Here is a 57,434-nt window from a genome sequence, read left to right on the forward strand (position 1 = left end):
CTGTGCCCATACATTCCTTTCGGCAATCCATATTGCTGCCATTGTCATTTTTTACCTTTAATGAGTCCTGATCCTAGCGAAAGGGGTTCCCCTTCCCCCACACTGACAATAGTCCCTAAAACGCTTCCCGCTGCATCCGGCCGCGCACGAACCAGACGCTTTCGGTGATGCCGAAGGCGCGGGCGTAGTTGGCGAGCTGCGGGAAGGCGTAGGCCACTTCCTCGACGCCGTGGGCGTCGGAGGCAAAGCTCACCGGCACATTCAGTTCGGCGGCAAGCCGCATGAAGGTGGGACAGGGATAGATCTCGCGGCAGGGTTTGCGCAGTCCGGCCGAGGATATCTCCATGCTCATGCCCGCGTCCCGCAGTTCGGCAAGGGCGCTGCGCACCAGCGCCCGACTGTCGGCCCTGGCCAGCCAGACATGGAATTTCTGCACGCTGAACAGCTTGATGATGTCCGGGTGGGCGGCGATGTCGAACAGGCCGGAGGCGATCATGTTCCGCCATGCGGCGAAATAGGCGCGGTAATGCTGCTCGCAGGCATCCTGCGAGATGTCCCAGTCTTCCATCCTGTCGTCGAAGCCCCAGGTGCCGAGATAGTGCACGCTGCCCAGGCGGTAGTCGAAGTCGTACGCGGCAGCGGCGGCGCGCACAAAGGCCTCCTCCGCGTCCAGCCAGTCGAATTCCATGCCGAACAGCACCTGGCAGCGGGACGGATCCGCCTCAGCCTGCGCCTTGAGGGCCGCTACCTCGCGCACATAATCCTCCATGTGCGCCTCGAGCTGCTCGCGGTATTCGTGGCTGTAGGCATAGCCCCGCGGACGGGGAGAGTGCTCGCTGAAGCCGTAGAGGCGCAGGCCGGCGGCCTCGGCGGCGGCGTACATCTGCGCCGGGGTGTTGCGACCGTGGGAATAGAGGGTGTGGGTATGCAGATCCCGCGGGATCATGGCCAGTCCTTGTGGTTCCGGTCGATGCCGGGAGGGGGTGAGGGGGCTTGCCGCCGGCGGTGCGCCGCGGCCTGTTGCGCGCAGGAAAAAAGAGGAGCGGGAGGGCCCCGGCCGCGCCGAAGGCCTCCCGCTCCTGAGCGTATCGCGCTTATATGCCGCCGAGACGGCGCACGATCTCCTGACCGGCCTTGCGGCCGGCGCCCATGGCCAGGATGACCGTGGCCGCGCCGGTGACGATGTCGCCGCCGGCAAAGACGTTGGGCAAGGAGGTCTCGCCCGTCTCCTCATTGACCTTGATATATCCGCGTTCGGTCTTGTCCAGCCCTTCGGTGGCTTCCAGCAGGATGGGGTTGGAGCGCGTGCCCAGAGCCACGATGGCCAGATCGGTGGGCAGGTCATATTCCGAGCCAGGAACCGGCACGGGACGCCGGCGGCCGGAGGCGTCCGGCTCGCCCAGTTCCATCTTTTGCAGGGTGACGGAGGTCAGCCGCATCTCCTCGTCGCCGTTGAAGCGGATGGGGGCCGACAGCATGGCGAATTTCACGCCTTCTTCCTCGGCGTGTTCCACTTCCTCGTGGCGGGCGGGCATTTCCGCGCGGGTGCGGCGGTAGACGATGTGGACGCTGTCCGCGCCCATACGGAGGGCCGTGCGGGCGGCGTCCATCGCCACGTTGCCCGCGCCGAAGACGGTGACGTTCTTGCCGTGGAAAGCCGGGGTGTCGTGGTTGGGGAAGTCGTAGGCGCGACCGAGGTTCACGCGGGTAAGGTATTCATTGGCCGAAAAGACGCCCACCAGATTTTCGCCGGGCACGCCGAGGAAGACCGGCAGGCCGGCGCCCACGCCGATGAACACGGCGTCGTATTCCTTCGCCAGTTCGGTAACGCTCACCGTGCGGCCGCCCACATGGTTGAGATGGAAGTCCACGCCGGTCTGGCGCAGGCCGTCCACTTCGGTGGCCACCACGTTCTTGGGCAGACGGAAGGCCGGGATGCCGTAGATGAGCACGCCGCCCGGCTCGTGCAGGGCTTCGAACACGTCCACCTTGATGCCCGCCGCGGCGCAGACGCCCGCACAGGTCAGCGAGGCCGGGCCGGAGCCGATGCAGGCCATCTTCTTGTTGCCCAGCGGCACGGCGCAGGAATTGGTCCCTGTGACCTGCTCACAGGCCGAAGAGGCGATGTGGTTGTCGGCCACGAAGCGTTCCAGGCGGCCGATGGCCACAGGCTGGCCCTTGGCCTTGAGCACGCAGTTGCCTTCGCACTGGTTCTCCTGTGGGCAGACGCGGCCGCAGACGGCGGGCAGGCTGTTGGTGGTCTTGATGATGCGGTAGGCCACATCGAAGTTGCCGCGCGCCACCTCGCCGATGAAATCGCGGATGGGCACTTCCACCGGGCAGCCCTTGACGCAGCGGGGATTCTTGCATTGCAGGCAGCGGGCGGCCTCCTGCATGGCCATTTCCCTGGTATAGCCGAGAGCCACTTCGTCGAAATTGCGCGCGCGCACGTCGGCAGGCTGACAGGGCATGTCCGTACGCGGGGCGACGGTCTTTTTTTCCTTAGTTTCCATGCTGGCTCCTGTACTGATCAAGGGAGATCTTCTCCTGTTCGCGGAAAGCGCCGAGGCGGCGGCGCAATTCGGCAAAATCCACCTGATGGCCGTCGAATTCGGGGCCGTCCACACAGGCGAACTTGGTCTTGCCGCCCACGGTCACGCGACAGGCGCCGCACATGCCGATGCCGTCCACCATGATGGGGTTGAGGCTGACGGTGGTGCGCACGCCGAAGGAGCGGGTGGTCTCGGCCACGGCGGCCATCATGGGCACAGGGCCCACGGCCACCACTTCAAAGACGTCCTTGTCCGTTTCCAGACGTTCGCGCAAAAGGTCGGTCACAAGGCCCTTGCGGCCGTAGCTGCCGTCATCGGTGGAGATGAGCAGTTCATGGGCGAAGCTGGAAAGCTCCTTTTCAAAGAGCAGCAGATCCCTGGTGCGCGCGCCGATGACGCCCACCACGCGGTTGCCCGCCCGCCAGTGTCCCTTGGCGATGTGGTGCATGGCGGCGATGCCCGTGCCGCCGCCCACACAGACGACGGTCCCGTTTTTCTCGATATGGGTGGGCTTGCCGAGCGGCCCGCAGACATCAAGGATGCTGTCGCCGGCCTTGAGATCCTCCAGCAGGGCCGTGCTCTTGCCCATGACCAGGTAGACGATGACGATGGTCCCTTTTTCGGGATCGGTATCGGCGATGGTGAGCGGGATACGCTCGCCGTTGGCATTCATGCGCAGCATGACGAAATGCCCGGGCCGGGCGTTGCGTGCAATCTGCGGCGCATGGAGGACCAGTTTGCTGGTCCTGCCAGGGATGAGGCTTTCCTTCTCCAGTATGGGTGTCGGCATGGGGCCACTCCTGCAAAAAAATTGAATGTGGGGCAAATGATAGCCAAGGTTGCTGCCGGGCGCAACAAGCATTGTGCCTTCAGGCACAAATGCCGTGCCCGGATGTCCGCGTCCGCATGCCGGCAATGAAAAAGGCCCTGCCGGAGCAGGGCCATACGGACGGGGAAAGGGGGGCGGCTAGCGGCCCACGATCTCCAGCGTGGCCTGGGCGATCTGGAGTTCCTCGTTGGTGGGGATGACCAGCACCTTCACCCGGCTGTCCGGGGTGGAGATGGTGCGGGCGCCAGGGCGGCGGGTGGCGTTTTCGGCCGTATTGAGGCAGATGCCGAATTCTTCCAGCCCCTTGCAGACGGCGGCGCGCACGATGTCGTCATTTTCGCCGATGCCGGCGGTGAAGACGATGGAGTCCACCTTGCCGTCCAGCAGGAAGAAGTAGCTGCCGAGGGTCTTTTTGATGCTGCGCACGAGCATGTTGAGGGCCAGTTTGGCGCGCTTGTTGCCGTTGTCCACTTCCTTGTGCACGTCGCGCATGTCGGTGAAGCCGCACAGGCCGAGCAGGCCGGACTTCTTGTTCATCAGCGTATCCATCTCGGCGGGGCTGAGCTTCTTCTTTTCCATGACGAAGGGCACGATGGCCGGGTCGATGGAGCCGCAGCGCGTGCCCATGATGAGGCCTTCGAGAGGGGTGAGGCCCATGCTGGTATCCAGGCACTTGCCGTCGCGCACGCAGCTCATGGAGGAGCCGTTGCCGAGATGCATGGTGATGGAGCGCAGTTCCTTCAGCGGCTTGCCCAGATATTCGGCGGTCTTCCTGGCGATGTACTTGTGGGAGGTCCCGTGGAAGCCGTAGCGGCGGATGTGCAGCTCTTCATAAAGTTCGTAGGGCAGGCCGTACATGTAGGCTTCCTGTTCCATGCCCATGCCGAATTCGGTGTCGAACACGGCCACATTGGGCACGCCGGGGAAGAGCTTCTCACAGACTTCGATGCCCATGAGGTTGGCCGGGTTGTGCAGGGGGCCGAGCAGGAAGCAGTCGCGGATGATCTTCTTGACGTGATCATCCACCTTCACCGGGTCGGTGATGGATTCGCCGCCGTGCAGCACGCGATGACCGATGGCGTGAATCTCGCTCTTGTCCTTGATGACGCCCTTTTCGGCATCGGTCAGCAGGGCGATGACCAGTTCCATGGCTTCCACGTGGGTGGGGAAGGGGGCTTCCTTGACGATCTTTTCTTCCTGATCCGTATCAGGGGCCAGCTTGTGGGAGAGACGGCCCATGTCCTGGCCGATGCGTTCGGCCACGCCGGAGCAGAGGACGGTCTCGGTCTCCATCTCCAGCAGCTGGTATTTGCAGGAAGAGGAACCGGCATTGATCACAAGAACTTTCATGGCAAGACTTCCTTATGGTTGATGCCGCCCGGACGCGGCGGAAATGGCGTCCGGGCGGCGTTGGTGTGCGGGGATCAGACCTACTTGTGCTTTTCGGCGGCGGCCTGCACGGCGGTGATGGCCACGGTGTTCACGATGTCCGGCACGGTGCAGCCGCGCGAGAGGTCGTTGACCGGCTTGTTGAGGCCCTGGAGCACCGGGCCGATGGCCACGGCCTCGGCGGCGCGCTGTACGGCCTTGTAGGTGTTGTTGCCCGTGTTGAGGTCAGGGAAGATGAAGACCGTGGCGCGGCCGGCCACCTTGCTGTCGGGCAGCTTGGTCTTGGCCACGGTGGGGTCGATGGCCGCATCGTACTGGATGGGGCCTTCGAGCAGGAGGTCGGGGGCCATCTCCTTGGCGATGGCCGTGGCTTCCTTGACCTTGTCCACATCCACGCCCTTGCCGGACGTGCCGGTGGAGTAGGACAGCATGGCCACGCGCGGCTCGATGCCGAACACCCGCGCCGTGTGGGCGGAGGCGATGGCGATCTCGGCCAGCTGCTGGGCCGTGGGATTGGGGTTGACCGCGCAGTCGCCGAAGGCCAGCACGCGATCCTTGAGGCACATGAGGAAGACCGAGGAGACCACCGAGAAGCCGGGCTTGGTCTTGATGAACTCGAAGGCTGGGCGGATGGTGTGGGCGGTGGTGTTCACCGCGCCGGAGACCATGCCGTCGGCGTCGTCCTTCTTGACCATCATGGTGGCGAAGTAGGTGGCGTCGCTCATGGTGTCGCGGGCGGTCTCGGGGGTGATGCCCTTGGCCTTGCGCAGTTCGTAATAGGTATTGGCGTAATCGTCGAACTTGGGCGAGGTGGTGGGATCCACGATGGTCGCGCCGGAGATGTCCAGATTATGGTCGCGCGCCTTCTGGTGGATGACGTCCGGGTTGCCCAGCAGGATGATGTCCGCCACGTCGCGGCGCAGCAGCACGTCCGTGGCCTGGAGGATGCGCTCTTCCTCGCCTTCGGCCAGCACGATACGCATCTTTTTGGTCTTGGCGCGCTCGATGAGGTTGAATTCGAACATCATGGGCGTCATGCGCGAGCTGTTGGAGCTGAACTGCAGGCGCTTGCTGATCTCCTTGGTGTTCACATGGTGGGTGAACAGGCCAAGCACGGTATTGATCTTGCGGGTGTCCGTGGGTTCGATGTAGCCGGACACTTCATGCAGGGCCATGACGCTCTGGTAGGTGAGCATACTGGTCATAAGGATGGGCAGCGGCGAATTGGTCCAGCCCTCGATGAGCTCGCAGACTTCGACGGGCGGCTTCATGCCGCCGGTCAAGAGCACGCCGGCGATGTCCGGCTTGGAGGAGGACATGCGGGTGCCGATGGCGGCCAGCAGGATGTCGGTGCGGTCGCCGGGCGTGATGATGAGCTGATCCTTCTCCACATACTTGAGGAAATTGTCGATGTGCATGGCCGCGATGAGGTAGGAGCCGACCATGGTGTCGAGGCGGTTCTCGCCGTAGAGGACTTCCGCGGCGAGGCTCTTGCGCACATCGTACATGGTGGCCTTGGCGATGGTGGCGTCATCGGGGATGGCGTAGACCAGGGCGCGGCGGTTCTCGGTGCTGAGCGCGTCGCGGATCTCGTCCAGTTCCATCTGGGAGAGATGGCCGCGGTTGATGATGGTGGCGATGACCTCCAGGGAGTTCTCGTTCATGGTGTCCATGACGTTCTGGAGGCTCTGGCGCAGGTCGTCGGCCGGATGGTCGCCGTTGACGACCAGCATGACCGGGCAACCGAGGTTGGAGGCGATCTCCGCGTTGAGTTCGAATTCGTAGACCGCGTCCTTGCCCAGGAAGTCCGTGCCTTCCACGAAGACGAATTCGTGTTCGGCCTGGAGCATCTTGAACTGCTTCATGATGGTCTCGATGACCAGATCATGGTCGCCGCGGTTGATGACCTTGCGGGCTTCCTCATGGGTATAGACGAAGGTCTCCGCATAGTCCTGACGCAGTTTGAACTGTTCCATCATAAGATGGATGTCCGGGTCGCGGTCGGTCATCTGGGGGGTATTGATGATGGGCCGGAAAATGGCCACGTCGCGCATACTGAGGTTGAGCATGTGCATGATGCCCAGAGCCGCGGCGGTCTTGCCGGACAGGGGGCCTGTGGCGGTGAGATACAGGGCGTTCATGTTTCCTCCGTAAGGGCGGCAGCGGGGCTGCCATACTCAAAGCCCGGGCTGCGCGAAAGGGGGGGACGGCGCGGGTCGCCGTCCCCCCGTGGGGTGCGTTATGGGTTAGCTGTTGCTGCCGGGCAGCGGCAGTTCAGCCATCTGCTTGTACATGGCAAAGCGTTCCATGTAGGACTTGTCGAGCTGTTCCTTCAGCTGCTGGGCCACATCGGGAGCCTTCTTTTCCAGGGCCGCGAAGCGGGTCTCCCCGGCCAGGAATTCCTGCAGGCCGCCGTTGGGTTCCTTGGCGTGGTCGAGCTGGAAGGGGTTCTTGCCTTCGGCCGCCAGGGCGGGATTGTAGCGGTAGAGGGGCCAGTAGCCGGTCTGCACGGCCAGCTTGGCTTCTTCCATGCTCTTGCCCATGCCCTTGCGCAGGCCCTGGTTGATGCAGGGCGCGTAGGCGATGATGAGCGAGGGGCCCTTGTAGGCTTCGGCCTCGCGGAAGGCCTTGACCACCTGCGCCTTGTCCGCGCCCATGGAGATGGACGCCACATAGACGTAGCCGTAGGTCATGGCCATGCGGCCCAGGTCCTTCTTGCCCATGCGCTTGCCGGCGGCGGCGAACTGGGCGATGGCGCCCAGCGGCGTGGACTTGGAGGCCTGACCGCCGGTGTTGGAGTACACTTCGGTGTCGAAGACCAGCACGTTGATGTCGTCGCCGGAGGCCAGCACATGGTCAAGGCCGCCGTAGCCGATGTCATAGGCCCAGCCGTCGCCGCCGAAGACCCAGACGCTCTTCTTGGTGAAGAGGTCGCCCATATGCCAGATCTCGTGAGCCAGCGGGCTGCCGAAGTCTTCCAGGTTGGCCAGCACGCGTTCGCCGTATTCGCGGGAACCTTCGGCCTCGTCCTTGTGGGCCAGCCAGCCCTGCATGGCGTCCTTGAGTTCGGCGGAGATGTTGTCGTCCTTGAGGGCTTCCTGGAGCAGCAGGGCCAGACGATTACGGCGCTGCACATAGGCAAGACCGATGCCGCAGCCGTATTCGGCGGCGTCTTCAAAGAGGCTGTTGCCCCAGGCCGGGCCGAAGCCGTCCTTGTTGGTGGTGTACGGCGTGGTGGGCGAGGAGGCGCCCCAGATGGAGGAACAGCCCGTGGCGTTGGCGATGAGCATGCGTTCGCCGAAGAGCTGGGTGAGCACCTTGGCGTAGGGCGTTTCGCCGCAGCCGGCGCAGGCGCCGGAGAATTCGTGCAGGGGCTGCTGGAGCTGCGAACCCTTGACGCTGTCGCGCGGCATGAGGTCGTCCTTGATGGCGATGTGCTCTTCGGCAAAGGCCAGGTTGGCCTTCTGGGCGTCGAGCTGCGTTTCCAGCGGCTTCATAACGAGGGCCTTTTCCTTGGCCGGGCAGACATCGGCGCAGGAGCCGCAGCCGAGGCAGTCCTCGGCGTAGACCTGCATGCGCATCTTGAAGCCCTTGAGTTCCTTGCCCTGGGCGTCCTTCACCTCGAAGGTCGCGGGCGCGCCTTCCAGCTCGTCGTCGCTGGCGATGACCGGTCGGATGGCGGCATGCGGGCAGACGAAGGAGCACTGGAAGCACTGGATGCAGTTGTTCACCTGCCATTCGGGCACGAGGATGGCCGCGCCGCGCTTTTCGCAGGCGGCGGTCCCCAGCGGCATGAGGCCGGCCGGCTCCATGGCGGAGACGGGCAGCTTGTCGCCGCGCTGACCGAGGATGGGCCGCACCACGTTACGCAGGTAGTCGTCGTCGCCGCAGTGGCAGACTTCCGCGCCTTCGGCGGCATTGGCCCATTCGGCGGGGTATTTGATCTCTTCAAGGGCGTCCATGCCCTTTTCCACGGCGGCGATGTTCATGTTGACGACCTTGTCGCCCTTCATGCCGTAGGCTTTCTTGATGGATTCCTTGAGCAGTTCCACGGCGCGTTCGAAGGGGATCACGTTGGCCAGCTTGAAGAAGGCCGTCTGCATGATCATGTTGATGCGGCCGCCGAGGCCCACTTCTGCGGCCACCTTCACGGCGTCCACGTTGTAGAACTTGAGCTTCTTGCGGGCGATGGTGCGCTTCATGGCGGCGGGCAGGTGCTTTTCCATGTCGGCCAGGGACCAGTTGGAGTTCAGCACGAAGGTGCCGCCTTCCTTGGCGCCTTCCAGCACGTCGTACTGGGTGACGTAGGAGGACTTGTGGCAGGCGATGTAGTCCGCCTGGGTGATGAGGTAGGAGGACTGGATGGGCGCCTTGCCGAAGCGCAGGTGGGACACGGTGAGGCCGCCGGACTTCTTGGAGTCGTAGGCGAAATAGGCCTGGGCGTACATGTCCGTATTGTCGCCGATGATCTTCACGGCCTGCTTGTTGGCGCCCACGGTGCCGTCGGAGCCGAGGCCGAAGAACTTGCACTGCACGGTGCCGGCGGGCACGGTGTCGATCTCCTCGTCCACGTCAAGGGAGAGGTTGGTCACGTCGTCGCGGATGCCCACGGTGAAGTGGTTCTTGGGGCCCACGGCCAGCATGTTGTCGAACACGGCCTTGGCCATGCCGGGCGTGAAGTCCTTGGAGCCGAGGCCGTAGCGGCCGGCGATGATGGTCGGGGCTTCGCCCTTTTCCATGAAGGCCGTGCATACGTCCTGATAGAGCGGGTCGCCGAGAGAACCGGGCTCCTTGGTGCGGTCGAGCACGGTGATGGTGCTCGCCGTGGCCGGGACGGCCTGCATGAGGTGGGCGGCGGAGAAGGGACGGAACAGCCGCACTTTCACGAGGCCCACGCGCTGGCCGCGCTGGTTCAGGTAATTGACCGTCTCCTCGATGACTTCACAGGAGGAGCCCATGCTGATGATCACGCGGTCGGCTTCCGGGTCGCCCACATAGTCGAACAGCTTGTACTTGCGGCCGGTGATGGAGGCCACCTTCTGCATGTTTTCCAGCACGATGGACGGCACCATGTCATAGTACAGGTTGCTGGCTTCGCGGTTCTGGAAATAGATGTCGGGGTTCTGGGCCGTGCCGCGGATGTGCGGGTGCTCGGGATTCATGGCGTTGTTGCGGAACTCTTCCACCTTGTCCCAGTTCACCAGACCGCGGATGTCCTCGTAATCGATGAGTTCGATCTTCTGCACTTCATGCGAAGTGCGGAAACCGTCGAAGAAGTGGCAGAAGGGCAGGCTCGCGTCGATGGCGGACAGGTGAGCCACGAGGGCAAGGTCCATGCATTCCTGCACGGACGAGGAGCAGAGGAAGACGAAGCCCGTCTGCCGGGCGCTCATCACGTCCTGATGGTCGCCGAAGATGGACAGGGCATGCGAGGCCAGGGCGCGGGCCGACACATGGAAGACGCCGGGCAGCAGTTCGCCGGCGATCTTGTACATGTTGGGAATCATGAGCAGGAGGCCCTGAGAGGCCGTGAAGGTGCTGGTCAGCGCACCGCCGGAAAGCATGCCGTGCACGGCGCCGGCCGCGCCGGCCTCGGACTGCATTTCCCGCACGAGCACTTTCTGACCCATGAGATTGAGAGCGCCGCGGGCGGCCATCTCGTCCACCACTTCGCCCATGACGGACGAGGGCGTGATGGGGTAGATGGCGGCCGTGTCGGACAGGGCGTAGGCAATATGCGCGGTGGCGTTATTGCCGTCCATGGTTTTCATCTTCGCCATTATGATCCTCCTTGCGCCCGAAGGCGCTCTGTTTGGCACAAAACAAGCCGGAGGCACGGCATCCAGTCTTTCGCCATCCCGGGAAAAACGGGGAAAATGCGCTGCCGGCATGAGGGAACTGCCGCCTCCCGACGCGGGACGGCGGAGAGGCAGTACGGCGAGGGTCCCTCGTCATGTCCAGAGCCTAGCAAGAAATTGTTTGATTGAACAGTCTATTTTGACGCATTTTCTGAAAACTTTCTGTTTTTCTTAAAATATAAATAAAATAAAGTTGTTGAGAATTTGACGGGCAGACGCCTGAACCGGCAGGCCGCAGGTTCTTTGCCTGTCCTGCCTCACATTAGCCTGTCTTGGACAGGGGTGCAAGCACTGTGCGGCGTTGCACGCGGAAGTCGGGAAAAAGAGCGCGCGCTCGCAAGGGGGCATGGTGGGCCGGCAGGCCGGCGCACGGGCGAAAACGGCGTACCCGGCATGCGGCGGACAAAAAAAGAGGGAGAACGCTCACCGCTCCCCCTCCTTGACGCGCGAAAGGATATGTTAGTCGAGGCCGATCTTCTTGCCGATCTTCCGGCCGACCTTCCTGGCTTTTTCGAGGAGGCTCTCCTCGCCGAGGGATTCGAACTCCCGCAGCAGCTCGATCTGACGCTCGGAAAGGCGGGTGGGCGTCAGCACCTTCACCACCACCAGCAGGTCTCCCCGCTGGCTGCGGCCGGGGTAGGGCATGCCCTCGCCCTTGAGGCGCAGCGGCGTACCGCTCTGGATGCCCTTGGGGATCTCCAGCGGCAGGGGGCCGTTGAGCCCGGGCACTTCGACGCGGTGGCCCAGTGCGGCCTGAACGAAGCTGATGGAGCACTCATGGATGAGGTCCTGTCCCTGCCGTTCATATTGCTTGCTGGGGGCCACATGCAGCACCACATAGAGATCGCCGGGCGGGCCGCCGTGCACGCCGGCTTCCCCCTCGCCGCGCACGCGCAGGCGCGTACCGGTATCCACGCCGGCCGGGATGCGCACCACGATCTCGCGGATGTTCTCCACCACGCCGTCGCCCTTGCAGCGGGGACAGGGCGTGGCGATGACCTGCCCCGTGCCATGACAGGACGGGCAGGGCATGGCCAGCTGGAAGAAGCCCTGCGTGCGGCGCACCTGCCCCGTGCCGTTGCACTGGCGGCAGGTCTCCGGCTTGGTGCCGGGGGCGGCGCCGCTGCCCTGACAGTCGGGGCACTGTTCATGGCGAGGCAGCTTGAGCGGAATCTCCGCGCCGGTGGCCGCCTGCTCGAAGCTGATCTCCAGATTGTAGCGCAGATCGGCTCCGGCCATGGGCCGGGGCCCGCTGCGGCCCGTGCCGCCGCCAAAGCCGAAGAGATCGCCGAAGATGTCGCTGAAATGGGCAAAGATATCGTCCGTGCTGCCGAAGCCGCCCGCGCCCCCCTGCACGCCGGCATGACCGAAGCGGTCATAGCGGGCGCGCTTGTCGGGGTCACGCAGCACATCATAGGCCTCCGCGGCTTCCTTGAACTTGCGCTCGGCCTCGGCGTCCCCGGGGTTGCGGTCCGGGTGATACTGCATGGCGAGCTTGCGGTAGGCCTTTTTTATCTCGTCTTCCGAAGCGTCGCGGGCCACGCCCAGCACTTCGTAATAATCGCGTTGCGCCATGATTAGCCTTCGCTGTTGGGGGCCTCTTGACCTTCAGGCAGCGGCGTGTACAGGCTCATGTCCTCGGGCATGACCTTGCCGGCGGCGATCTCGCGCAGGGCGGTCACCACTTCCTTGTTGCGGCTGTCCACCAGCGCCTCGTAGCCTTCACGATACTGGCGCACGCGCTTTATGGCCATCTGCACCAGCAGAAAGCGATTGTCCACGCGTTCCTGACAATCTTCCACAGTAATACGGGCCATGCGTCCTCCTTCTGGGTTGGCGCGGGGCTGTCGCGGGACGGCTCCGACAGGGGCCTTGTCCGCCCTGCCGGCCTTTGCCCGTCCGCCGGGCCAAGGGACGAAAAGAGCCGTGCCCGGGAACGGACGCGGCGGCAGGGCTCACATTTGTTGTAACGCATAATCTTATGTGTCTGCCGCCCGTCTGTCAAGGGAAGATGCGGACTTTCTCCGTGCGCTCCGGGCGTGCGGCCTCTCCCCCTTTCCCGTACGCGGCAGCCGTGCGCGGCCATGATGCGGCCATGACGCGGCCTTGCATGCGGCCTTGCATGCGGCCTTGACGCGGGCCCTGCCTTCATGTGAAATGCCGCCGTGCGGGAACCGCCCGCGGACAAGGGGGACCATGCGCGAAAAACGATCCTATGCCCAGGAAGTCTGCGTCAAGGGCGCGGGCAAGGCCATGCAACAGGCGGGCATGCTCTGGCCGGGATGCCGGGTGGGCGTGGCCGTCTCCGGCGGCGTGGACAGCTTCGTGCTGCTGAAGAGCCTGCATATCCGGCAGGGCATCGTCCCCTTCCGTTTCGAGCTCATGGCCATTCACCTCAATCCGGGATTCGACCCGCACAGCCACGCCGCGCTCCTGCCGTGGCTCGCGCGGCACGGCATCGCCTCCCATCTGGAAGTGACGGATTACGGCCCGCACGCCCATTCGGAGGAGAACCGGCGCCGCTCTCCCTGTTTCCGCTGCGCCTGGCTGCGCCGCAAGCGGCTTTTCGAGCTCTGCGCCCGCTACCGCCTGACCCATCTGGCGCTCGGGCACAATGCCGACGACCTCGTGGAGACCTTCTTCCTCAATCTCTGCCGCAACGGCCGCGTGGACGGCATGAGCATGAACGAACCCTTTTTCGGCGGCAGGCTGCGGCTTATCCGCCCGCTGCTGCTGGTGGAGAAGAAATACATCCGCAAGGCCGCCCAGCAATGGGAGTTGCCCATCTGGGCCAACGTCTGCCCCTCGGCCGGGCATTCGGCCCGCAGCGACATGAGCGCCACGCTGGAACATCTCTACGCCGTGGCCAGGGATTCGCGCCGCTGCATCGGCAACGCGCTTACCCGCTGGCAACTGGACAAGCACAGGGAAAGCGCCGTGGCGCAGGAGGAGGCCGCGCTCCTTTCCCGGGCGGGCCGCCGGCCCGGCGGCGAGTCGCGTTGACAGCGGCCCGCATGGCGGCTTAGAAGCAGAAGGTATGCTCCTCGGCAAGTACCATATCGTCATTTTCCGCGAAGGACGCAGCGGCAGCCGCAATGTGCGGTTGCGGGGCTGGCTCGGTTTCGTCTCCTGCATCGTCGTGCTGGCGCTGGCGGGCTGCAATGTCTGGTTGTGGCAGGAATGGCTGAGGAGCCGCCACCTTGAGGAGTCCCTTGCCAATACCGAGCGTCGTCTGGAAGACCAGCGCCGACAGCTTTCCCTGCTGGGCGGCAAGCTCGGCGAGGTGACGCAGGATCTGCAGCGGGTGCGCAATTTCGACAGCAAGCTGCGCATTATGATGAATATGGAGCAGGACCCCGCCGAAGTGGGCGACGATCAGGTGGGCAGCTTCGCCCATTCCTACCTGCCCATGCACCGGCAGGAGCTGGCCGCCCGCAGGATGCAGGATTTTCTGGACTCCCTTTCCGATGCCGTGCGCCTTGAGGAGGTGCGTCAACAGGATCTGCTCCATGCCCTGCGCGACAACCGCGACGCCCTGTCCACCCTGCCGACCATCTGGCCGGTGGTGGGCTTCGTCACGTCGGGCTTCGGCGCGCGTTCCGCGCCCTTCGGCGGGGGGCGGAGGCAGTTCCACAAGGGCCTCGACATCTCCAACCGCACGGGCACGCCCATCATGGCCACCGCCCAGGGGACCGTGCTCAAGGCCGGGCATGACGGCGCCTACGGCCTCTGCGTGGAGATCAACCACGGCGGCGGCATCGTCACCAAGTACGCGCATATGCAGCGCTTCGTCGTGCAGCCCGGCCAGTACGTCAAGCGCGGCGAGGTCATCGGCTATATCGGCATGACCGGCCGCACCACCGGCCCGCACCTGCATTACGAGGTCATGCTCAACGGCGTGCCCGTCAATCCCATGCGCTATATCCTCGAATAGAGCGTGCTCGCTGTGAAAAAGCGAAAACGCGAGGCGGCCGGCACAGCACCACCCGACAAAAACCACGCGGAAACACAGCGTTTTTTCCGTGAAACACCAGGCCGTGTGGCGTGAAGCGCGAAACGTTTCACACGGAAAATGCTCGAGGGGCGACGTCGCGTTGCGCGCGTCGCCGCACTGCGCTATACAGGTCCCGGCCCGTACTCCCGCGGGCCCGAACATTCCATTTTCGGAGGTGCGGTATGGCTGCCAAGGCAGGAGATTTCTCCCTGATCCTCAAATTGCTGGCCGGCATCGTCATCGGCGCGCTGGTCGGCACATACATCGGCAACAATGCCGACAGCTCGCTCAACCACATTATGGACGTGGTGGTGTCGCTGCGGCATATTTTCGGCCAGATCATCTTCTTCCTTGTGCCGCTGGTCATCGTCGGCTTCATCACGCCGGCCATCGTGCGTCTGGGCCAGAACGCGAGCAGGATCCTCTTCACCGCCGTGGCGCTGGCCTATGTCTCTTCGCTGGGGGCGGCGCTCTTTTCCACCCTCTCCGGGTACGCCATCATCCCCCATCTTTCCGTGGTCAGCGAGACGGAACCCCTGCGGAAACTGCCGGAAATGGTCTTCCGCCTGGACATCCCGCCGCTGTTCAGCGTTATGAGCGCGCTGGTACTGGCCCTGCTGTTCGGCGTGGCCATCGCCTGGACCCGGTCCGAGACCCTGAGCCGTCTCTTCAGCGAGCTGGAACGCGTTATGAGCGCGCTGGTGGTGCGCATCATGATTCCCATCCTGCCCTTCTTCGTGGGGCTTTCCTTTCTCGGTCTCGCCTATGAAGGCTCCCTGAGCCTGCATCTGCCGGTCTTCGTCTCCATGGTGCTCATCGTCATCGTGGGCCATTTCATCTGGCTGGCCCTGCTCTACGGCATCGGCGGCCTGCTCTCCGGGCGCAATCCCTTTGAGGTCTTCCGGCACTATACGCCCGCCTACCTCACCGCCGTGGGGACCATGTCCAGCGCGGCCACCCTGCCCGTGGCCCTGGAATGCGCCCGCAAGTCCCGCGTGCTGAGCCGCAACATGGTGGAATTCATGGTGCCGCTGGGCGCGACCGTCCACCTCTGCGGTTCCGTGCTCACGGAGACCTTCTTCTGCATGACCCTGCATCTCATGCTCTACGGCAGCCTGCCCAGCGTGGGCGTGATGCTGCTGTTCTGTGTGCTGCTGGGCATCTTCGCCGTGGGCGCGCCCGGCGTGCCCGGCGGTACGGTGGTGGCCTCGCTGGGCATCGTGACCGGCGTGCTGGGCTTTGATCAGAACGGCGTGGCCCTGCTTATCGCCATCTTCGCCCTGCAGGACAGCTTCGGCACCGCCTGCAACGTCACCGGCGACGGCGCGCTGACCCTCATGCTGGAAGGCCTGTTCAATCGTAACGGCGAGCTGGGCCCGTTGCAGAACGGCACCTCGGAGCAGGCATGAGTCTGACCCCTGAAGACCGTGCGGCCATCATCGGCCTGCTGCACAAGGAAGTCGTGCCCGCGCTGGGCTGCACGGAGCCCATTGCCGTGGCGCTCTGCGCGGCCCGCGCCGCCGAGGCCCTCGGCCGCCGGCCCCAGTCGCTGGATGTGGCCGTGAGCGCCAATCTGCTCAAGAACGGCATGGGCGTCATGGTGCCCGGCACCGGGGAGATGGGCCTTGCCGTGGCCGCCGCCGCCGGGGCGCTGGGCGGCAAAAGCGCCCTTGGCCTGGAATGCCTGCGCGATCTGGATGCCGCTGCCGCGGCAGCCGCCCGCGACATGGCCGCCGGCGAGGCCGTCGTCCTCCATCTGCCGGACAATGAGGACCTGCTCTACTGCCTCGTGACCGCCTCGGCCGATGGCCAAACCGCCGCCGCCGAACTGCGCGACAGCCACGACAACATCACCCGCGTCTGGCAGGACGGCGCGCTGATCAGCGACACGGCGACCGCTCCCGCCCGGCAGGACGACGCGACGGCCGTCTGGCCCCTGAGCATGGCCCGTATCGACGAATTCGCCCGTACCGCGCCGCTTGAGAACATCAGCTTCATCCTGGATGCCGCCCGCATGAACCGGCGCGTGGCCGAAGAAGGCCTGCATACGCAATACGGCCTCGGCGTGGGCAAGATGGTGGACGCCCAGATCCGCCGGCATGTGATCGCCGACGATCTGCCCACCTTCGCCGTCAAGCTCACCGCCGCCGCGGCCGACGCCCGCATGGCCGGCGTCATGATGCCGGTGATGAGCAATTCCGGCAGCGGCAACCAGGGCATCACCTGCACCATGCCCGTGGTGGCCTGCGCCATACGGCAGGGCTGCGACGACGAACAGCTGACGCGCGCCCTCATCGTCAGCCATCTGACCTCCATCCATATCAAACACCACCTGGGCCGTCTCTCCGCCCACTGCGGGGCTATGGTGGCCGCAACCGCCGCCGCCTGCGGCATGGCCCTGCTCATGGGCGGCGGCCTGCCGGACATGGAACGCACCATCCGTAACATGGTCGGCAACGTGGCCGGCATGATCTGCGACGGCGCCAAAAGCAGTTGCGCCCTCAAGGTCGCTACCGCCGTCAGCGCCGGCATACAGGCCGTGCTGCTGGCCCTCGACGGTATCGTCGTGCCCGGCAACGAGGGCATCGTGGACGACGATATAGAATCCTGCATCGCCAACCTCGGCCGCCTCGGCTCCACCGGCATGAAGGAAGCCGACAAAGTCATCCTCGACATCATGCTGCACAAAGCATGATGTTCGCGTGGCTGTTTGCGTTCTTTTTTCGGGGAGGGGAACCTTTGCGGCAGATTGTCAATTAAAAGTCAACAGAGGGCTTGCCAAAAAAAGAACGCCCCATGACAAGGGAAGACGGGGTCTTCTTTGTGTCAACTTTCATTTGACAATCTGCCTTACTGTTCTCGCTGTCCGTCAGCCTTTGCGATGACTTAGAAGGGGGCTGCTTTTTGTCCCAACCCCTTACCGGAGCGACGTCCTCCACCGTATGCGTATTCCGTCATCCTGCTTGCCGCCGTAAGCGCGTCATGGCGCGGAGGAGATCGCCGCGCCGGAGGCGCGGAAGCTCCGACGCCGCCCGGACGCTCGTCCCGGGAGAAGGCGGGACAGCGGGAGGGCGATGCCGTATGACGCGCGGCAGGGAGGAGAGCAGGGGAAGACAGTCGCCTGCCGGATGTTCGTCAGGGTTGGCTGTCCCAAGGCGGGGTTGGGGGTCGTAGGGGGTAAGGGGCCGCCGAGGCCCCTTATCCCCTGCCGCCCGCCGCGCAGGCGACCCGGCCCGGACGCCGGGCTGAAGCCGCCATCCAGCGACAAAAACAAAAAAGGGGGGATCGCTCCCCCCAGGAAAAGGCCGTGATGGCGACAGGACTCAAAATTCCCAGCCGAGACTCAGGCTGGCATTGACGGCGGCGGCATCCGTGCGAAAAAGCTCGCCGCCCACATCGACCTGAGTGAAGAAATTGCCGGGATGGCGCAGACGCAGACTCCCCTGAAGGAGCAGGGCATCACGCCCCACAAGCTCCGTGGCCGAGTCGAAACGATATGCGTCGTAGCCCTGGAACGCCGCCGTGGTGCGGAAGGTCCCGTCCAGCAGCTCATGCCGCCAGGCGGCAAGCACATCCAGGCCCAGCGCCGTGCCGTTTTCCAGCGTGACGTCCCAGCCGGCATGCGCGCCCAGGGAGAGCAGCAGGGAGTCGTACAGGCTGTCGTCCACCTGCAGGCGGCTGGCCTGTCCGTCCTTTTCCGTGAACCCGGGGCGGCGCAGGAAGGCGTATTCCAGCCAGCCCAGCGGCCCGGCACTGAGGGAGCCGCCTGCAAACCGCCGGCTCCAGTCCTTGCCGCCACCCAGCATGGCGCTGCCGGTGAGGCCTGTCCAGCGGCTTTCGTTGTGGCGAAGGTAGGCATCGCCCACGCTGACGTTGCGATCCATCTCGCCTTGTTCCATACCCAGGCGGGCCTGTGCCGTGAGGTAGAGGCCGTCCCATTGTTCGGGGGCCAGCAGTCCCTGTACGCCGGCAAGGGCGGACTGCGTGTCGGCGGTGGCGTCATGCGCGCCATCGATGGTGGTACGGCGGGCGGCCAGGGCCAGATGGAATCCGAGGCTCAGGCCGGAAGCAAAGGAGCGGTCCATGCCGGCCAGCAGGCCGACGCCGGCGCTGTTCCAGCCGGAAGCGCCGCCGTGATCGCCCTGCCGGCTGGCGGCCCCGTAGGGAGTGGCCCAGGCTTGCCAGGGGCCCGCATCAGGGCTGTCCTGCCCGTTACCGGCGATGTGCGCCGCGTGCCGTGCCCGTTCGCCGGCCAGCATGCGCCGCAGCAGCAGAACGGTGAATTCGTTCTGCTGCCCCAGAGAGGCGCGGGCGGAGGCATCGTAGGCTTCCGGTCCGAGCTGGCGCAGCGCCCGGCGTACGCCGTCGCCGCTGCGGGGCGACCAGTCGATGGCGGCGAGCATCTGTCGCATGTCGCCCTGAGCCGCATCGGCAATGCCGCGGAGCGCGCGTCCCAGGGAGGCTGTGCCGGAGCTGTCGGCATACCGGCTGTAGGCGTCTGCGGCGCGGGAGACGGCCAACTGCGGCGCGGTGGGGGAGGACGGGAGCAGACTGAAGTCCAGCGTGGGCGACAGGTTGGCGGCAAGGCTGACGGAGGAGAAAGCGCCGTTGATGCTGGATGCCGTCACCGGTTGCGCCGGACTGATGAGGGCATTGCTGGCGTAGAAGTCCGGGAGGGGCCGCAAGGCCCAGTTTCCGGCCAGGGTGGCCGTTTCGGCGGTGATGCCGGCCACGCTGCCGTCGGCCATGACGCCGGTCTCCAGTGTGGCGCCGGCATTGTTGACGAAGGATGTGGCGACATCGGCGGCCGTGCCGGAGGGCGTCAAGCCGCCGAGGGCCAGATGGCCGAAGTTGGCAAGGCTGTAGACGGCAAGCGGCCCGGTGACGGAAAGGTGGCCTGCGGCAAGCGTCATGTCGATGCTGTCGGCCCCGTAGACGCCGCCGTTGAGGGTCATGTCGAAGGCGGCATCCGGGCTGATGCCGGCGCTGCCGTCAGCCTGCGGCGCGAGGCCGAAGGTCAGCGCGGTGTGCAGATCAGTCGAGGGACCGGTATACTGGATGGCGGGGTTTTCGGGATCCCAGTCGGAAATGATGTCGCCAGTGATGGACGCCCCGGAAAGGACGTTGATCTTGCTGACGAGGGCGTTCTCCGAAATGTAGATGGCGGCCGCGCTGCCGTTCAGGCTGCCGCTCACGTCGAAGGTCGAGACCAGCGGGCCGTCGAGATTGAGGGGCAGGCCGGAGTCGTCAAGGTTGTTGCTGCTGCTCAAGGGTCGCGTATTCCCGGTCACCGACCAGATCCAGGAGCCGCGGTATTCCTCGGCATCACTGAGCAGATTGTGCCCGAAGTCGAAGCGGGCGGCCACACCGCCCGGGCCGGTGGCTTCGATGTCCCCGCCGCTGATGATCTTCTGATCCTTGCCGTAGGCCACCAGCAGCCCCGTACCGCCTGTGCCGTTGGCGCTCACGCGTACGCCGGGGGCTATGCGAAGGGTATTGTCGCTGCCGTCCACGCGTATGCCGGTCCCCGCGATGCCGTCGGCCAGCAGGTCGGCGACCTGGGTCACGTCGTTGTTCTTGCCGTAGATGTGCAGGCCGACGCCCAGGGTGGCCGTATTGCCTTGCCCGGTCAGATAGGCGGTGCCGTCGGCGTTGCGGGCAAAGTAGCCGTTGTGGTTGATGATGGTCCCGCCATCGCCGTAGACGGAAAAGCCGAAGAAGTTCCGGCGGTCAAGGCGGTAGCCCAGATCCTGCAGGGCGGCCAGCTCCGCCTCCATGAAGGTGGTGTAGTTGCGGTAATACTGGTGGCTCATCAGGCTGTGCTCAAGCTCGATGTGCGAGAGGTCCGCGTAATCCTCCTCATAGCCGTTGATGGGCAGGCCTTCACCGGCTCCCATGACGTCCGCCACATGTTCGCCCTGAAAGGTGACGCCGCTCTGCGCGCCTTCTCCCACGATGAAATCCGTGCCCGGCGTGCCTTTACCCTCCTTGACGATGCTCATGCCCGGCCTGAGCCAGGTGCCGTACCTGTCTCTGAGGTGCACATCCCATGTGCCCAGGCTTGGATTGTCCGTCGCCGAATTCTGGGACAATACGCCAAGGGCATGGCCGAGCTCATGGTAAAGCGTGGCGACCAGATTGAAGCCGGTGACGGAAGGCAGCGGCGAAAGCGTATCCTGGATGGCGAAGTCAAGCTTGCCGATGCGGATGACCCCCGGCAAGTCCGGCTCGACGCCGTTGATGATGGCATCCTCCACGCCGGTGGGGAAGATCCGCCCCGCGACGGGCTCGCCGTTGGGCTCGCTCGAGGCGTCGGCATTCGGAAAGAGGTACGTGCCCACGTTGATGGGGATGGGGGCGGTATTGCGGCTGCCGGGGCCGAGCACCTCCGCCCAGAGGGCGGCGGCCCTGGCGACGGCATCCTTCTGGGCGCTGCTGAGCTGCCAGGGGGAGTAGCCCGGGATTTCAGGATCCTCGTAGTCTCCGTAGCGTTCTCCCAGATCGAAGAAATGCAGCGCGAAAAGTGGAGAACCGTCCGGCTTGTTCACGATGCGCTCGTCACTGGCACGCACGTCAGCGGCCCGCAGGGGAGAAAACAGCGCGAAGCCCCCGAGCAGAGCCGCGCAGAGAGCCGTTATCGCCCTCTTCTTTCCGGTCCCTGGTCCTTGGCAAGCGGTTGCAGGCATGGGTAGGCCTCCTCAATGTGGGACGACCTCCGCAGGCGCGGGGTGTGGGAAAACATGTTGATGTCGCTGCCGTTGAGTCCTGTTTCTGTCATGCAGGCAAAAAAACGGCATGTTGCGGCCGGCACGGCGTCGTGCCGCTCTCCACGGCCCGTTTGGTCTAGCAAAAGAGCCCTCTGCCCACAAGAGAAAGCGTCGGTATTCGTTTGTGTCGGAAAAGGCTCCGGCCGATGCCGCGTACCAGTCCGGCCCGCAAGGAAAAGGGCCCGTCCGTCGGCGGGCCCTTTTCGCGAGGCGGATGGTGTGATGCAACGGCATGTGTCATGCCGCGAGGTGTGGGAGGGTATGACATCTCCGGCGGGAAACGATCCGCCGGGAGCTTATTGGCCCATTTCGTGCCGCAGCCAGTTCTTGATGGCGGGCGTGGGCTCGCTGATGCCGCGACAGGTCCCGTGCACGGCATGGAAATCCTCCAGCAGGGCATCCGGCAGCGGTACGGAGATGAGATCTTCCGCATTTTCGGAATTGCGGCGCACGAGGCGCACCACAGGCTTCTCGCCCCAGTTGTCCACCACGAAGTAGTAGGACACGTCCTCTTTGGAGCGCACCGGCGGGTATTCCGCGTGCCAGTCGTTGTTGCCCCATTCCAGATACATGGTCACGGCATGTTCCGGCGACAGATTCCACGATATATCGTATAAGGCAAAGTCCTTCAGGCTCGGCATGGTATGCCTCCTTGTTGAAAAAACAGTAACTATTCCTAAAAAGGAAGTCAAGCCTTTTCCGACTGAAAAAGTGGGAAACGGCAGCCTTCGCCGGATGCCGGGCCGGAGCCGCCGAAAAAAGGGACCGCCTGCGGCGGCAGGCGGTCGGAAGCGGGCGGATCCTAGTTGTCTTCCATGCGGCGGCGCAGTTCTTCCTGGCGCTGGCGTTCGGCTTCGGCCTCCTGCATGCGCCGGGCATTCTCCGCCTCCATCTGGCGCTGGCGGCGGATGCGGTCAAGGCGCATCTGCTGGGCCTTCTCGCGCTGTTCGCGGGCCTCGTTGAGCAGCTTTTCCCGCTTGGAGTCAAAGACCAGGGTGGAGCGCAGGGCGGCGATGCCGAGGGCGATGACGGAGATGATGAAGACCAGCACCTTCTGGATGCCCCACTGGTTTTCCCCGATGAGATCGCGCAGCCAGCCCATGTAGAAATGCTGGCCCCAGAGCACCACGGCGGGCACGCCGAGGAAGCAGAGCAGCAGCCCCACCAGCTCGACCCAGAGAAAGGTCTTGCCCATGGTCATCACGAAAAGGGTGGCGTCGCGCACCATGCGCAGGAACTTGAGGCGCTTGCGCAGATCCCGCAGGAGCTGGTTGAGGCGCGGCGTGGTGGTCTGGGCGCGCTTGAAGGTGGCGGCATCGTTGAAGTTGCAGGCAAAGGCCCAGTTGATGATGCCCGCGCACTCGTTGAACTCCTGACTGAATTCCTTGAGCGCCGAGGGGAAGGGGAACCACGAGGCCTCGTCGCGCACTTCCTGCAGGCGTTCCAGATAGCCCTTGTAGCGTTCACGCAGATCGTCCACCTCATGCTGGATGCATTCGTCGAGTTCCTTTTCCAGCGGCGGCGTTTCCTCGACTACGCGCAGGAAGGCCGTATAGTTCTTGACCTCGCTCATCTGCTTGAGCTGGGCGATGCGCTTGCCGAGCTTGATATGGACGGGATGATCCTCCTCGAACCACTGGCCGAGGCGTTCCTCCATCTCGCTGATGCGGCCGGTCTCGTCCAGGGCGCGGCTGTGGGCGGCATCCCAGATGTCGTAGAGCGAGGAGAGGATGAGCAGACGTCCGCGCTCCAGAGCCGGATCGATGAGGATGCGGTTGAAGAAGGCCGGCTCGTCCTTGACCAGCTTGGTGATCTGGTCGAGCACCTGCTCGCCGAAGCCCATCTTCACCTTGCAGACGATTTCCCGGTAGCGCAGGTCGTGCCACTGGGGCATGAGGCGCAGCACCTGGGCATATTGTTCGAGGGCCTGCGCATAGTGGCCGAGTTCTTCATGCAGGCGGCCCTGAAGGTATTCGTTCCAGGCCTGGAGGGCGGGCGAGGGGGTGAGGCTGGCCGCCTCCCGGAAGGACTGGGGCGCATGGGCGTAGTCGCCGCGCTCCACCTGCAAAAAGCCGAGCACCGTCCTGAGGCGCGGGTCGCGCGAGTGCCGGGTGATGGACTCATTGATGGATTTTTCCAGGGAAAGGAGGCCTTCCGGCGGCGTCTGGGCCAGCTTGTCGAGGAAATCCCAGGCCGGGCTGTCGTCCCGCTGGACGTTTTCGTCCTCGTCCGCATCGCGCATGCGGTAGAGCCACTGCCGGGGCACGTTGCGCAGCTGGCCGGCGCCGTTGAGGTCGAGCACCGCTTGCAGGAGGGTGGCGGTGGGGCCGGGGGTGCTCAGCAGCTCCCCGTAGCCGTCCAGCCCCCTGGCGACCAGCATGTGTTCGATCTGCCGGAAGCCCTCGTTGATGGTGTCCAGATCGAGCGCGGCCAGCTCGTCCCAGATCTGGGGACGGCTGGGGGCGTAGGTGCGGGTCGGGCACTGGGCGGCGGTGTGGGTGCGTATGCCGCAGTAGAAGCAGCCGGCATCGGACGAGCCGGCCGCCAGATGTCCGGCCATGAGCAGGGGGATGGAGCGGTGGCTGACGCTGTTCTCGTCAAGGATGATGTTGCACCAGCTGTCGATGCTCGACTGGTCGCCGGAAAAGGCGATGTCCCGGATGGTGAAGCCCTCGCCCAGCAGGTAGGCGTTGCGATAGCTCATGTAGGGAAAGTCGGGCATGAGGTTGTCCCACTTCAGGCCGACTTTCCTGGGCAGATCATTGTTGAAGTTGAAATTCTTGCGATCCGTCACCACGCAGACGCAGGGCCAGCAGGGGGCCTTCTGGTCGCTTTCGCGGTCGAAGGTCTGGAGGTAGTCGCGCAGGAAGGTACGCAGCATGAGCAGGTTTTCCACGGCCACCATGACGAAGGTCTCGTGGACGATGAAGCGCATCTTGTGTTCCTGGAAGAGGCTCTCCAGGCGCTCGAACATGGCGGGCCAGCCGGCCTGGTATTCCTTGTCCAGCGGGCTGCCCAGGGGGTGGAGGATGGCGAACCACGACTGGGTGGACGTGTAGGGCATGCGCACGTCCGCCTTGAGCAATGCCCAGTCCAGATGCGCTATTCCCTGACGGGGCGCGGCCTTTTCAAAGTCGATGCCGGGCAGGGTGTTCTTGCCTTCGCGGCTCTTGGGATGCACCCAGACTTCCAGGCTCTCGGGGATCATCATCTGCTGGGCGGCCAGCTTGCCGTCCACCCAGAGGTTCATTTCCCGGCGCGCGCCGAACTGCAGACGCCCGGGGAAGATCTCGATGGCGACGGGCAGGTCGTTGAAATTGCCCCAGACGGAGAGGCGCGCCAGCGCCAGGAAGGCATCGTCGGTAAAGAAGAACCACAGCGCCTGGTCGCCTTCTTCGGTCAGCAACATGCCGCCGTAGTTGAGCAGCGTCTGGTTGACGGCCGCAGGCGGGGTCTTTTGCCAGCACACCCAGACGGCATGCCCCATGGTGCTCATGCGGACCACGGGAATTTCAGGCAGGCGATTGAGAAGCTGCGACAAATTGGCCATGAAAAAATCCTTTATGCCGGACGGCGATATATGTAGACTGACACGTCAGGCCGCCGTGCCCCCAACAGGAGAAACAACACCTATGGACATCACCAAAACGCTACAGGAACTGAAACAGCGCCCCGGCTTCAGCGATCATGTGGGCATGATGCTGGTGCACAACGGCGTCGTGCGGGGCTGGTCCCGCAAGGAGCATGCCGCCGTGGGGCGGGTCATCGTCCGACCCGACCGTGAACGGATGGAGGCCATCCGCCGTGAGATGGAGGGCCGGCCCGGCATCTTCGCCGTGCTGGCGGAAGCCGCCGAAGGCGAGCGCCGCCCCGGGGACGATCTGCTCTTCCTTGTGGTGGCCGGCGATCTCCGTGAGAACGTGAAAGCCGTCTTTGCGGAGCTGCTGGACCGCATCAAGTCCGAGGCCGTCATCAAGGAGGAGCTGCCGCCCGCCTAGGCCGGTTCGCGCAACCCGTCAGTTCCTTTCCTCTTTATCGGCATCACGGGGCGGGACATTAGCGCCGCCGGCCCTTTTCCGCAAAGATTTCCGGCATTGCCAAACGGCAAAGGCTGCCTATACTATGGGAGCAGGCCGGGGCGTCGCCCCTCTCCGTGAACCCCTCTCTTTCGGCCGTGCGTCCACGGTCGTTCTTCCCAGGAGTCCCGATGTTCGGATATATCTTCAAAAAAATCTTCGGCAGCAAGAACGAGCGCTATTTGCGCCGCCTGCGTCCGCTGGTGGCGCGCATCAATGCTCTCGAGCCCGATATGCAGGCCCTGGCCGACGAGGACTTTGCCCGGCGCATGGGCGAGTACCGGCAGGCCGTCCAGGCCGGGGAGAGGACGCTGGACGAGCTGCTGCCGGAGGTCTTCGCCCTGGTGCGGGAGGCCTCGCGCCGCGTGCTGGGCATGCGCCATTACGACGTGCAGCTCATCGGCGGCATGGTGCTGCACAAGGGCAAGATCGCCGAGATGAAGACCGGCGAAGGCAAGACCCTCGTGGCCACGCTGGCCGTGGCCCTCAATGCCTTGTCCGGCAAGGGCGTGCATGTGGTGACGGTCAATGACTATCTGGCCCGGCGCGACGCCGAGTGGATGGGCAGGCTTTACGGCTTCCTCGGCCTGAGCACCGGCATCATCGTCCACGGTCTGGACGACGAGGAGCGCAAGGCCGCCTATGCCGCGGACATCACCTACGGCACCAACAACGAATTCGGCTTCGACTACCTGCGCGACAATATGAAATTCTATGCCGAGCAGCTCGTGCAGCGCGGGCATAATTTCGCCATCGTGGACGAAGTGGACTCCATCCTCATCGACGAGGCCCGCACGCCGCTCATCATCTCCGGCCCCTCGGACGAGGACGTGAGCGCCTACCGCATCATGGACGGCGTGGTGCGTCAGCTCGGGCCGGAGCACTACACCGTGGACGAGAAGGCCCGTACCGCCATGCTCACCGAAGAGGGCGTCATGCGCTGCGAGGAACTCCTCAAGCTGGACAACCTCTTCGACCCGGCCAACGTCACGGCCCAGCACGGCATCCTGCAATCCCTCAAGGCGCATCACATCTTCAAGCGCGACAAGGATTACATGGTGGTGGACGGTCAGGTGGTCATCGTGGACGAATTCACCGGCCGTCCCATGGAGGGCCGCCGCTATTCCGACGGCCTGCATCAGGCGCTGGAAGCCAAGGAAGGCGTCACCGTGGCCGCCGAGAACCAGACCCTGGCCTCCATCACCTTCCAGAATTATTTCCGCCTTTACGATAAGCTGTCCGGCATGACCGGCACGGCGGACACCGAAGCCGTGGAATTCCAGCAGATCTACGGGCTGGAGGTGGTCTCCATCCCGCCCAACCGGCCCATGATCCGCAAGGATTATCCCGACCTCATCTACCGCAGCCGCAAGGAGAAGTACGAGGCCATCCTCGAATCCATCCGCGAGCTGCACAAGACGGGCCAGCCCGTGCTGGTGGGGACCATCTCCATCGAGACCTCGGAAATGCTCTCGGCGCATCTGAAACGCATGGGCATCCCGCATAACGTGCTCAACGCCAAGCAGCACGAACGGGAAGCGGAGATCGTGGCCCAGGCCGGGCAGAAGGGCAAGGTGACCATCGCCACCAACATGGCCGGCCGCGGGACGGACATCATCCTCGGCGATGGCGTGCGCGAGCTGGGCGGCCTGCACATCCTCGGCACCGAGCGGCACGAGAGCCGCCGCATCGACAATCAGCTGCGCGGCCGTTCCGGCCGTCAGGGCGACCCGGGCTCGTCCCGTTTCTACCTCTCCCTGGAAGATGATCTCATGCGGCTTTTCGGTTCGGAGCGCATCGCCGGGCTCATGGAAAGGCTGGGCCTCAGGGACGGCGAGGCCATCGAGAACCGCATGGTCACCCGCGCGGTGGAGGGCGCGCAAAAGCGCGTGGAAGCGCATCATTTCGAGATCCGCAAGACCCTGCTGGATTATGACAACGTGATGAACCAGCAGCGCGAGGTCATTTACACGCTGCGGCGCGACATTATGACCGAGGCGGACATGGAGCCTGTGGTGGCCGAATTCCGCGGCGACGTGCTGGACGACGCCTACGGCCAGCTCGACCACGTCCCCGCCGACCAGCTGGACGAGGCGCGGGCAACGGTCATGGCGCGGCTGGCGGACGTCTTCAACCTCGGCCGCGTCATGCAGCCGGGCTCGCCCCTGCCGGAGCGCGAAGTCTGCGAGGAGAAGATCGGCGAGATCTTCGCCCAGCTGCGGGAAGAGGCGCAGTCCATGTATCAGCCCATCCTGCGGTATTTCCTGCTGGAAGAGCTCGACCGCTGCTGGAAGGAACATCTGCGCAACATGGACGCTCTGCGGGACGGTATCGGCCTGCGCGGCTACGGTCAGAAGGACCCCAAGCTGGAATACAAGCGCGAGGGCTTCGAGATCTTCCAGACCATGCTCTTCCAGATCCGCGAGGGCGTGTTCCGCACCCTGACGCGGGTCCATGTGCAGCCTGAGAGCCGGGAGGAGGAAGCGCCCGCCCTGCGCCACCGGAAAGAGGAACAGGACCTCTCCTACTCCGGCGGCAGCGAGGCGGAGCCGCCCAAGGCCCGACCGGCGCGCGCCCGCCAGCAGGTGGGCCGCAACGACCTCTGTCCCTGCGGCAGCGGCAAGAAGTACAAGCGCTGTTGCGGCGCCGGCCAGTAGTCCGCAGGGCGGACGAGGGGACGGACGCGCCGCGCGGAGCCGCGCCGGGGCCGTCTCCTCGAAAGACGTCGTCACGGCGTCGTCCGGCGGGGAGGCGGCTTTTGACGGGCGGCCCTCCCGCCCGCCGTCCTCGCGGGATATTCGCCGGGGGCTGCCGGGCCGGGCAGGAGACTTTCCCTTTGCGCCTGACGGAAAATATGCTAGAGCGGTCCCACTGTGAAAGGAGCCGCGCCGGACTGGCGCAGGCGCGCAATGCCCGCCTCCGCCGTCCGGCGGGAGGCGGCAAAACGGCCGCCGTGCCGGCGTCCCGCGCCCGTCGCGCGCGTCCCGCGAAGACGCGCTGACGGACGGGGAACGTCGCGCGGGGGGAGAGGTGCTATGGCCGATGAGCCAATCATCCAGATAGTCGGACTGGAAAAACGCTTTTCCGGCAAGAATGCACAGATCTATGCCCTGCGCGGTATCGATCTTGCCATTGGCAAGGGCGACATCTTCGGCATCATCGGGCAGAGCGGGGCGGGCAAGTCCACCCTCGTGCGCTGCATCAACATGCTGGAACGGCCCACGGGCGGCAGCGTCTTCTTTGACGGCAAGGATCTTTGCCGGCTGCGGGAAGCGGAGCTGCGTGCGGCCCGCCGCTCCATGGGCATGATCTTCCAACAGTTCAATCTGCTCATGCAGCGTACGGCCCTGCAGAACGTCTGCTTTCCGCTGGAGCTTGTCGGCACGCCCCGCGCGGAGGCCCGCAAGCGCGCACAGGAACTGCTGGAGCTGGTGGGCCTGGCCAACCGCATGGAGTCCTATCCGTCGCAGCTTTCCGGCGGGCAGAAGCAGCGCGTGGCCATCGCCCGCGCCCTGGCCACCAATCCCCGCGTGCTCCTCTGCGACGAGGCCACCTCGGCCCTGGACCCCGCCACCACGGACTCCATCCTGGCCCTCATCAAGGACATCAATGCCCAGCTCGGCATCACCGCCGTGGTCATCACCCACGAGATGAGCGTCATCGAAAAGATCTGCAGCCATGTGGCCATCATCAGCAAGGGCGTCATCGAGGAACAGGGGCCTGTGGAGGAGGTCTTCTTCCACCCGCAGACCGAGGCCGCCCGGCGGCTCGTCCTGCCCGAGGCCCTGCAGAAGCTGCCCGGCGAGTACATGTACCGGCTCATCTTCAACGGGCGTTCCTCCTTTGAGCCGGTCATCGCCAACATGGTACTGGAATGCGGCTGCCCGGTGAACATCATGTACGCCGACACGCGCGACATCAACGGCGTGGCCTTTGGTCAGATGGTGCTGCAACTGCCCGAACGGGAGGCCTCGCGCACCCGCATCATGGCCTATGCCCGCGCACATGACATCATGCTGGAGGAGATGCGTCCATGATCGACCAGCAAACCCTTGAAATGCTGCTGGGCGGCGTGTGGGATACCCTGTACATGACCCTGGTGGCCACGTTCTTTTCCTACGTCTTCGGCCTGATCATGGGCGTGGCGCTGGTCATCTGCCGCAAGGACGGCATCCGCCCCAATGCGCTCGTCTACGGGGTGCTGGATGTGGTGGTCAATCTGACTCGCTCCTTCCCCTTCCTCATCCTTATGATCGCGGTCATCCCCTTCACCCGCTTCCTGGTGGGGACCACCATCGGCAACAACGCCACCGTGGTTCCGCTGGTGCTGGCGGCCGCGCCCTTTGTGGCCCGTCTGGTGGAATCCTCCCTGCTGGAGGTGGACGCCGGCGTGGTGGAGGCCGCGCAGAGCATGGGGGCCTCCACCTGGCAGATCATCACCAAGGTGCTGCTGCCCGAAGCCCTGCCCTCGCTCATCAACGGCAGCGCCGTGTCGGCCATCACCATTCTGGGGTACTCGGCCATGTCCGGCGCCGTGGGCGGCGGCGGCCTGGGCAAGCTGGCCATCATGTACGGCTACAACCGCTATCAGACGGACATCATGGTTATGACCGTCGTGCTGCTCATCATCATCGTGCAGGCCTTCCAGAGCTTCGGCAACTGGGCCACCCGACGCAGCGACAAGCGCGGCTCCTGAGCGGCCGCGTGACACCCTTTAGCCTGTGGGAGACACAGCCATGAAAAAACTGCTTCTGACGCTGGCGGCCCTGTTGCTGCCCCTTTCCGCCCAGGCGGGCAATACCATCGTGGTGGGCGCTTCGCCCACGCCGCATGCCGAGATACTGGCCGAAGCCGCCAAGCTCCTCAAGAAGGACGGCTATACCCTGAAGATCGTGGAATATTCCGACTATGTCCAGCCCAATGTGGCGCTGGACGGCAAGGAGCTGGACGCCAACTACTTCCAGCACAAGCCCTATCTGGACGACTTCAACGCCCAGAAGGGCACGAAACTCGTGAGCATGGGTGGCGTGCACTATGAGCCCTTCGGCATCTACGCGGGCAAGTGCAAGAACCTCAAGGACCTGAAGGACGGCGCCATGGTGGCCGTGCCCAATGACGCCACCAACGAGGGTCGCGCGCTCCTGCTCATGGAGGCCGTGGGGCTCATCACGCTGAAGAAGGATGCCGGTCTGGCCGCCACCCGCCGCGACATCGCCGACAATCCCAGGAAGCTCAAGATCGAGGAGATCGAGGCCGCCCAGCTCGTGCGCGCCCTGCCCGACGTGGACGTGGCCATCATCAACGGCAACTACGCCATCCTCGGCGGGCTGAAGGTGGCCAACGCCCTGGCCGTTGAGGCCGCCGACTCCGTGGCCGCCGCCACCTACGCCAATATTCTGGCCGTGCGCGCCGGCGACGAGAAGCGTCCCGAGCTGGTGGAGCTCTACAAGGTGCTGACCGGCCCCGAACTGGCCGAATTTATGAAGAAGAAGTACGCCGGCGCGGTGCTGCCGGCCCACAAGTAGCCGCGTTGCCCGGGCCGCCCGTCAGCGGGCGGCCGGAGGACGGAAGGAAGGGGGCGTCTGCCGCTGGCGGCAAACGCCCCTTCCCGTTGCCGGGGACTGACGGCAGACCTGCGGCCTGCGGAGGGTTCGCGCCCGGCGGCCTCCGGTCGGGCGGGCTTGACCGCGCGGCCGTGTTGTGAAAGACATAGGCCATCAAACCCGTTAACGAAAGACGAGGCATCAAATGACCGCGCAAAGCTATCGCTGCGGCTGGGTGGCGCTCATGGGACCGCCCAATGCGGGCAAATCCACCCTGCTCAACGCGCTGCTGGGGCAGAAAGTCACCATCGTGACCCCCAAGCCGCAGACCACGCGGAACCAGATCGTGGGCATCCATACCGACGAGACGGCGCAGACCATCTTCATGGACACGCCGGGGCTTTCGCAGGTGCGGGGACGGTTGAGCAAGGCCATGCTCCAGGCCGTATGGCAGAGCCTCAATCAGGCCGACGTCATCATGCCTGTGCTGGACAGCCATCTCTATATCCGCCATCCCGACTATCTGGAACGCGACCTCGCGCCGGTGGCCGAGGCGCTGGCCAGCGAGGAGCGGCCCATGATCGTGGTGGTCAACAAGGTCGATCTCTTCGCGGACAAGAGCCGCATGCTGCCCCTGCTGACCCGCCTGAGCGAGATGTGGCCCACGGCGGAGATATTCCCGGTGTCGGCCCTTATGAAGGACGGCCTGCCCGCCCTCATGGAGCTTATCCGCTCGCGTCTGCCCGAAGCCGAGGCCCAGTTCCCCGACGATCAGATCTCCACGGCGCCGGTGCGCTTCATGGCGGCGGAGATCATCCGCGAGAAGCTCTTCCTGCACCTGCGGCAGGAAGTGCCCTACTGCATCGCCGTGGAGGTGGAGCACTGGGAAGAGGATGCCGCGCGGGGACAGACCGTCATTCACGCGGTGATCTATGTGGCCCGCCCCATGCACAAGGGGATGGTCATCGGCAAGGGCGGCAGGGCGCTCAAGCAGGTGGGCACGGAAGCCCGCAAGGACATCCAGGAGCTTTTGGGCGGCAAGGTGCATCTGGAGCTCTGGGTCAAGGTGCGGGAAAACTGGACGGAAGATTCGGCCTTCGTGCAGGAAATGACCCGGGTCGGGGAGGTATTGTAAGATGGATGTGCGTGCGCGGTATGCGTCCGTGCTGGAGCGGCTGGACAAGGCCGTGGCCGACGCGGGACGCAAGCGGGAGGAAGTAACCCTGGTTGCCGTCTCCAAGCTGCATGCGGCGGAGGATGTGGCCCGTGTGGCCGCCGCCGGCCAGGTGGATTTTGGCGAGAACTATGTCCAGGAGGCCCTGCAGAAACGGCAGGATCTGGCCGGCGACCCGGCCTGTGCCCATATCCGCTGGCACATGATCGGGCATGTGCAGAGTCGCAAGGCCCCGCTGGTGGCCGGCGCCTTTGCCCTGCTCCATACCCTGGATTCGCGCAAGCTGGCCGACGGGCTGGAAAAGCGCCTTGCCGCGCTCGATGCGCGTCAGCCGGTGCTCTTTGAGATCAACGTGGGGGCCGAGCCGCAAAAATCCGGCATCATGGCTGAAGATTTGCCGGAACTTGCCGATTATATTCTGGAGCACTGCCCGCACCTGGATGTGCGGGGCCTTATGTGTCTGCCGCCGGTCTTTGATGCCGGGGACGCCGCGCGCCCCTATTTCGCGCGCCTGCGCTGCCTGTGCGAGGATCTGCGAACGCGTACCGGACTGGCCTTGCCGCATCTGTCCATGGGCATGTCCGGCGATTTCCCGGCGGCGGTGGCCGAAGGCTCGACCATCGTCCGCATCGGGACGGATATTTTTGGTCCGCGCCCGCCAAAAGTCTAGCATGGCGCGATTATTGCAAGAGCTTTTGTGGATCCACGAGGCGAAGAGGCCGCGGCGGTGCCTGCGGCAGGACGGCGCGGACGCTTTTTCGGAATACCGCCAACGGTAAGGAGCAGCTATGGCAGCCAAAGACGGCAGCAAGGAATCGCAGGCCCTTCCTCCGGGAAGCGGCGCGGCAGACACCCCCAGGAAGAAGTCCCGCGCCAAACGGATCGTCATATTTTTGGCGATCCTGCTCATTACCCTGAGCGCGGCGGGGGGCGCGGCCTACTGGTGGCTTTTTCTGCGCACGACTGATGGCGTGACCCCGGAAAGCCCTGCCGCCACGGCATCGGCGCAAGACGCCGCGACGCCGGCGGGGCAGTCCGCTCCGGCAGGCGCCGCGCCCGGGAAGGCGTCCCCGGTTCCGGCAGCCGGGCAGGGGTCGCCCCGCATCGAGGCACAGCCGGAGATGCCGCGCAGCGCGGGCATCGTGCTGCCGCTGCAGCCCATCCGGGTCAATCTCACCGATCCCAGCGGGCGGCGGTATCTCACCGTCGGCATGGAGATCGAGGTCAACAGCGATGTGTCGAAGGAGCTCAAGGCGCAGGGCGCCCGCATCAACGACACCATCATCATGCTGCTGGCCGGGAAGACCTTCGGCGATATCTCCACGCCGGAGGGCAAGGTGTTGCTCAAGCATGAGATCGCCGCGCGTCTCAACCAGATTCTGGGCGCGCAGCGGGTCATCCGGGTCTACTTTACCAACTTCGTGGTGGAATAGCTTCCCCCACGCCTGAAACGAGGATGTGAGCATGGCGCAGGACGATCAGGACGATTTGGCCGCACAGTGGGCGGCTCAGCTGGATGGGAGCGGAGGAGCGGACGACCTGCTCGCCGATGTCGACCTCGGGGGGGATACCGACAAACCCGCGGGAGGCGAGGACGAGTCGCTGGCCTCGGAATGGGCCGAAGCGCTTGCCAATGATGAAAAGAGCGGCGGCACGGACAAGCTGACGAGCTTTGCCGAACAGGCCACGGATGCCCAGTTCAAGGACATGACGGAGGCCGCCCGGCAGCCGCACGACCAGAAGCTCAAGCGCGAGCTGGACTTCATTCTGGACATCCCGCTGGATGTTTCGGCCGAACTGGGCCGGACCCGTCTGCTCATCAACGAGCTGCTGCAGCTGGGTCAGGGCTCGGTGGTGGAGCTGAACAAGCTGGCCGGCGAGCCGCTGGAAGTCTTTGTGAACGGCAAGCTGGTGGCCCGCGGCGAAGCCGTGGTCATCAACGAAAAATTCGGTGTCCGGCTGACGGACATCATCAGCCCCATTGAACGAGTGAAGCAGCTTGGCTAACCGTTCTCAACGCCGCAATGCCATCCTGACGGCGGCATGCGCGGGGATCTGGGCGATCGGGGGGCTTCCTCCGGTCGCCCTGGCCGCTGAAGGAGGCGTCCCCGATGCGGGCGCGCCCCTGGGGCAGCCCATGTTCTCCTGGGGCAGCTATGTGCAGGCCCTGGCCATCCTGTGCCTGCTGTTGGGGCTGCTCTGGGTGGGCGTGTGGCTCCTGCGGCGGTATGGCCGCTTCAACTTTATCCCGCGGCCCGGCAACCTGCCGCGCGACGCGCTGATGATGGAGGCGCAAATGCCGCTGGGCCCGCGCAAGGGGCTCATGGTGGTGCGCTTCATGAACCGCAGGCTGTTGCTCGGCGTGACCGAACAACAGATCATCCTGCTGACGGAGGAGAGCCCAGACCATGAAACGTCTCGTCAGGATTTTCAGCACCTCCTGGAGCAGAGCGTTGCCGCTGCTGCTCGCGACGCTGGTGCTGACGGTCCTCGTGCCTGAGCAGGTGGGGGCCGCGCAGGATCTAACCCTGCCCAGCATGCAGCTTACGCTTTCCGGCGGGGCGACCGAGCCGAGCAAGGTCTCCGTCCTGCTGGAGATCCTTTTCCTCTTGACCGTTCTGTCCGTGGCGCCGTCCATCATGCTCACGGTCACGAGCTTCACGCGCATCATCATCGTGTTCAGCTTCCTGCGGCAGGCAATGGGCGTGCAGCAGCTGCCGCCCACCCAGGTGCTGGCCAGCCTGGCCGTCTTTATGACGGTGGTCATCATGTTCCCCGTGGGCAAACGCATCAACGACGAAGCACTGCAACCCTACCTCCAGGAGCAGATCGATTACAAGGTGGCGCTGGACAGGGCCCAGGAGCCGCTGCGCGTGTTCATGTTCAAACATACGCGCGAAAAGGACATCTCGGTCTTCTACGCCATCTCGGGCATGGAAGCGCCCCGGAACAAGAATGAAGTGCCCACCATGATGCTGGCCGCCGCCTTTGTGATCAGCGAGCTCAAGACGGCCTTCACCATCGGCTTCCTTATCTACATCCCCTTTCTCGTGCTGGACATGGTCATCTCCAGCGTGCTGCTGGCAATGGGGATGATGATGCTGCCGCCCATGATGGTCTCCATGCCGTTCAAGCTGCTGCTCTTCGTCATGGTGGACGGCTGGAACCTGCTTGTGGGCTCGCTGGTCAACAGTTTCCTCTTGTGACGGGAGGGCGGACATGACGACGGATTTTGTCATCGGTTTCGGCAGGCAGGCCATCGAGCTCTGCCTGATGATGGCGCTGCCCATGCTGGCCGTGGGGCTCGGCGTCGGCGTGGTGGTGAGCATCATCCAGGCGGCCACCCAGATCCAGGAGACCACGCTGAGCTTCATCCCCAAGATCATCAGCATGTTCATCGCGCTGTTGCTGGCCCTGCCCTGGATCATGGAGCGGGTGGTCACGTTCACCCGTGAGGTGTTCATCAACATCCCCAATTACGTCCAATAGCCCGCCAATGTGCCGGCGGGGGCGTCGCGCGGGCGGGCTTTCCGCCCGAAGGCATCTTGCCTAACCGGCCCGGCAATGCTATGAATGGACGCATGGATGTTCTTGAGCAGCTGGAAGTCCGTGTTTCGGAGCTTTTGCGCAAGCTGGAGGCCATGCAGGCCGACAGCGCCCGGCAACAGGCCGAAATGGCGGCGGCTGCCAGAGAAAACGAGGCTCTTGCGGCCAAAAATGATGCGCTCACGCAGGCTCTGGCCCGGGAAAGGGCATGGCGGGCCGAGGCTCTTGCCCGGCTGGACGCCCTGATTCAGGCTGTGGAAGAGCACGAGAGCGCGGAGTAGATGCCCATGAGCCTGGAGAACGCGAGCAGGCTGACCGTCCTGGGGACTGATATCTTCTTTCGTCCCGGCGCGGATCTGGAAAAGTTCCGGGCTACCATCGCACTGGTGGAAGAGCGGTTCGCCGATTTGAAACTGAGGTCCCACGGCGCGCAGACCAAAGATATTCTGCTGACGTACTTGGCCCTTGGGCTGGCGGAAGATTTACTGCAAGCGCAGAAAAAGCAGGAGGATGTACAGGATCGCATCCAGAACCTGCTTACGCAAATAGAAGAGTCGCAACCTCTTTAACTCCCTGGGGTGTGCGTGATTTATGTCTCGGTGCTGACCTTACAAGCATACATAAGGGAGCCGTATCCGCTACCGGTGAGCATGCCCGCAAGGGAAGCCTGATGGGAGCGTCTCGGCGCCCACCTGGGAAACCAGGTTCTGCACCGAAGACATGACACGGCATCCTGGGGCATTTGCCCCGGAGACCTCCGGGTGTGCCTGTCCTGCGCCGTTCGGGCGCGTCTCTACCTGCCCCCGCCGTGGTTACACGCTGACCGCTGCGCCTCTTGGTGCGGCGTTGGGCGGCCTGGCCGCCATTCCGGGGGGAAATTATGGATATCATGACCATCGTGTCGGCTGTGCTGGCGCTCCTCGTGGGCGGGGCGCTCGGCTATGTATTGCAGAGCCGGGCGACCACCAAGCGCATCGGCGATGCGGACGAACTGGCAAAGCGCATCGTCGAGGAGGCGCGCAAGGAAGCGCAGGCGCAGAAAAAGGAAATCCTCCTGCAGGGACAGGACGATCTCTATAACCAGAAGCGCGAGCTGGAGAACGAGTTCAAGGAGCGCGAGCGGGACGTCAAGAACCGGGAGCGCAAGCTTGAGGAAATGGGCGACCGGCTGGAAGAGCGGCTGGGCAAGGCCACGGAAAAGGAGCACGAGCTCCTGGCCACGGAAAAGGATCTGGCTCGCAAGGAACGCCAGCTCGCGGAAAATGAAGAGTACCTCCAGGGACGCATCGAGGAGCAGGAACAGCGCCTCGCCGAGATCGCCGGCCTCACCGCGGACGAGGCCCGGGAGCGCCTCCTCGCCGAGATCGAGGCCCGCACGCGCCATGAATCCGCGCGCATGATCCGCCAGATCGAGACCGAAGCCCGCGAAACGGCCGACCGCAAGGCCAAGGAGATCTTGTGCAGCGTCATCCAGCGCTATGCCGGCGACTACGTCAACGAACAGACGGTGACGGCGGTCAGCCTGCCCAGCGAAGACATGAAAGGCCGCATCATCGGGCGTGAAGGCCGCAATATCCGCGCGCTGGAAGCGGCGACCGGCGTGGACCTCATCATCGACGACACGCCGGAGACGGTCATCCTCTCCGCCTATAGTCCCTTGCGGCGTCAGGTGGCCAAGATGGCGCTGGAGCGCCTCATCCAGGACGGCCGCATCCATCCCGCACGCATCGAGGACATCGTGCAGAAGTGCGAGCAGGAGCTCGACACGCAGGTACGCGAGGTGGGCGAGCAGGCCACCTTCGACGCCGGCGTGCACGGCATCCATCCCGAGATCGTCCGCCTGCTGGGCCAGCTGCGCTACCGCACCTCCTTCACCCAGAACGTCCTCCAGCATTCGCTGGAAGTCTCGGCCCTCTGCGGCATGATGGCCGCCGAACTGGGCATGGACGTCAAAAAGGCCAAGCGCGCCGGCCTGCTGCACGACATCGGCAAGGCCGTGGACCACGAGGTGGAAGGCCCGCATGCCCTCATCGGCGCGGACATCGCCAAAAAATACAACGAGGCCAAGGACATCGTCCACGCCATCGCCGCTCACCATGAGGATCAGCGCCCCTCCACGGCGCTGGCCGTGCTCGTGCAGGCGGCGGACTCCATTTCCGGGGCCAGGCCCGGCGCGCGAAAGGAACTGCTGGAGAACTACGTCAAGCGCCTTGAGGACCTGGAGAACATCGCCACCTCCTTTGACGGCGTCGCCAAGGCCTACGCCATCCAGGCCGGGCGCGAGATCCGCGTGATGGTCAATCCCGAAAGCGTGGACGACGACACGACCTACCTGCTCTGCAAGGACATCGCCGAAAAGATCGAGAAGAACCTGACCTATCCCGGCCAGATCCGGGTTACGGTCATCCGGGAGCGGCGGGCGTCGGGCTTCGCCAAATAGGAGCTGGAGTGGACTCGCCCTGGTTGCTGTTTCTGCTGGGCTCCGAGCTGCCGGTCGTCTTCCTGCTGGCCTTTGCCGCGGCCTGCCGGGCCGGTATGGGCGGAGCGCGGCGCGGCGCGGCCCTGCTGACGGCAATGCTGACGCCACTGGCCGCGGAGGTGCTGCGTCATCTCCTGCTGCGCAGCGGGCAGTACCTGTTCCTCGTGCATCCCGTCGAGGTGCTGGCCTGCCTGCTGGCCGGCGGGCTGCTGGGCTGCGCGGCATCGCGGGGGCGGCGCGCGCCGCTCGTGTCCATGCTGGCCGATACGCTGGGGCTGTTCCTTTTTTCCGCCCTGCTGGTGCATGCCGGCCTGGGGTCGGGCCTGTATCGGCCGCAGGATGTGGGGCTGGTGCTGCTGGCATGGCTGGCGGCCTGCCTGACGGCCCTGCTGCGGGATACACTCAATGCCGACAGTCCCCGCATCATGGACGAACAGGTCTACGCGACGGGCATGGCCCTCGCGGCCCTGCTGGTGCTGACCGCCCGGCTGCACTGGCCCGCTGCCGGGCCGGCTGAGCAGCTGGGCATACTCTGGGGTGCCGCCATGCTGCCCCTGCTGTTGCGCTGCGTGTGGCTGCGTCGGCAGCCCGGACGGCAGTGTCCCTGGCAATAGCAATACGGCCAGGCGGCAGAGTAAAAAACCGTGCGGGCGGCGCATTTCACGTCGCCCGCAGCAAGGCGGAGAGGAGAGGAAGCTTCCTTTCGAACGGATTCGCTCGAGAGGAGGGTTTTTTTTGTGCAAAAACTGCTGGTGCGGCAAACCGCACGGCACGCCCCCGGAAGGCCGCCGCGTCGCACCGGCCCGGACCGGCCGCGCGTCCGCGCAGGCAGCGGCCCGCTCCCCGCATGACGGAGGACGGCTGCCGCCTTCACCTTAAGAACAAAGAAGGGATGTCCATGATTCCCATGCCTGAACAGCTGCCCCATCCGCAGCTTACCCCCAATATCGAAGTCGTTCTGAAAAAGCGTTACCTGCGTAAAAGCCTGGACGGCCTTTCCGCTGAGGAACCGCGCGACCTGTTCTGGCGCGTGGCCGCGGCCATTGCCGCCGTGGACGGCGACTACGGCGCCACGCCGGACCAGCAGGCGGCGATGGCCCGCCGTTTCTATGATCTTATGACCTCCTGGCAGTTCCTGCCCAATTCGCCCACGCTTATGAATGCCGGAACGGAGCTCGGGCAGCTTTCCGCCTGTTTCGTCCTGCCGGTGGGCGACTCCATCGAGGAGATCTTCGACGCCGTCAAATACGCGGCCATGATCCACAAATCCGGCGGCGGCACGGGCTTTTCCTTTTCGCGACTGCGCCCCAAGGCGAGCCGTGTGGGCTCCACGGGCGGCGTGGCCTCCGGGCCCGTTTCCTTCCTGCGCATCTTCAATACGGCGACCGAGCAGGTGAAGCAGGGCGGCACACGGCGCGGGGCCAACATGGGCATCCTGCGTGTGGATCATCCCGACATCGTGGAATTCATCCGCGCCAAGGAAAAGGACGGCGAATTCAACAATTTCAATCTCTCGGTGGGCCTGACGGAAGCCTTCATGCAGGCGGTGGAGGCGGATGAGGAATACGAACTGCGCTCCCCGCAGAACGGCGAGGTGGTCAAGCGGCTGCGCGCCCGGGATATCTTCGACCTGCTTGTCCGCAAGGCCTGGGAGTCCGGCGATCCGGGCATAATCTTTCTGGATCGCATCAATCGCGACAATCCGACGCCGGAACAGGGAGAGATCGAGTCCACCAATCCGTGCGGCGAGCAACCCCTGTTGCCCTACGAGGCCTGCAACCTCGGCTCCATCAATCTGGCCTGCTTCTACCAGCCCGGGCACAATGAGGACGCCGATCCCGCCGCCAGAGGCATCGACTGGGAGGCCCTGCGGGAGGTCGTGCGCTTGTCCGTCCACTTCCTCGACAATGTGGTGGACGCTTCCCGCTTCCCGCTGGAGCGCATCGCCGAGACCGTGCGGCGCAATCGCAAGATCGGCCTCGGCGTCATGGGCTTTGCCGACCTGCTCTATCAGCTGGGCATCGCCTATGACTCGGAAGAGGGGACCGCCCTTGCCGAACGCATCATGGCCTTCATCAATGCCGAAGGGCACGCCGCCTCTGCCGAACTGGCCCGCGCGCGCGGCCCCTTCCCCGCCTATGCCCAGTCCACCTATGCCGCACGCGGCGAAGGCCCGTATCGCAACGCCACGGTGACGACCATCGCGCCCACGGGAACCCTGTCGCTCATCGCGGGCTGCTCCTCCGGCGTGGAGCCGCTTTTCGCGCTCTGCTTCACCCGCAACATACTCGATGGCGAACGCCTGCTGGAGGTGAACCCCTATTTCGAGGCGGCCGTGCGCGAGGCCGGGCTGGACGGCGAGGAACTCATGGAGCGCGTGCTCGAAAAAGGTTCCATCCAGGACATGGACATCCTGCCCGAGGACATGCGCCGCGTCTTCGTGACCGCTATGGACATCGCGCCCGTCTGGCATCTGCGCATGCAGGCCGCCTTCCAGCGGCATACGGACAATGCCGTGTCCAAGACCGTCAATTTGCCCCATACCGCCACGGAACAGGACATCCACCAGATCTACTGGCTGGCCTATAAGGAAGGCTGCAAGGGCGTCACCGTCTACCGCGACGGCTGCAAGGCTCAGCAGGTGCTGGCCACGGGAGAGGGCCAGCGCAAGATTGACGGCGAACCGGCAAAACCCACGGTCTCAGCGGTGCGTAAGCGCCCGGACGTGGTGCAGGGCTTCACCCAGAAAGTGCAGACCGGCCTTGGCGCCATGTATCTGACGGTGAACGAGGTGGACGGCAAGCCCTTTGAAGTCTTCGCCACCATCGGCAAGTCCGGGCGCTCCATCACCGCCAAGGCCGAAGCCATCGGCCGCCTGGTCTCCCTTGCCCTGCGCTCCGGCGTGGAAGTGCGGGACATCGTGGCCCAGATCAAGGGCATCGGCGGCGAACACCCCGTCTTCCGCGGCAAGGGCCTGCTGCTCTCCATCCCCGACGCCATCGCCTGGGTGCTGGAAAAGCGCTACCTCAAGGATCAACAGCTCGGCATCGGCGTGACCGACATCGAACAGCAGCACTGCCCGGAATGCAACGCCGTGCTGGTCTTCCAGGAAGGCTGCCTCATCTGCCCCACCTGCGGCTTCTCCCGCTGCGGGTAAGGTCTGCCGCTGCGGGATGGGGGTTCAGCAGGGAAAAGGGGGACCCAGCGCTTCATGGCACGCGTAGCACCCCGCGCAGTGGTTTTCGCAGGGGGAAGGGGGACCCCCCGCCTCGCGCGGGTGGGGTCCCCCTTCCCCCTGCACCCCCAACCCCTCCCCGGCGCGCTTTATTTGTTCGGGATCGGAGGCAGCCTGAGCGGCCTGGAGTCTTACGAGCGCGGTCGTTGCCCATGTTTGCCGACTGCGGGCGCTGGGATGTGTGCGAGCGGTAGGCGGGCTTTCTGATGGCTCTCCCGCGCCGGCAGCGACCCAGCGGGCGGCCGGAGGCCGTGCCCGTTGCGACGCAGGAAGCTACGGGCATCGACAGCAGCGCGCGACCGAAAGGCGGCCGGAGGCCGTGCCCGTTGCGACGCAGGAAGCTACGGGCATCGACAGCAGCGCGAGGGATTCCTTCCCCTCAAAGTAACGCATCTTGATTTCAACTCGTTCCAAAGGAAGACGCATGAAATGGATGACACATCAGGCGGCGGCGGTCGGCATGGCGTTGGTGCTGCATTTGCCGGTGGAGGGGGTGCTTGCCTCCTGTTTTGGAGCCGTGCTGCCGGACATGCTGGACCAGCGAGCCTCCCGGATGACGCGCAATCCGCAGCGGACCTTCAACCGCATCCACCGGGGGGTGACGCACTGGTTCGGCTGGTGGCTGGGGCTTTTTCTGGTGGCGGGCCTGTTGCCGTTGCCGCCACACTGGCGTGCGGTAGTGCTGGGGGTGGGCTTTGGCGCGCTGAGCCACATCGTGCTGGATATGCTCAATCCCAGTGGCGTGCCGCTGCTGCCCTTCAGCCGCAAGAACCGTCTGTCCCTGCGGCTTTGCTCCACGGGCAGCGTCGGGGAGTACATCTTTCTGGCGGCCATGCTGGGCTGTTTCGTGCTCTTTCTGGGGCCGCGTTTCTGGGACATCCTGCATCAGGCCGAACGCTGGGCCGGGCACGCGCTGCGCTTTTAGGGCGTTTTATCTTTGAAAAAGATAAAACGCGAGGCGGCGGCACAGCGCCGTCCGGCCAAAAGTGAGCGGAAAAACGGCGTTTTTTCCGCGAAGCGCCAAGTCGTATGGTTTGAAACGCCAAGCGTTTCAAACAGAAAATGCCCAAGGCCCTCCCGCGCCGGGCCGGAGGCCGTGCCCGTTGGAGTTTACTCATAAAACGTTCTGTATTTTGTGGAGAAATGTTTTTTGCATGGTTCGCCCCCCTGGTAAAAGCGCGCTGGGGAAGGGATGGGGGGCTTGGGGGGAAGGGGAACCCCTCCCGCGCCGGCGGAGGGGTTCCCCTTCCCCCCAAAAAAACTGCACACAGAGGCAGCACGCCATATACAGAAAAGCCGCCGGGGTGACCGGCGGCTTTTCCGCAGTGTCAGGCATCACGCTATGGCGGGCAAGGATGCGGGGCCTGACGACGTTACAGGCAGCAGGCCAGCAGCGGCTGCCGCCGTAGTGCCTTTTCGGGTTTACAGGCCGAGCTGGGCCAGCATGTCGTCGATGGCTCCCTGAGAGCAGCCGTCGGCGCTGGGGCCCTTGAGGGTGCTGCTGGTCTGGCGGGAGTTGCGGAAGTCTTCCACCGCCTTGCTGACTTCATCGCGCAGTTCCTGCGCGTCCTTGGTGGGGTTCTTTTCCGCGCCGTCCAGGAAGAGGCCGGAGGAAACATAGAGCTCCACCACCGTGCCTTCGATGCGGTTGAGGGCCTCCACGACCTTCTTGATGCGCTGGCCGGTGATGTCCTGGAAACTCAGCGTGGTGAGCACATTGGTCAGGTCGTCGCCAAGACCGGTGTTGATGGCCTTGAGGCGTTCCATCTGCTCCGGCGTGCCCTTGCCGCCCATGAATGCCTCAATGAGTTCGGCGGATTCGATCTGAAGCTCAAGCTGCTTTTCCACCACCTCCAGGATGCTCATGGTCGCCTTTTCCGTGGCCTGCATGACTTCGCGCAGCTGATCCGAAGCTTCATTGAAAAGGTGGTCCGCCTCGTCACAGCCCAGCATCTGTCCGCTGGTCGCCTCGGAAATCTGCTGATAGATGCGCTTGAGTCCTTCACGCATATCGTCATTGAGCTGACGATAGACGCTCTGATGCTCTGATCCGCTCATGGCAAGCCTCCGTTACTTGTTGGTCTTGAGGAACGTCTTGGCGCGGGCCGCTTCCGGCGAATTGGGATACTTCTTGATCAGTTCCTGCATGCGGGCCTTGGCGGCGGCCGTCTGCTTGAGCTTGCTGAAGCAGATGCCCTGCTTGAGATAGGCCCCCGGCGCCCGCGAGGATTTGCCGTACTTGGTGATGACCGTGTCGTAGGCCAGGGCGGCATCGGCGAACTGATTGCGCTGGAAATAGCATTCCGCAAGATGATACTGCGCCTCGGCGGTCATGGTGTGGTTGGGATAGTTCTTGACGAAATCCGAAAAGGAGCGCTGGGCCTCGTCGTATTTGCGATTGGTGAAGGCGTTGATGCCGGCGTCATACAGGGCCATGGAAACGTCCTTCTTCGCAACCGGGGCCTGCTGAGGCTGCGGCGTGGGCTGTCCCCAGGTAGAGCCCTGATCCACGGCGGCGGTCCCCGCGGCGGCCGCGCCGGTGGTCGCCGTGGCGGTGAGGGCGGTGCTGGGCTGGCCCCAGGTTTCGCCCGTGCCGGCGGCCGCGGCGGACTGCGGCGCGGTGGCGGAGGTCTGGCCCCAGCCGTCCGAGAGAGCGGGCGCGGCCACCGGGGCCGGCGCGGAGGAAGCGGCGGGCAGGGCGGGCAGCGGGTCGCCCAGATTCAGGTTGAGGGCCATGCTGGTTTCCACCTGGCGCAGGGCGGCGTCATGCTTGTTCAGGCGTTCCACCACGGCACGGGCGCCGCCCACCTGTTGCAGGTCGTAGACCTGCCCCTTGAGGGATTGGACTTCCTGCCGCAGGGCCTGCACCTGATTCCACATCTCCGCCTGCGCGGGCTGGAGCTGACGGAGCTGGGAGTCCTGCTGCTGTACGCGCTGCTCCAGATCCAGCGAGGACGAGGAAGACGAACTGCCCGCCACGCAGCCGCTCGCGAGCGACGCGCTGCACAGGAGGCCAAGGGCGGTAAGGAATCGACTGTGTTTCATGAAGCACCTCGAAATGACGGAAAGGGATCGCCGGCCTTGCGGCGACCGGTAAAGATGTAGATCAGCCCGCCCAAAACGGGCACGAAAACCACAAGAAGCAGCCAGAGGGAGCGTTGCAGCGGGCCGGAGAACTGATGCCGCCAGATGTGCATGATGCTCCAGAGGGTCGGCAGCATGGGCAGCAGGGCCAGCGGGATGTGCCACCAGGCAAAGGTCATGTGCGCTCCTCGTTTTCCGGGTGCGGGCGGGGGGATCGCCAGAGCAGCAGGCAGGCCAGCCCGGCCCCTATGCAGATGGCCATATCGGCCACATTGAACGCCGGCCAGTGCCAGTCCCCCACATAGATGTCCAGAAAATCCACCACGGCCCGGAAGCGTATGCGATCGACGAGATTGCCCAGTGCGCCCCCCATGACGAGCCCCAGCGCCCGGAAGAGCCAGGGCTGTTCCTGCGCGGTGCGGACCAGCAGGATGATGGCCGCCGCCGCCGCCAGCGTGGCCGGCAGGAAAAGCCAGAACTGCCAGTCGATGTCCGGGCTGTTGAGGAAGCCGAAGGCCGCCCCCCGGTTGCGGATGTTGACGAGATCCAGCAGGCCGGGGATGACGGTGACGGGCTTGTGCTCGGGGATGGCGGCCAGCACCCAGAACTTGGTCAGCTGATCGAGCAGCAGGGCCAGCAGGGCGTAGCCGCCGAGCAGTCGGTAACGGGCTTGCACTAGGACAGTTCCTTCATCACCGCCGCGCAGCGGGGGCAAAGGGTGGGATGGGCGGCATCCTGACCCAGTTCCGTGCTGAAGATCCAGCAGCGTTCGCACTTTTCGCCTTCCGCCCTGGCCACGCCCACGGCCAGCCCCGGCACGTCGGCATCCCGCAGGGCCGAGTCAGGCGCTTCGGCCAGCGGGGCAAGCCGGATCTGCGAGACGATGCAGAATTCCCGCAGGTCCGCGCGCAGGCTCTCCACCCGTTCGCGCAGTTCGTCGCTCACATAGAGGGTGACGCTCGTATCCAGCGAGTGACCGACCACGCCGTCCCGCCGCAGGGGCTCGATGGCGCGGGTCATGGCGCCGCGTACGCCCATGAGCACGTTCCAGTCGTCGCGCACGCCGTCCTCCAGTAGGAAGGGGCTGACGTCCGGCGCGGGCAGGGCAAAGACCGTGGGCGCGTCCGCGCGCAGGTCGTTGGGCAGGGCCAGATAGATCTCCTCCGCCGTGAAGGAGAGCACCGGGGCCATGTCCCGCATGAGCAGGCAGGTCAGGTGATAGAGGGCCGTCTGGGCCGAGCGGCGCTCCCGGCTGCCGGGCGCTGAGGCATAGAGGCGGTCCTTGAGTCCGTCCAGATAGACGCCGGACAGGTCGGTGGTGCAGTAATTGTGCAGGGAGTGGTAGACCTTGTGGAACTCATACTCCGTGTAGGCCTGCTGGATGCGCTGATGCAGGCGGGCCGCCACATCGAGGGCGTAGCGGTCAAGCGGCAGCAGCTCGCCGACGGGCAGCAGGTCCTTGCGGTGCAGGTCGGCCAGGTTGCCGAGCATGAAGCGGGCCGTATTGCGGATGCGGCGGTAGGCATCCACGAGGCGGCCGAGGATCTCGTCGGAGATGCGGACGTCTTCGCGGTATTCAACGGAGCTGACCCAGAGACGGATGATCTCGGCCCCGAATTTGTCGATGAGCTCTTGCGGCGCGATGACATTGCCCACGGATTTGGACATCTTGCGCCCGTTGCCGTCCACCACATAGCCGTGGGTGAGCACGGCCCGGTAGGGCGGCGTGCGGCGCGTGCTTTCGGCCACCAGCAGCGAGCTGTGGAACCAGCCGCGGTGCTGGTCCGAGCCTTCCAGGTAGAGGTCGGCCGGGAAGGAGAGCTCGGGCCGGGCCTCCAGCACGGCGGCCCAGCTCGTCCCCGAATCGAACCAGACGTCGAGGATGTCGCTTTCCCGCTTCCAGTGGTTGCCGCCGCATTTGGGGCAGGTCAGCCCGGCGGGCACGATGTCCTCCAGCGGGGCTTCGTACCAGTAGTCGCAGCCGGTGGGGTGTTTGGCGAAGCGTTCGCTCATCTCGCGCATCCAGGCGGCGTCGTTCCAGGCCTCGCCGCAGTCCTCGCAGAGCAGGGCCATGATGGGCACGCCCCACTGGCGCTGACGCGAGATGCACCAGTCCGGGCGGAATTCGATCATGTTGTGGATGCGGTCCCGGCCCCAGGCCGGGATCCAGCGCACCTTCTCGTCGATGGCCGTGAGGGCGCGGCGGCGCAGGTCGTTCTTTTCCATGCTGATGAACCACTGGGTGGTGGCCCGGAAGATGACCGGTTTCTTGCAGCGCCAGCAATGCGGGTAGGAGTGGGAGATGTTCCCGGCGTGCAGCAGGTTGCCCACTTCCTTCAGCTTGTCGATGACCGGAGCATTGGCCTCAAAGACGTTGAGCCCCGCGAAGAATTCCACGCTGGGCAAAAAGCGGCCCGCGTCGTCCAGGGGGGAGTAGATGTCCAGCCCGTAGGCCAGGCCCACCTCGTAGTCCTCGCGGCCGTGGCCCGGCGCGGTATGGACGCAGCCCGTGCCGGCATCCAGGGTGACGTGACGGCCCAGCACCAGCGGCGAGGGGCGGTCATGGAAAGGATGGCGCGCCGCGAGACGTTCCAGCTTTTCGCCCGTGGCGCGGGCCACCACGCGGACATCCTGCCAGCCGAAGACGCGGGCGCAGCTCTCCAGCAGCTCGGCGGCCAGCAGATACTGTGCGCCGGCGGCTTCCACCAGCACATATTCGAATTCCGGGTGCAGGCAGACGGCCATATTGTCCGGCAGGGTCCAGGGGGTGGTCGTCCAGATGACCACGAAGGCCCGCGCCGGATCGGCCCCGGGCAGGACCTCGGCCAGACGGGCGTCCGTCAGCGGGAAGCGTATGAAAACGGAGGGCGAGGTGTGGTCGGCGTACTCCACTTCCGCCTCGGCCAGCGCCGTATGGCAGGAGCAGCACCAGTAAATGGGCTTCTTGGCCCGGATGACGTTGCCCGCATCCACCACATTGGCCAGCTCGCGGGCCGTGGCGGCCTCATAGGCCGGGGCCATGCTCATGTAGGGATGTTCCCAGTCGCCCAGCACGCCCAGGCGCTTGAATTCCTTGCGCTGGGTGTTGATCCACTTGCCGGCGTATTCCCGGCAGAGCTTGCGCACCACATGGGCGGGCAGTTCCTTCTTCTTTTCCTTGAGCTCCTGCTCGACCTTGAGCTCGATGGGCAGGCCGTGGCAGTCCCAGCCGGGCACATAGCGGGCTTCATGGCCCTGCATGTTGCGGGCCTTGATGATGATGTCCTTGAGGATCTTGTTGAGGGCCGTGCCCATGTGGATGTGCCCGTTGGCATAGGGCGGGCCGTCATGCAGCACGAAGGGGCCCATGCGGGTATCCCGCTCGATCATGGCGCGGCAGGCGTCGATGTCTTCCCAGTGCTTGAGCATCTGCGGTTCGCGCTGGGCAAGATTGGCCTTCATGGGGAAGGCGGTCTGGGGCAGATTCAGGGTCTTCTTGTAGTCGCTCATGCTGGCTCCCGAAGCGGATGGGACGCTCCGTGCGGTTCCCTTTGGTTGTGCCGTCTCCCGCCGGCGCGGCCGCACGGAAAGCCGCACGCAGGGCGCGGCTGTGCGGTCCGCCGGGGCGGCGGCCGTCATGACGTCGGCGCAGCGGCGCGCCCCCGATGGGGCGATGCCCTGCCTGTGTTATAAGGTGACGATTTTCCGCAAAGACGCGCGCAAAGTCAAGGGATGGCGGCAGGCGGGCAGGGCGCGCGGCCTTGCCGGTCCTCCCTGGCCGACCGGTCAGTCCTCCGGCTCCAGATGCGCCAGGAAGGACAGCAGGTTGCCTTCGCCCGCGGCACGGCAGCTCAGGTAGCAGCGGGCGTAGGCGGCGGCGGTCATCCGCCGGGCAAAGATGCGGTAGCGGCGTTCCCGGCCGGCAAAGGGCAGGGCCAGGCCGCCGTCGCTCTCCGGCAGGCCCAGGGCGGGCGGCAGCGGCAGCCAGAAGTCCTCCTGCGGGTGGACATAGGCGCGGGCGACATCGTCCGGCAGGCCGCCCAGCCCCAGCAGGCGCAGCACGCAGTCGGCCACATGCAGCACGAGCCGCCGTCCCGGGTGGTTGACCGTGATGAAGAGCTGTTCCGTGCGCCAGTATTCGCGCACGAGGGGCGCGCAGCGGATGGGCGCGTCCTGTTCCTTCGCTTCTTCGCGCCGCAGGGAGGCTTCGGCGATGTCGGGCAGGGAGCCGAAAAGGGCGGGGCCGGCCCGCTGGTAAACGAGGCTGGCCTCCAGCGGGGAGAGGCCGCGCCGCAACAGCTCCTCCAGCAGCGTGTCGGCAAAGTCCACGCCCGGCAGGCGGGTCCAGGTGGGCCAGTAGCCCTGAAAGAAGAGGTTGGGCAGGCGCAGCGTCTGACAGGCGGGCGGCAGGCGCCGCAGGATGTCGGCGCTGGAGAGCTCGCCCCATTTGGCGCCGAGTTCCTGGTGCAGATAGAGGGCGCAGCCGTCCAGCAGATCGTCCGGCAGGGCGGCGCGGGTGTAGTTGAGCACATGCAGCACGCGAAAGTGCCGGGCAAAGGCCGGACTGGCCTCCAGCAGGGGGCGCAGGGCCTCCCCCTGACAGTTGGCGTGCAGGAGGCAGAGAGCGCGCGGCATGGCTGCGGACGGGCCCCGCTACTCGTTCCATTCAAGATAGGTGGCCGTCTGCCGTCCCTTTTCGGAAACGGAGACGCTGACCACGGCTACCTTGCGGGCCTGCGGGTCGGAGTGCCGCCGCAGCCGCTCGGCCACGCTCCGCCAGATGTGGCGGGCCAGGTTCTCCGACGAGGGGTTGACGCTGTCAAAGGGCGGCGTCTCGTTGAGCACGCCGTGATCCAGCGTATCCAGCGTGTCCTTGAGCACCTGCCGCAGCACCTTGAAATCCAGCAGCAGTTCCGTGTCCGGCAGCAGCTCTTCGCCCTGGACGGTGACTTCCACGCCGAAATTGTGTCCGTGCAGATGTTCGCACTTGCCCTGGTAGTGCCGCAGGGCATGGGCGGAGCAGAATTCGTCCCGCACGGTGAGACGCCAGCATTTTTTCTTGTTCATCGGAGGATCCAGTACATGCAGATGGCCGCAATGATCATAACGATGATGGCCAGAATGATACGCGCATTCTGATCCCATTCATAACTTGCGTCGCTTTCAGGGTCATCGTCCAGCGGCGGGGAGACAATGTTCTGCAACCATGAGAACAGGGACATGGCAGGCTCCTTCGGCTAAAGGGGGGGATTTCGTCAAAACGTCGTCCTGCGAAAACCGCATTCAAAAATCGTACCCTGCGGCCCATCACGACGCCCAGGCCGCCAGCGCCCTGTCCAGTTCGGGGCCGGGAGCCACCCGGAATTGCGGGCCAAGGCGGAGGAGGCAGCGGTAACCGTCCAGCAGGACGACGGCCTGCGCTTCCACCTCGCCGGGGTGGGCGGCCAGGATGTTTTTCAGGCTCAGGATATGCTCGCGGCCCAGCCGTCCGGCCGGGATACGCACGCAGATGGGCTGATCGCTCTGGCCGCAGGCCTCGCGCAAAAGCTGCACGCTCTGGCCAAGCAGCTTGACGTCGCGGGGGGCCTCCTCGCCGTCCTCGTCGCTGTCGCGCGCGCTGTCCTCCTGCTTGTCCAGGCGGGCCCGCAGGCAGAGGGGCTGCTCGCTCTTCAGCAGTTCGCGCGCCTCGGCATAGGGCTTGGGGAAGAAGGTCACTTCGGCATGCCCGGTGAGATCCTCGATGCTCACGAAGGCCATGCGTTCGCCCTTGGACTTGGTGATGACCTCCTTGATGCCGGTGACCAGCGCCGGGCAGGAGATCTCCGCGCCGGGGAAGAGGTCGCGCGCGTCCTCCAGCGTGCTCAGGCCGATACGGCGGATCTCGCGGCTGAAGGGCTGGAGAGGATGGCTCGTGAGGAAGAAGCCCAGCGCTTCCTTTTCGAAGCGCAGCTTTTCGTCGTTGTCCCATTCGGGCATGGCGGCCTCTGGGCAGTCCATGCCGATGCCGGGCAGGGGGGCGGCCTCGGTGCGGGGGGCCAGCGCCAGCAGGGAGACCTGATTGGATTCCTTTTCCCTGGCCTTTTTCTGGGCCCGGGCCACCACCCCGTCCAGGGTGGCGATCAGGGCGGCGCGGCTCACGCCGAGGCAGTCGCAGGCCCCGCCCTTGATGAGCGATTCCAGTACGCGCTTGGTGACCTTGCGCAGGTTGACCCGGCAGCAGAGGTCCAGCAGGGAGGCGTACGCGCCGCCTTCGGCGCGGGCTTCCATAATCTCGCGGATGGCTTCGTCCCCCACGTTCTTGATGCCGCCAAGGCCGAAGACCACCTTGCCGTCCTTGGCCGAGAAGGCCCGCTGGCTGTCGTTGATGGACGGTTGCACCACGTCGATGCCCATGTCCTTGCAGCAGGAGACGTACTTGAGCAGCTTGTCCTGATTGCCCATTTCCGACGTCATGAGCGCGGCCATGAATTCCACCTTGTGGTGCACCTTGAGATAGGCCGTGAAATAGGACACCAGCGCGTAGGCGGCCGAATGGGACTTGTTGAAGCCGTATGCCGCGAATTTTTCCATGAGGTCGAAGATCTCGTCGGCCTTTTCCCGGCCGATGCCGTTGGCCCTGGCCCCGTCCACGAACTTGACGCGCTCCTTGGCCATGGCCTCGGCCTTCTTCTTGCCCATGGCCCGTCGCAGCAGGTCGGCGCCGCCGAGGGTGTAGCTGGCGATGATCTGGGCGATCTGCATGACCTGCTCCTGATAGACGATGACGCCGTAGGTGTCCCGCAGACAGTCGCTCAGGGAGTCGTGCGGATAGACGACCGGCACCTGCCCGTGCTTGCGCTTGATGAATTCGTCCACCATGCCCGAGCCCAGCGGGCCGGGACGGTAGAGGGCCAGCATGGCGATGACGTCCTCGAAGCAGGAGGGCTTGAGCATACGCAGATACTGCCGCATGCCCGAACTTTCCACCTGGAAGACGCCGTCCGTGTCCCCGCGCGAATAGAGCTCATAGGTGGCGGCGTCGGTCAGCGGCAGATTGTCGAGGTCCGGTGGCGTCTGTCCCTGGAGGCTGATGTTGTCCAGCGTGTCCTGGATGAGCGTCATGGTCTTGAGGCCGAGGAAGTCGAACTTCACAAGGCCGGTCTGCTCGGTCATGGGCCCGTCGAACTGGGTGACGAGTTCGCCGCGTTTGCCCGTATAGAGCGGCAGGTATTCGTCCATGGACTTGTCCGACACCACGAGCCCCGCCGCATGGGTGGAGGCGTGCCGCGCGAGCCCCTCCAGCCGCCGGGCCGTATCCAGCAGCTTGGTCACCTGCGGGTCGCTGTCGTAGAGCTTTCGCAGTTCCGGTTCGGCATCCAGCGCCTTGTCGATGGTCATCTTGAGGTCGTCGGGCACCATCTTGGCGATGCGGTCGGTCTCGGCGAAGCTCATGCCCAGGGCCCGGCCCACGTCGCGCACCACGCCCTTGGCCTTCATGGTGCCGAAGGTGGTGATCTGCGCCACGCTGTCCTTGCCGTAGGTATCGACCATGTGCTGGATGACTTCCACGCGGCGGCGTTCGCAGAAGTCCACATCAATATCGGGCAGGCTCACGCGTTCGGCATTGAGGAAGCGCTCGAACAGCAGGTTGTAGGGGATGGGGTCGAGGTTGGTGATGCGCAACGCCCAGGCCACGAGGCTGCCCGCCGCCGAACCGCGGCCCGGCCCCACGGGGATGCCGTGGTCCTTGGCCCAGTTGATGAATTCCTGTACGATAAGGAAATAGCCCGGGAAGCCCATGTTGCAGATGACGTCCAGCTCGTAGCGCAGGCGCTGGCGGTAGGCGTCCGCATCGAGGGAGGCCGGGTCGGGGTGTTTCTGCAGGCGCTGTTCCAGGCCCTCCTCGGCCAGCCGCCGGAATTCCGATTCCAGCGTGGCCCCTTCGGGCAGGGGGTAGACCGGGAAATAATGGTGGCCGAAATCCAGCTCCACATTGCACTGTTCGGCGATGCGCATGGTATTGGCCAGCGCTTCCGGCACATGGCTGAAGGCGGCCTCCATCTCCTCGGCGCTCTTGTAATAAAGTTCCGTGGTCTCGAAGCGCATGTGCCTGGGATCGTCCAGCGTGGTCTGCGTCTGGATGCAGAGCAGCACCTCGTGGGCTTCCACGTCGTCGGCATTGAGGTAGTGGCAGTCGTTGGTGGCCACCAGCGGCAGGTGGAGCTGTTCGGCGATCTCCATGAGGCCGTCGTTGACCGTCACCTGTTCCTGCAGGCCGTTGGATTGCAGCTCCAGATAGAAGCGGCCGGGGTAGATGTCCGCGTATTCCCGGGCCAGCGCGCGGGCCTTGTCCATGTCGCCGGCCTGGATGGCGCGCGGCACTTCGCCCGCGATGCAGGCCGAAAGGCAGATGAGCCCCTCGGCATACTGGCGCAGCAGGGCCTTGTCCACGCGCGGCTTGTAGTGGAAGCCCTCCAGAAAGCCCTTGGTCACCAGCTTGACGAGGTTGTGATAGCCCGTCTCGTTCTGGGCCAGCAGGATGAGATGGTTGCGCCTGCGGGCCAGCTCGGACGTCTTGTCGAAATGGTCATGGCAGACGTAGACCTCGCAGCCGAAGATGGGCTTGATGCCGACCTCGGCGCACTGCTTGGCGAAGTAGGCCGCGCCGAACATGTTGCCGTGATCGGTGATGGCACAGGCGGGCATGCCGAAATCCTTGGCGCGGTTGCACAGGTCCTTGAGGCGGATGGCCCCGTCCAGCAGGCTGTATTCGGTATGGCAGTGCAGATGCACGAAATCGGACATGCGGCATTCCTCGGCCGGGCGTTCCCGGCGGCTGGCGATACGGAAAAGGGGGCGCGGGTTCATGCGCCGGACAGCAAGGATAGCATGCCTCGTCCCGAGGCTCAAGGCACGGGAAAAGCGGTCCGACCGCCGGAAAAAACTTTACAAAACCACTTTACTAGTTTTGTAGCTTATACGACTTTTCTCTCCGAAGATGACGGCACATCCGCCGCCGAGGAAGCGCCTGTCGTGCCGGCCAAGACCGCGCCATGCTCCGAGGGAGTCGCGGCATGTGAGGACGCGCCTGCCACGACGGCCGAAACGCCGCTTGCGGCCTACCGCTTCATGGATGAGCGGGTATGGGGCTGGACGCTCGTGCTGGGGAGCCTCGCGCTCTTCTTTTTCGCATTGTACCATGGCACGGGGATCATGTCGGGGAGCATACTTTGTTTCATCATGGGCATCATCAGGCTCGTCCAGGCCCAGCAGCGTTTGGGCAGGCATGCCTGCATCCTGTACCGGGATCATCTGGAGTGTGTCTCCGGCGCTTGGACAAGCGATCTTGTCAGCATCCCCTACGCCAGCATCCGCGAGGCCAGATATTCAAGCTCCAAGCTGCGGCTCCTGCTTGCTTCCGGGGACGGGACGACCAGGTTCAACGTCTATTTTTATGTGTTGGAGGGCGACAAGCGCGATGAGGCCCGCGCCGTCCTGCGGGACAAGATGCGTGAGCTGGGCGTGCTGCGCGAAGACTGACGGACGGCATCCGGTGGGGGCGGCGCGGCGTTTGCGCCTTTCGCGAACGTGCCTGCGGCGGCTCCTGCGCTATGGCGGGGCCGCCGGCGGATAACGGCCCTGCCACAATCCGGGAGCGGGGCGCTCATGCCGTCTCCGTCCGCCCGTCGGGCGTGAACGTGCCGCAGCGTGCCACATTGAGCAGACCGCCGGCAGCGCGCTCCGCTGCGCCTTCAATACGGCAGTCGCCGAAAAAGGCGGGCAGCAGGGCGCGCAGCATCGCGTCGTATCCCTGCCAGTAGTACGGACTGCCCATACGTTTAACCATATCGGGGAGCGTCTTGTTGTCGAAGGGCCCTTCCAGCTTGCGGGCGATATGGAAGTCGGGCCGGGGGCTGTTCGGCGGTATGCGTTGCCTCCAGGTCGCAAAGTCGTTCCTGTCCTGGCGGGAGCTCTGGTGATAGGTAAGGAAGGGCAGCACGCGCAGCCGGAGCATGAGAGAGGTCGTGAACACGCCGGAAAGGGGAGAGGTCACGATGCAGTCCGCCGCAAATCGCATGGCGTTGGGAGAGATGTGGACGGTGTCCCTGATGGCGTGGACGCCGGGATGTCCGGTCAGCCCGTCATAGTCCGGGTGGTCGTAGAAGGGCTTGAAAAGGACCGTGCGGGCAGCGGCCAGCTGCCGTACGGCATCGACCTGTTCCTGCGGGTTGTCGTTCAGCCCGCCGCAATAGAGGACCAGTTCCCTGTCCGCCGGTATCCGTGCATCGAGATGCTCCTCCAGGAGCTGGCGCAGCCGCTCCCGCGGAAGCCGTCGTCCGTCTTCCCAGGGGCCGAGCTGGTAGGTCCCGGCGGGATGGATCTCCCGCACAAGCTTCCCGTTTGCAGGCGCTTCCGGCTGTTTCCCCAGATTGATCTGTTTTGCATACTGACAAAGGATATGGGTGAAGGGGGCATCGTCCGGCATGAAGACGAACGCCGAGGCATGCAGCATCAGGATACGGCGATCGGCCAGCGAGGCCAGGGCCGGGTGGCGTTCCAGATCCTGCTGACCGGCAACTCCTACCGCGCCATACCTTCCCCCGGCCTGCCCCACGGGAAAGAACTGGTAGCCGGTGTCCGCGAGTTCCCGGTAGGCGGGACAGGTAGCTTTGCCTTCCAGCAGAAGGCCGTCCGGGACGAAGATGTCCACGGCGTCGACCGGCATGTGACCGATGACATGCTGGAAATACAACAGACTGCGCGACGCGAGGTAAAGGGCGAGGCGGTGTGCGTTCATGGTGTCCTTAGAGCGTTTCCCATTTGAAAAGTTTTGTGTCCCGATCTGTACGGCCTGGCGTTTCGCGGAAAAAAACGCGGCTTTTCGCTCAGTTCGGGCCGGGCGGCGCTGTGCAGCGCCTCGCGTCATGTTTTTTCACCGGCAAGACGCTCTGGTGCTGGAGAGCGCGAGGTGCGCGGACGGGGCCTGCGGACGGCCTGCGGCGGCGCAGCCGCAAAAGGCGTCTTCGACTATGCCCGGGGCACGGCGAAAAGTCGAGGCATCCGTCGACAGGGCCGTGCTTGCGGCAGCGCCGATGAGCCCTTGCCGACGCCTTTCCCGGGGGGTATACCGCTTCCATGAAAACGTCATTTCTCCCGGAGATCGAAGACATCTCGTCACACGAAACCTGGTTTGCCGGCTATGTCGAAGGGCAATACGCTCTTTGTGAGGGCGATGCCGGGCCCATGCGCCTCAAGGCGACGCACACGCTCGCCGTGCTCGGCCATGCCCGGCGCATAGCGCGGGAAGAAGGCTTCGCCCCGCATATCGTCCGCGCCTGCCTGCTGGCGGCCCTGTACCACGATGTGGCCCGCTTCGCGCAGTATCTGCGCTATGGCACGTTTCGCGATCGGGATTCCCGCAACCACGGCCTCTGGGGCGCGGCCATCCTCAAGCGGGAGGGACGCCTTGCCCGGGAGGAGAGGACGGTGCGGCGGCTGGTGCTGGCCGCCGTTGCCCTGCATAACCGCTATGCCCTGCCGGCCGCGCTGCCTGCCGAGATGGCCTGCGTCGCCTCGACGGTGCGGGATGCGGACAAGCTGGATATCTTGCGGGTCATGGACGAGCATCTGTCCGGGCCGCGCCCGTATTGCCCCACCGTGGTGCTGGGGCTGCCGGATGCCGCGGACAGGGTGAGCGAAAAGGTGCTGGAGGATGCCCGGCGGGGAAGGGTGGCCGCGTATGCGGATCTGCGCAGCGTCAATGATTTTCGTGTGCTGCTGGGGACCTGGATCGACGACATGCACTTTGCGAGCAGCCGGCGTCTGTTCGCCGCAAGCCCCCATGCCGTGCGTCTTCTGGCGGACCTGCCGCGACGAGGGCCCTATGCCGGCGTGCGTGCCTGCCTGCTGGAGCGGCTGGCGCGGGGACGTCGGGAAGACGCGCTCCCGGACGGGGACGCCTGATGCGGGTCGGCGACAGGTTGCCGGAGGCCGTGCGCGGGCGTCTGGAGGCGTTTGCGGCGGCTTGCGGCGGGGACTGGGGGGGCGAGTACGGCCCGGGAGCCGGAGTGCGGCGTTTCCTGCGTGGTCGTGTTCCCTGGCCGGGGGGCGGCAAGGCGGACAGGCCGCCAGCGCTGGACGACGTGCTGGCCCTGCCGGTGGACGCTCTGCCCGTGCTGCGGCTGGGCTATGTGCTGCATGTGCTGCCGTTTGCCGAAGCCTGCGCCGTGGCTCTGGCCTGCGCCTGCGCCTGCCGGGAGCTCTGGCTGGCGGACATCGTGCCCGCCGAGCGCAATCTGGGACTTGCCGCGGCCTGCGCCGTCCGCCTGCTGCCCGGTCTGCGGCCGTGGGGCGGCACATCGGCCGCCGGGCGGGAGTGGCTGGCGCATGGCGGGCTGGAGGGCTGTCTGTACGGCGCGGGACTGCGCTGTCTGTCGCGTCGGACATTGCTGGGCGGCGCGGCGCTGCTGGTGCGCTGCGCCGTGATGCCGCGGGGCGGAGCCGGCGTACGCCATGAGGCGTCGTCTGGCGATCGGGACGCTACCCGGTGAGGTAAAGCTCCCTGCTGATCCGCAGAGGGTCTTCTATGTTTTTCAGCAGGGAGAGCAGGATGTTGCAGAGGGCGGCGTCGTTCTCCTGCCGGGCCACGCGCAGGGACTGGAGCAGAAGCGGTTTGAGCATGCCGGCATCGACCTCGCTGAAGGTCTTCTCTTCCGAAAGCGGCGTTCCCGTCATCCGTTCCATGTACTCACGCTGAGCCTGGGTAAGCTCGGCGCAGATGCGGTAGGGCGGGTAAATGGTGCGCATGACCAGAAGAAAGACGGCCAGGGCCGCGGGTTCGTCGGGATAGCTGCGCCAGAAATCACGGGCGCAATGCTGCTCAAGGGATCCGGAACGGAGGATGCGGAGCAGGAAGTCTTTTTTGTCCCACGCCTTTTTTTTGCCTTCGA

At 64.9% G+C, this 57,434-nt stretch carries 47 protein-coding genes and 1 other RNA gene (1 of these 48 running past the window's edge); 26 read left to right on the forward strand and 22 right to left on the reverse strand.

Annotated features, from left to right (window positions below; genetic code table 11):
• Positions 1 to 115: 115 nt before the first annotated feature.
• The 8 genes from Q0J54_RS03695 to rpoZ all read right to left on the reverse strand — a co-directional run bounded on the left by Q0J54_RS03695 (position 116) and on the right by rpoZ (position 12,445).
• Positions 116 to 946 (reverse strand): histidinol-phosphatase, encoded by an 831-nt coding sequence (locus tag Q0J54_RS03695; protein WP_296304053.1) that lies wholly within the window; start codon positions 944 to 946, stop codon positions 116 to 118.
• 148 nt (positions 947 to 1,094) lie between these two features.
• A complete protein-coding gene (gene gltA / locus Q0J54_RS03700) occupies positions 1,095 to 2,513 on the reverse strand; it encodes an NADPH-dependent glutamate synthase (protein WP_296304054.1) in 1,419 nt (472 codons plus the stop codon).
• Complete coding sequence (locus Q0J54_RS03705; protein ID WP_296304055.1) at positions 2,503 to 3,342, reverse strand: sulfide/dihydroorotate dehydrogenase-like FAD/NAD-binding protein; 840 nt, start codon at positions 3,340 to 3,342, stop codon at positions 2,503 to 2,505. Before Q0J54_RS03705 ends, gltA begins: the two co-directional genes overlap by 11 nt.
• A gap of 177 nt (positions 3,343 to 3,519) precedes the next feature.
• Entirely contained in the window at positions 3,520 to 4,731 is a 1,212-nt protein-coding gene (locus Q0J54_RS03710) for an acetate kinase (RefSeq protein WP_296304056.1), read from the reverse strand.
• A gap of 80 nt (positions 4,732 to 4,811) precedes the next feature.
• Entirely contained in the window at positions 4,812 to 6,911 is a 2,100-nt protein-coding gene (gene pta / locus Q0J54_RS03715; protein ID WP_296304057.1) for a phosphate acetyltransferase, read from the reverse strand.
• Between the two features lie 105 nt (positions 6,912 to 7,016).
• A complete protein-coding gene (gene nifJ, locus Q0J54_RS03720; RefSeq protein WP_296304058.1) occupies positions 7,017 to 10,550 on the reverse strand; it encodes a pyruvate:ferredoxin (flavodoxin) oxidoreductase in 3,534 nt (1,177 codons plus the stop codon).
• A gap of 537 nt (positions 10,551 to 11,087) precedes the next feature.
• Positions 11,088 to 12,203, reverse strand: coding sequence for a molecular chaperone DnaJ (gene dnaJ, locus Q0J54_RS03725; protein ID WP_296304059.1), 1,116 nt, complete (start codon positions 12,201 to 12,203; stop codon positions 11,088 to 11,090).
• Between the two features lie 2 nt (positions 12,204 to 12,205).
• Positions 12,206 to 12,445: a DNA-directed RNA polymerase subunit omega gene (gene rpoZ / locus Q0J54_RS03730; RefSeq protein ID WP_296304060.1), complete on the reverse strand. Its 240-nt coding sequence runs from the start codon at positions 12,443 to 12,445 to the stop codon at positions 12,206 to 12,208.
• 379 nt (positions 12,446 to 12,824) lie between these two features.
• Between rpoZ and Q0J54_RS03735 the strand changes: the two genes are divergently transcribed.
• From Q0J54_RS03735 to Q0J54_RS03750, 4 genes are all read left to right on the forward strand, one after another.
• Positions 12,825 to 13,631, forward strand: a complete 807-nt coding sequence (locus Q0J54_RS03735) for a tRNA 2-thiocytidine biosynthesis TtcA family protein (RefSeq protein ID WP_296304062.1) — start codon at positions 12,825 to 12,827, stop codon at positions 13,629 to 13,631.
• A 34-nt stretch (positions 13,632 to 13,665) separates the two neighbouring features.
• Positions 13,666 to 14,562, forward strand: a complete 897-nt coding sequence (locus Q0J54_RS03740) for a M23 family metallopeptidase (RefSeq protein ID WP_296304063.1) — start codon at positions 13,666 to 13,668, stop codon at positions 14,560 to 14,562.
• A 242-nt stretch (positions 14,563 to 14,804) separates the two neighbouring features.
• Positions 14,805 to 16,031, forward strand: coding sequence for a dicarboxylate/amino acid:cation symporter (locus tag Q0J54_RS03745; protein ID WP_296304064.1), 1,227 nt, complete (start codon positions 14,805 to 14,807; stop codon positions 16,029 to 16,031).
• Entirely contained in the window at positions 16,028 to 17,317 is a 1,290-nt protein-coding gene (locus tag Q0J54_RS03750) for a serine dehydratase subunit alpha family protein (RefSeq protein WP_296304065.1), read from the forward strand. The genes Q0J54_RS03745 and Q0J54_RS03750 overlap by 4 nt, the downstream gene beginning before the upstream one ends.
• Positions 17,318 to 17,945: 628 nt before the next feature.
• On the opposite strand, the gene Q0J54_RS03755 is transcribed toward Q0J54_RS03750, so the two are convergent.
• The 3 genes from Q0J54_RS03755 to Q0J54_RS03765 form a co-directional block, all read right to left on the reverse strand.
• The gene (locus Q0J54_RS03755; RefSeq protein WP_296304066.1) at positions 17,946 to 21,194 is read right to left on the reverse strand and encodes an autotransporter domain-containing protein; all 3,249 of its coding nucleotides are present in this window, start codon (positions 21,192 to 21,194) and stop codon (positions 17,946 to 17,948) included.
• A gap of 491 nt (positions 21,195 to 21,685) precedes the next feature.
• The gene (locus tag Q0J54_RS03760; RefSeq protein WP_296304067.1) at positions 21,686 to 22,030 is read right to left on the reverse strand and encodes a DVU0772 family protein; all 345 of its coding nucleotides are present in this window, start codon (positions 22,028 to 22,030) and stop codon (positions 21,686 to 21,688) included.
• A gap of 161 nt (positions 22,031 to 22,191) precedes the next feature.
• Entirely contained in the window at positions 22,192 to 24,939 is a 2,748-nt protein-coding gene (locus Q0J54_RS03765; RefSeq protein ID WP_296304068.1) for a hypothetical protein, read from the reverse strand.
• A gap of 82 nt (positions 24,940 to 25,021) precedes the next feature.
• Here Q0J54_RS03765 and Q0J54_RS03770 point away from each other — a divergent pair, with 82 nt between their 5' ends.
• The 19 genes from Q0J54_RS03770 (at position 25,022) to Q0J54_RS03860 (ending at position 42,367) form a co-directional block, all read left to right on the forward strand.
• Positions 25,022 to 25,387 (forward strand): molybdenum cofactor biosynthesis protein MoaE, encoded by a 366-nt coding sequence (locus tag Q0J54_RS03770; protein ID WP_296304069.1) that lies wholly within the window; start codon positions 25,022 to 25,024, stop codon positions 25,385 to 25,387.
• 209 nt (positions 25,388 to 25,596) lie between these two features.
• Entirely contained in the window at positions 25,597 to 28,122 is a 2,526-nt protein-coding gene (gene secA / locus Q0J54_RS03775; RefSeq protein ID WP_296304070.1) for a preprotein translocase subunit SecA, read from the forward strand.
• 378 nt (positions 28,123 to 28,500) lie between these two features.
• Positions 28,501 to 29,502, forward strand: coding sequence for a methionine ABC transporter ATP-binding protein (locus Q0J54_RS03780; RefSeq protein ID WP_296304071.1), 1,002 nt, complete (start codon positions 28,501 to 28,503; stop codon positions 29,500 to 29,502).
• Complete coding sequence (locus tag Q0J54_RS03785; protein ID WP_296304073.1) at positions 29,499 to 30,161, forward strand: methionine ABC transporter permease; 663 nt, start codon at positions 29,499 to 29,501, stop codon at positions 30,159 to 30,161. Before Q0J54_RS03780 ends, Q0J54_RS03785 begins: the two co-directional genes overlap by 4 nt.
• 40 nt (positions 30,162 to 30,201) lie before the next feature.
• Positions 30,202 to 30,990: a MetQ/NlpA family ABC transporter substrate-binding protein gene (locus Q0J54_RS03790; RefSeq protein ID WP_296304075.1), complete on the forward strand. Its 789-nt coding sequence runs from the start codon at positions 30,202 to 30,204 to the stop codon at positions 30,988 to 30,990.
• A 223-nt stretch (positions 30,991 to 31,213) separates the two neighbouring features.
• Positions 31,214 to 32,143, forward strand: coding sequence for a GTPase Era (gene era, locus Q0J54_RS03795; protein WP_296304076.1), 930 nt, complete (start codon positions 31,214 to 31,216; stop codon positions 32,141 to 32,143).
• A 1-nt stretch (position 32,144) separates the two neighbouring features.
• Positions 32,145 to 32,852, forward strand: a complete 708-nt coding sequence (locus Q0J54_RS03800; RefSeq protein WP_296304078.1) for a YggS family pyridoxal phosphate-dependent enzyme — start codon at positions 32,145 to 32,147, stop codon at positions 32,850 to 32,852.
• A 118-nt stretch (positions 32,853 to 32,970) separates the two neighbouring features.
• Positions 32,971 to 33,615, forward strand: coding sequence for a flagellar basal body-associated FliL family protein (gene fliL / locus Q0J54_RS03805; RefSeq protein ID WP_296304079.1), 645 nt, complete (start codon positions 32,971 to 32,973; stop codon positions 33,613 to 33,615).
• Positions 33,616 to 33,646: 31 nt separating this feature from the next.
• Positions 33,647 to 34,189 (forward strand): flagellar motor switch protein FliN, encoded by a 543-nt coding sequence (gene fliN, locus Q0J54_RS03810; protein ID WP_296304081.1) that lies wholly within the window; start codon positions 33,647 to 33,649, stop codon positions 34,187 to 34,189.
• A complete protein-coding gene (gene fliO, locus Q0J54_RS03815) occupies positions 34,182 to 34,682 on the forward strand; it encodes a flagellar biosynthetic protein FliO (protein ID WP_296304082.1) in 501 nt (166 codons plus the stop codon). Before fliN ends, fliO begins: the two co-directional genes overlap by 8 nt.
• A gap of 37 nt (positions 34,683 to 34,719) precedes the next feature.
• On the forward strand, positions 34,720 to 35,388 hold the full coding sequence (gene fliP, locus Q0J54_RS03820; protein WP_296304110.1) for a flagellar type III secretion system pore protein FliP: 669 nt from the start codon (positions 34,720 to 34,722) through the stop codon (positions 35,386 to 35,388).
• A 13-nt stretch (positions 35,389 to 35,401) separates the two neighbouring features.
• Entirely contained in the window at positions 35,402 to 35,671 is a 270-nt protein-coding gene (gene fliQ, locus Q0J54_RS03825; protein ID WP_296304083.1) for a flagellar biosynthesis protein FliQ, read from the forward strand.
• Positions 35,672 to 35,763: 92 nt separating this feature from the next.
• The gene (locus tag Q0J54_RS03830) at positions 35,764 to 36,009 is read left to right on the forward strand and encodes a cell division protein ZapB (protein WP_296304084.1); all 246 of its coding nucleotides are present in this window, start codon (positions 35,764 to 35,766) and stop codon (positions 36,007 to 36,009) included.
• Between the two features lie 6 nt (positions 36,010 to 36,015).
• The gene (gene zapA / locus Q0J54_RS03835; RefSeq protein ID WP_296304085.1) at positions 36,016 to 36,297 is read left to right on the forward strand and encodes a cell division protein ZapA; all 282 of its coding nucleotides are present in this window, start codon (positions 36,016 to 36,018) and stop codon (positions 36,295 to 36,297) included.
• A non-coding RNA gene (ssrS, locus tag Q0J54_RS03840) (6S RNA) lies at positions 36,296 to 36,472 on the forward strand. The genes zapA and ssrS overlap by 2 nt, the downstream gene beginning before the upstream one ends.
• Positions 36,473 to 36,608: 136 nt before the next feature.
• On the forward strand, positions 36,609 to 38,168 hold the full coding sequence (gene rny, locus Q0J54_RS03845; protein WP_296304087.1) for a ribonuclease Y: 1,560 nt from the start codon (positions 36,609 to 36,611) through the stop codon (positions 38,166 to 38,168).
• A gap of 8 nt (positions 38,169 to 38,176) precedes the next feature.
• Positions 38,177 to 38,821, forward strand: a complete 645-nt coding sequence (locus Q0J54_RS03850; RefSeq protein ID WP_296304088.1) for a hypothetical protein — start codon at positions 38,177 to 38,179, stop codon at positions 38,819 to 38,821.
• Positions 38,822 to 39,105: 284 nt separating this feature from the next.
• A complete protein-coding gene (locus Q0J54_RS03855) occupies positions 39,106 to 41,364 on the forward strand; it encodes a vitamin B12-dependent ribonucleotide reductase (protein ID WP_296304089.1) in 2,259 nt (752 codons plus the stop codon).
• Between the two features lie 502 nt (positions 41,365 to 41,866).
• On the forward strand, positions 41,867 to 42,367 hold the full coding sequence (locus Q0J54_RS03860; RefSeq protein ID WP_296304091.1) for a metal-dependent hydrolase: 501 nt from the start codon (positions 41,867 to 41,869) through the stop codon (positions 42,365 to 42,367).
• A gap of 497 nt (positions 42,368 to 42,864) precedes the next feature.
• Here Q0J54_RS03860 and Q0J54_RS03865 read toward each other — a convergent pair whose 3' ends face one another.
• The 9 genes from Q0J54_RS03865 to dnaE all read right to left on the reverse strand — a co-directional run bounded on the left by Q0J54_RS03865 (position 42,865) and on the right by dnaE (position 53,289).
• Positions 42,865 to 43,500 carry a protein phosphatase CheZ gene (locus tag Q0J54_RS03865; RefSeq protein WP_296304092.1) on the reverse strand — a complete coding sequence of 212 codons (636 nt, stop codon included), beginning with the start codon at positions 43,498 to 43,500 and terminating at the stop codon, positions 42,865 to 42,867.
• Between the two features lie 12 nt (positions 43,501 to 43,512).
• Entirely contained in the window at positions 43,513 to 44,487 is a 975-nt protein-coding gene (ybgF, locus tag Q0J54_RS03870) for a tol-pal system protein YbgF (RefSeq protein WP_296304093.1), read from the reverse strand.
• Positions 44,484 to 44,705: a PLDc N-terminal domain-containing protein gene (locus tag Q0J54_RS03875; RefSeq protein ID WP_296304094.1), complete on the reverse strand. Its 222-nt coding sequence runs from the start codon at positions 44,703 to 44,705 to the stop codon at positions 44,484 to 44,486. Before Q0J54_RS03875 ends, ybgF begins: the two co-directional genes overlap by 4 nt.
• On the reverse strand, positions 44,702 to 45,202 hold the full coding sequence (gene lspA / locus Q0J54_RS03880; RefSeq protein WP_296304095.1) for a signal peptidase II: 501 nt from the start codon (positions 45,200 to 45,202) through the stop codon (positions 44,702 to 44,704). Before lspA ends, Q0J54_RS03875 begins: the two co-directional genes overlap by 4 nt.
• Complete coding sequence (gene ileS / locus Q0J54_RS03885; protein WP_296304096.1) at positions 45,202 to 48,015, reverse strand: isoleucine--tRNA ligase; 2,814 nt, start codon at positions 48,013 to 48,015, stop codon at positions 45,202 to 45,204. The genes lspA and ileS overlap by 1 nt, the downstream gene beginning before the upstream one ends.
• Positions 48,016 to 48,291: 276 nt before the next feature.
• The gene (locus Q0J54_RS03890; protein WP_296304097.1) at positions 48,292 to 49,140 is read right to left on the reverse strand and encodes a WcbI family polysaccharide biosynthesis putative acetyltransferase; all 849 of its coding nucleotides are present in this window, start codon (positions 49,138 to 49,140) and stop codon (positions 48,292 to 48,294) included.
• An 18-nt stretch (positions 49,141 to 49,158) separates the two neighbouring features.
• Positions 49,159 to 49,572 carry a 6-carboxytetrahydropterin synthase QueD gene (gene queD / locus Q0J54_RS03895; RefSeq protein ID WP_296304098.1) on the reverse strand — a complete coding sequence of 138 codons (414 nt, stop codon included), beginning with the start codon at positions 49,570 to 49,572 and terminating at the stop codon, positions 49,159 to 49,161.
• Positions 49,569 to 49,727 (reverse strand): hypothetical protein, encoded by a 159-nt coding sequence (locus tag Q0J54_RS03900; RefSeq protein WP_296304099.1) that lies wholly within the window; start codon positions 49,725 to 49,727, stop codon positions 49,569 to 49,571. Before Q0J54_RS03900 ends, queD begins: the two co-directional genes overlap by 4 nt.
• An 85-nt stretch (positions 49,728 to 49,812) precedes the next feature.
• A complete protein-coding gene (gene dnaE / locus Q0J54_RS03905; RefSeq protein WP_296304100.1) occupies positions 49,813 to 53,289 on the reverse strand; it encodes a DNA polymerase III subunit alpha in 3,477 nt (1,158 codons plus the stop codon).
• A gap of 228 nt (positions 53,290 to 53,517) precedes the next feature.
• On the opposite strand from dnaE, the gene Q0J54_RS03910 reads away from it, so the two are divergent.
• Positions 53,518 to 54,024, forward strand: coding sequence for a hypothetical protein (locus tag Q0J54_RS03910; protein WP_296304101.1), 507 nt, complete (start codon positions 53,518 to 53,520; stop codon positions 54,022 to 54,024).
• 124 nt (positions 54,025 to 54,148) lie between these two features.
• Here Q0J54_RS03910 and Q0J54_RS03915 read toward each other — a convergent pair whose 3' ends face one another.
• Positions 54,149 to 55,282 (reverse strand): hypothetical protein, encoded by a 1,134-nt coding sequence (locus Q0J54_RS03915; RefSeq protein ID WP_296304102.1) that lies wholly within the window; start codon positions 55,280 to 55,282, stop codon positions 54,149 to 54,151.
• Between the two features lie 338 nt (positions 55,283 to 55,620).
• Here Q0J54_RS03915 and Q0J54_RS03920 point away from each other — a divergent pair, with 338 nt between their 5' ends.
• Entirely contained in the window at positions 55,621 to 56,448 is an 828-nt protein-coding gene (locus Q0J54_RS03920; RefSeq protein WP_296304103.1) for an HD domain-containing protein, read from the forward strand.
• Entirely contained in the window at positions 56,448 to 57,035 is a 588-nt protein-coding gene (locus Q0J54_RS03925; RefSeq protein ID WP_296304104.1) for a hypothetical protein, read from the forward strand. The genes Q0J54_RS03920 and Q0J54_RS03925 overlap by 1 nt, the downstream gene beginning before the upstream one ends.
• Here Q0J54_RS03925 and Q0J54_RS03930 read toward each other — a convergent pair.
• A protein-coding gene (locus Q0J54_RS03930) for a hypothetical protein (protein WP_296304105.1) crosses the window boundary here: on the reverse strand, positions 57,025 to 57,434 show its 3' end. 1,132 nt of this gene lie beyond the right edge of the window; the window shows 410 of its 1,542 coding nt (coding positions 1,133–1,542); its start codon lies off the right edge, out of view; the stop codon is at positions 57,025 to 57,027. The genes Q0J54_RS03925 and Q0J54_RS03930 overlap by 11 nt on opposite strands.

Origin of the sequence: uncultured Desulfovibrio sp., from assembly GCF_944324935.1 — a bacterium.
In the GTDB taxonomy this organism is placed as follows: Bacteria; Desulfobacterota; Desulfovibrionia; order Desulfovibrionales; family Desulfovibrionaceae; genus Desulfovibrio.

What these genes read in the sequence shown, in the direction of transcription:
- Q0J54_RS03695 (WP_296304053.1), bottom strand. Translation starts at nt 946, where the DNA reads ATGATCCCGCGGGATCTGCATACCCACACCCTCTATTCCCACGGTCGC.
- gltA (WP_296304054.1), bottom strand. Translation starts at nt 2,513, where the DNA reads ATGGAAACTAAGGAAAAAAAGACCGTCGCCCCGCGTACGGACATGCCC.
- Q0J54_RS03705 (WP_296304055.1), bottom strand. Translation starts at nt 3,342, where the DNA reads ATGCCGACACCCATACTGGAGAAGGAAAGCCTCATCCCTGGCAGGACC.
- Q0J54_RS03710 (WP_296304056.1), bottom strand. Translation starts at nt 4,731, where the DNA reads ATGAAAGTTCTTGTGATCAATGCCGGTTCCTCTTCCTGCAAATACCAG.
- pta (WP_296304057.1), bottom strand. Translation starts at nt 6,911, where the DNA reads ATGAACGCCCTGTATCTCACCGCCACAGGCCCCCTGTCCGGCAAGACC.
- nifJ (WP_296304058.1), bottom strand. Translation starts at nt 10,550, where the DNA reads ATGGCGAAGATGAAAACCATGGACGGCAATAACGCCACCGCGCATATT.
- dnaJ (WP_296304059.1), bottom strand. Translation starts at nt 12,203, where the DNA reads ATGGCGCAACGCGATTATTACGAAGTGCTGGGCGTGGCCCGCGACGCT.
- rpoZ (WP_296304060.1), bottom strand. Translation starts at nt 12,445, where the DNA reads ATGGCCCGTATTACTGTGGAAGATTGTCAGGAACGCGTGGACAATCGC.
- Q0J54_RS03735 (WP_296304062.1), top strand. Translation starts at nt 12,825, where the DNA reads ATGCGCGAAAAACGATCCTATGCCCAGGAAGTCTGCGTCAAGGGCGCG.
- Q0J54_RS03740 (WP_296304063.1), top strand. Translation starts at nt 13,666, where the DNA reads ATGCTCCTCGGCAAGTACCATATCGTCATTTTCCGCGAAGGACGCAGC.
- Q0J54_RS03745 (WP_296304064.1), top strand. Translation starts at nt 14,805, where the DNA reads ATGGCTGCCAAGGCAGGAGATTTCTCCCTGATCCTCAAATTGCTGGCC.
- Q0J54_RS03750 (WP_296304065.1), top strand. Translation starts at nt 16,028, where the DNA reads ATGAGTCTGACCCCTGAAGACCGTGCGGCCATCATCGGCCTGCTGCAC.
- Q0J54_RS03760 (WP_296304067.1), bottom strand. Translation starts at nt 22,030, where the DNA reads ATGCCGAGCCTGAAGGACTTTGCCTTATACGATATATCGTGGAATCTG.
- Q0J54_RS03765 (WP_296304068.1), bottom strand. Translation starts at nt 24,939, where the DNA reads ATGGCCAATTTGTCGCAGCTTCTCAATCGCCTGCCTGAAATTCCCGTG.
- Q0J54_RS03770 (WP_296304069.1), top strand. Translation starts at nt 25,022, where the DNA reads ATGGACATCACCAAAACGCTACAGGAACTGAAACAGCGCCCCGGCTTC.
- secA (WP_296304070.1), top strand. Translation starts at nt 25,597, where the DNA reads ATGTTCGGATATATCTTCAAAAAAATCTTCGGCAGCAAGAACGAGCGC.
- Q0J54_RS03780 (WP_296304071.1), top strand. Translation starts at nt 28,501, where the DNA reads ATGGCCGATGAGCCAATCATCCAGATAGTCGGACTGGAAAAACGCTTT.
- Q0J54_RS03785 (WP_296304073.1), top strand. Translation starts at nt 29,499, where the DNA reads ATGATCGACCAGCAAACCCTTGAAATGCTGCTGGGCGGCGTGTGGGAT.
- Q0J54_RS03790 (WP_296304075.1), top strand. Translation starts at nt 30,202, where the DNA reads ATGAAAAAACTGCTTCTGACGCTGGCGGCCCTGTTGCTGCCCCTTTCC.
- era (WP_296304076.1), top strand. Translation starts at nt 31,214, where the DNA reads ATGACCGCGCAAAGCTATCGCTGCGGCTGGGTGGCGCTCATGGGACCG.
- Q0J54_RS03800 (WP_296304078.1), top strand. Translation starts at nt 32,145, where the DNA reads ATGGATGTGCGTGCGCGGTATGCGTCCGTGCTGGAGCGGCTGGACAAG.
- fliL (WP_296304079.1), top strand. Translation starts at nt 32,971, where the DNA reads ATGGCAGCCAAAGACGGCAGCAAGGAATCGCAGGCCCTTCCTCCGGGA.
- fliN (WP_296304081.1), top strand. Translation starts at nt 33,647, where the DNA reads ATGGCGCAGGACGATCAGGACGATTTGGCCGCACAGTGGGCGGCTCAG.
- fliP (WP_296304110.1), top strand. Translation starts at nt 34,720, where the DNA reads ATGCAGCTTACGCTTTCCGGCGGGGCGACCGAGCCGAGCAAGGTCTCC.
- fliQ (WP_296304083.1), top strand. Translation starts at nt 35,402, where the DNA reads ATGACGACGGATTTTGTCATCGGTTTCGGCAGGCAGGCCATCGAGCTC.
- Q0J54_RS03830 (WP_296304084.1), top strand. Translation starts at nt 35,764, where the DNA reads ATGGATGTTCTTGAGCAGCTGGAAGTCCGTGTTTCGGAGCTTTTGCGC.
- zapA (WP_296304085.1), top strand. Translation starts at nt 36,016, where the DNA reads ATGAGCCTGGAGAACGCGAGCAGGCTGACCGTCCTGGGGACTGATATC.
- rny (WP_296304087.1), top strand. Translation starts at nt 36,609, where the DNA reads ATGGATATCATGACCATCGTGTCGGCTGTGCTGGCGCTCCTCGTGGGC.
- Q0J54_RS03855 (WP_296304089.1), top strand. Translation starts at nt 39,106, where the DNA reads ATGATTCCCATGCCTGAACAGCTGCCCCATCCGCAGCTTACCCCCAAT.
- Q0J54_RS03860 (WP_296304091.1), top strand. Translation starts at nt 41,867, where the DNA reads ATGAAATGGATGACACATCAGGCGGCGGCGGTCGGCATGGCGTTGGTG.
- Q0J54_RS03865 (WP_296304092.1), bottom strand. Translation starts at nt 43,500, where the DNA reads ATGAGCGGATCAGAGCATCAGAGCGTCTATCGTCAGCTCAATGACGAT.
- ybgF (WP_296304093.1), bottom strand. Translation starts at nt 44,487, where the DNA reads ATGAAACACAGTCGATTCCTTACCGCCCTTGGCCTCCTGTGCAGCGCG.
- Q0J54_RS03875 (WP_296304094.1), bottom strand. Translation starts at nt 44,705, where the DNA reads ATGACCTTTGCCTGGTGGCACATCCCGCTGGCCCTGCTGCCCATGCTG.
- ileS (WP_296304096.1), bottom strand. Translation starts at nt 48,015, where the DNA reads ATGAGCGACTACAAGAAGACCCTGAATCTGCCCCAGACCGCCTTCCCC.
- Q0J54_RS03890 (WP_296304097.1), bottom strand. Translation starts at nt 49,140, where the DNA reads ATGCCGCGCGCTCTCTGCCTCCTGCACGCCAACTGTCAGGGGGAGGCC.
- queD (WP_296304098.1), bottom strand. Translation starts at nt 49,572, where the DNA reads ATGAACAAGAAAAAATGCTGGCGTCTCACCGTGCGGGACGAATTCTGC.
- Q0J54_RS03900 (WP_296304099.1), bottom strand. Translation starts at nt 49,727, where the DNA reads ATGTCCCTGTTCTCATGGTTGCAGAACATTGTCTCCCCGCCGCTGGAC.
- dnaE (WP_296304100.1), bottom strand. Translation starts at nt 53,289, where the DNA reads ATGTCCGATTTCGTGCATCTGCACTGCCATACCGAATACAGCCTGCTG.
- Q0J54_RS03915 (WP_296304102.1), bottom strand. Translation starts at nt 55,282, where the DNA reads ATGAACGCACACCGCCTCGCCCTTTACCTCGCGTCGCGCAGTCTGTTG.
- Q0J54_RS03920 (WP_296304103.1), top strand. Translation starts at nt 55,621, where the DNA reads ATGAAAACGTCATTTCTCCCGGAGATCGAAGACATCTCGTCACACGAA.
- Q0J54_RS03925 (WP_296304104.1), top strand. Translation starts at nt 56,448, where the DNA reads ATGCGGGTCGGCGACAGGTTGCCGGAGGCCGTGCGCGGGCGTCTGGAG.